Source organism: Pseudomonas sp. SDO52101_S400, assembly GCF_054071635.1.
The window spans coordinates 1-56,101 of sequence record NZ_JBSVWF010000028.1 but is presented as its reverse complement, the minus strand read 5'-3'; the positions used below and the strand labels follow the sequence as shown (position 1 = coordinate 56,101).

At 57.9% G+C, this 56,101-nt stretch carries 61 protein-coding genes and 1 tRNA gene (1 of these 62 cut by a window edge); 13 read left to right on the top strand and 49 right to left on the bottom strand.

Annotated elements, in window-relative coordinates; all coding sequences use genetic code 11:
• The 5 genes from ACW9HX_RS15785 to ACW9HX_RS15765 all read left to right on the top strand — a co-directional run.
• Positions 1 to 3,863: the 3' portion of a DEAD/DEAH box helicase gene (locus ACW9HX_RS15785; protein ID WP_457381312.1), read on the top strand. It extends 433 nt beyond the left edge of the window; 3,863 of the gene's 4,296 nt are visible here — the last part of the coding sequence; its start codon lies beyond the left edge, outside the window; the stop codon is at positions 3,861 to 3,863.
• A gap of 132 nt (positions 3,864 to 3,995) precedes the next feature.
• Positions 3,996 to 5,207: an MFS transporter gene (locus ACW9HX_RS15780; RefSeq protein WP_457381311.1), complete on the top strand. Its 1,212-nt coding sequence runs from the start codon at positions 3,996 to 3,998 to the stop codon at positions 5,205 to 5,207.
• Positions 5,208 to 5,393: 186 nt separating this feature from the next.
• Positions 5,394 to 6,191 carry an endonuclease/exonuclease/phosphatase family protein gene (locus ACW9HX_RS15775; protein WP_457381310.1) on the top strand — a complete coding sequence of 266 codons (798 nt, stop codon included), beginning with the start codon at positions 5,394 to 5,396 and terminating at the stop codon, positions 6,189 to 6,191.
• Entirely contained in the window at positions 6,188 to 7,474 is a 1,287-nt protein-coding gene (gene clsB, locus ACW9HX_RS15770; protein WP_457381309.1) for a cardiolipin synthase ClsB, read from the top strand. Before ACW9HX_RS15775 ends, clsB begins: the two co-directional genes overlap by 4 nt.
• Positions 7,471 to 8,460, top strand: a complete 990-nt coding sequence (locus ACW9HX_RS15765) for a lysylphosphatidylglycerol synthase domain-containing protein (RefSeq protein WP_457381308.1) — start codon at positions 7,471 to 7,473, stop codon at positions 8,458 to 8,460. The genes clsB and ACW9HX_RS15765 overlap by 4 nt, the downstream gene beginning before the upstream one ends.
• Here the strand turns inward: ACW9HX_RS15765 and ACW9HX_RS15760 are convergent, their stop codons facing one another.
• From ACW9HX_RS15760 to ACW9HX_RS15750, 3 genes are all read right to left on the bottom strand, one after another.
• The gene (locus ACW9HX_RS15760; RefSeq protein ID WP_457381307.1) at positions 8,461 to 9,219 is read right to left on the bottom strand and encodes an alpha/beta hydrolase family protein; all 759 of its coding nucleotides are present in this window, start codon (positions 9,217 to 9,219) and stop codon (positions 8,461 to 8,463) included.
• On the bottom strand, positions 9,209 to 10,318 hold the full coding sequence (locus ACW9HX_RS15755; RefSeq protein WP_457381306.1) for a DUF3182 family protein: 1,110 nt from the start codon (positions 10,316 to 10,318) through the stop codon (positions 9,209 to 9,211). The genes ACW9HX_RS15760 and ACW9HX_RS15755 overlap by 11 nt, the downstream gene beginning before the upstream one ends.
• Positions 10,319 to 10,496: 178 nt before the next feature.
• On the bottom strand, positions 10,497 to 11,492 hold the full coding sequence (locus ACW9HX_RS15750; RefSeq protein ID WP_457381305.1) for a GlxA family transcriptional regulator: 996 nt from the start codon (positions 11,490 to 11,492) through the stop codon (positions 10,497 to 10,499).
• Between the two features lie 101 nt (positions 11,493 to 11,593).
• Here ACW9HX_RS15750 and ACW9HX_RS15745 point away from each other — a divergent pair, with 101 nt between their 5' ends.
• The 7 genes from ACW9HX_RS15745 (at position 11,594) to ACW9HX_RS15715 (ending at position 16,765) form a co-directional block, all read left to right on the top strand.
• Positions 11,594 to 12,148 (top strand): cysteine hydrolase family protein, encoded by a 555-nt coding sequence (locus ACW9HX_RS15745; RefSeq protein ID WP_457381304.1) that lies wholly within the window; start codon positions 11,594 to 11,596, stop codon positions 12,146 to 12,148.
• A gap of 155 nt (positions 12,149 to 12,303) precedes the next feature.
• Positions 12,304 to 12,972: a YjfI family protein gene (locus tag ACW9HX_RS15740; RefSeq protein ID WP_192559110.1), complete on the top strand. Its 669-nt coding sequence runs from the start codon at positions 12,304 to 12,306 to the stop codon at positions 12,970 to 12,972.
• A 17-nt stretch (positions 12,973 to 12,989) separates the two neighbouring features.
• Entirely contained in the window at positions 12,990 to 13,688 is a 699-nt protein-coding gene (locus ACW9HX_RS15735) for a PspA/IM30 family protein (RefSeq protein ID WP_273538177.1), read from the top strand.
• A 123-nt stretch (positions 13,689 to 13,811) separates the two neighbouring features.
• A complete protein-coding gene (locus tag ACW9HX_RS15730) occupies positions 13,812 to 14,447 on the top strand; it encodes a DUF2491 family protein (protein WP_457381303.1) in 636 nt (211 codons plus the stop codon).
• 13 nt (positions 14,448 to 14,460) lie between these two features.
• Positions 14,461 to 14,886, top strand: coding sequence for a DUF350 domain-containing protein (locus ACW9HX_RS15725; RefSeq protein ID WP_085712345.1), 426 nt, complete (start codon positions 14,461 to 14,463; stop codon positions 14,884 to 14,886).
• Between the two features lie 17 nt (positions 14,887 to 14,903).
• A complete protein-coding gene (locus tag ACW9HX_RS15720; RefSeq protein WP_457381302.1) occupies positions 14,904 to 15,605 on the top strand; it encodes a DUF1190 domain-containing protein in 702 nt (233 codons plus the stop codon).
• A gap of 2 nt (positions 15,606 to 15,607) precedes the next feature.
• Entirely contained in the window at positions 15,608 to 16,765 is a 1,158-nt protein-coding gene (locus ACW9HX_RS15715; RefSeq protein ID WP_457381301.1) for a glutathionylspermidine synthase family protein, read from the top strand.
• Between the two features lie 65 nt (positions 16,766 to 16,830).
• Here ACW9HX_RS15715 and ACW9HX_RS15710 read toward each other — a convergent pair whose 3' ends face one another.
• The 3 genes from ACW9HX_RS15710 to ACW9HX_RS15700 form a co-directional block, all read right to left on the bottom strand.
• Complete coding sequence (locus ACW9HX_RS15710; protein WP_457381300.1) at positions 16,831 to 18,036, bottom strand: acyltransferase family protein; 1,206 nt, start codon at positions 18,034 to 18,036, stop codon at positions 16,831 to 16,833.
• 264 nt (positions 18,037 to 18,300) lie between these two features.
• On the bottom strand, positions 18,301 to 18,819 hold the full coding sequence (locus ACW9HX_RS15705; RefSeq protein WP_003228709.1) for a single-stranded DNA-binding protein: 519 nt from the start codon (positions 18,817 to 18,819) through the stop codon (positions 18,301 to 18,303).
• Positions 18,820 to 18,828: 9 nt separating this feature from the next.
• Complete coding sequence (locus tag ACW9HX_RS15700) at positions 18,829 to 20,226, bottom strand: MFS transporter (RefSeq protein WP_457381299.1); 1,398 nt, start codon at positions 20,224 to 20,226, stop codon at positions 18,829 to 18,831.
• Positions 20,227 to 20,417: 191 nt separating this feature from the next.
• On the opposite strand from ACW9HX_RS15700, the gene uvrA reads away from it, so the two are divergent.
• On the top strand, positions 20,418 to 23,252 hold the full coding sequence (gene uvrA / locus ACW9HX_RS15695; protein WP_457381298.1) for an excinuclease ABC subunit UvrA: 2,835 nt from the start codon (positions 20,418 to 20,420) through the stop codon (positions 23,250 to 23,252).
• Between the two features lie 65 nt (positions 23,253 to 23,317).
• Here uvrA and bfr read toward each other — a convergent pair whose 3' ends face one another.
• From bfr to ACW9HX_RS15480, 43 genes are all read right to left on the bottom strand, one after another.
• Positions 23,318 to 23,785, bottom strand: a complete 468-nt coding sequence (gene bfr / locus ACW9HX_RS15690; RefSeq protein WP_007955633.1) for a bacterioferritin — start codon at positions 23,783 to 23,785, stop codon at positions 23,318 to 23,320.
• Positions 23,786 to 23,934: 149 nt separating this feature from the next.
• Positions 23,935 to 25,389, bottom strand: coding sequence for a catalase (locus tag ACW9HX_RS15685; protein ID WP_457381297.1), 1,455 nt, complete (start codon positions 25,387 to 25,389; stop codon positions 23,935 to 23,937).
• A gap of 238 nt (positions 25,390 to 25,627) precedes the next feature.
• Positions 25,628 to 26,014, bottom strand: a complete 387-nt coding sequence (gene rplQ, locus ACW9HX_RS15680; RefSeq protein ID WP_007955635.1) for a 50S ribosomal protein L17 — start codon at positions 26,012 to 26,014, stop codon at positions 25,628 to 25,630.
• A 42-nt stretch (positions 26,015 to 26,056) separates the two neighbouring features.
• The gene (locus ACW9HX_RS15675) at positions 26,057 to 27,058 is read right to left on the bottom strand and encodes a DNA-directed RNA polymerase subunit alpha (RefSeq protein ID WP_003186012.1); all 1,002 of its coding nucleotides are present in this window, start codon (positions 27,056 to 27,058) and stop codon (positions 26,057 to 26,059) included.
• A 22-nt stretch (positions 27,059 to 27,080) separates the two neighbouring features.
• Entirely contained in the window at positions 27,081 to 27,701 is a 621-nt protein-coding gene (gene rpsD, locus ACW9HX_RS15670; RefSeq protein WP_003176404.1) for a 30S ribosomal protein S4, read from the bottom strand.
• A gap of 18 nt (positions 27,702 to 27,719) precedes the next feature.
• Entirely contained in the window at positions 27,720 to 28,109 is a 390-nt protein-coding gene (rpsK, locus tag ACW9HX_RS15665) for a 30S ribosomal protein S11 (RefSeq protein WP_002555466.1), read from the bottom strand.
• A 30-nt stretch (positions 28,110 to 28,139) separates the two neighbouring features.
• Positions 28,140 to 28,496, bottom strand: coding sequence for a 30S ribosomal protein S13 (rpsM, locus tag ACW9HX_RS15660; protein ID WP_009045849.1), 357 nt, complete (start codon positions 28,494 to 28,496; stop codon positions 28,140 to 28,142).
• A gap of 130 nt (positions 28,497 to 28,626) precedes the next feature.
• Positions 28,627 to 28,743, bottom strand: coding sequence for a 50S ribosomal protein L36 (rpmJ, locus tag ACW9HX_RS15655; RefSeq protein ID WP_002555468.1), 117 nt, complete (start codon positions 28,741 to 28,743; stop codon positions 28,627 to 28,629).
• Positions 28,744 to 28,770: 27 nt separating this feature from the next.
• Entirely contained in the window at positions 28,771 to 30,099 is a 1,329-nt protein-coding gene (gene secY, locus ACW9HX_RS15650) for a preprotein translocase subunit SecY (protein WP_003228718.1), read from the bottom strand.
• Positions 30,100 to 30,537, bottom strand: a complete 438-nt coding sequence (rplO, locus tag ACW9HX_RS15645) for a 50S ribosomal protein L15 (RefSeq protein ID WP_011336169.1) — start codon at positions 30,535 to 30,537, stop codon at positions 30,100 to 30,102.
• Positions 30,538 to 30,540: 3 nt separating this feature from the next.
• A complete protein-coding gene (gene rpmD / locus ACW9HX_RS15640) occupies positions 30,541 to 30,717 on the bottom strand; it encodes a 50S ribosomal protein L30 (protein WP_003176408.1) in 177 nt (58 codons plus the stop codon).
• A gap of 2 nt (positions 30,718 to 30,719) precedes the next feature.
• Positions 30,720 to 31,220, bottom strand: a complete 501-nt coding sequence (gene rpsE / locus ACW9HX_RS15635; RefSeq protein ID WP_457381296.1) for a 30S ribosomal protein S5 — start codon at positions 31,218 to 31,220, stop codon at positions 30,720 to 30,722.
• Between the two features lie 3 nt (positions 31,221 to 31,223).
• Positions 31,224 to 31,574: a 50S ribosomal protein L18 gene (gene rplR, locus ACW9HX_RS15630; protein WP_003186037.1), complete on the bottom strand. Its 351-nt coding sequence runs from the start codon at positions 31,572 to 31,574 to the stop codon at positions 31,224 to 31,226.
• A 10-nt stretch (positions 31,575 to 31,584) separates the two neighbouring features.
• Positions 31,585 to 32,118, bottom strand: a complete 534-nt coding sequence (gene rplF / locus ACW9HX_RS15625; protein ID WP_025129400.1) for a 50S ribosomal protein L6 — start codon at positions 32,116 to 32,118, stop codon at positions 31,585 to 31,587.
• Positions 32,119 to 32,130: 12 nt separating this feature from the next.
• Positions 32,131 to 32,523: a 30S ribosomal protein S8 gene (gene rpsH, locus ACW9HX_RS15620; RefSeq protein WP_011336171.1), complete on the bottom strand. Its 393-nt coding sequence runs from the start codon at positions 32,521 to 32,523 to the stop codon at positions 32,131 to 32,133.
• 209 nt (positions 32,524 to 32,732) lie between these two features.
• Positions 32,733 to 33,038, bottom strand: coding sequence for a 30S ribosomal protein S14 (rpsN, locus tag ACW9HX_RS15615; protein ID WP_003228726.1), 306 nt, complete (start codon positions 33,036 to 33,038; stop codon positions 32,733 to 32,735).
• 13 nt (positions 33,039 to 33,051) lie between these two features.
• The gene (gene rplE / locus ACW9HX_RS15610) at positions 33,052 to 33,591 is read right to left on the bottom strand and encodes a 50S ribosomal protein L5 (protein WP_003210069.1); all 540 of its coding nucleotides are present in this window, start codon (positions 33,589 to 33,591) and stop codon (positions 33,052 to 33,054) included.
• Positions 33,592 to 33,611: 20 nt separating this feature from the next.
• Positions 33,612 to 33,926, bottom strand: coding sequence for a 50S ribosomal protein L24 (gene rplX / locus ACW9HX_RS15605; RefSeq protein WP_003186046.1), 315 nt, complete (start codon positions 33,924 to 33,926; stop codon positions 33,612 to 33,614).
• A gap of 11 nt (positions 33,927 to 33,937) precedes the next feature.
• Positions 33,938 to 34,306: a 50S ribosomal protein L14 gene (gene rplN / locus ACW9HX_RS15600; RefSeq protein ID WP_002555479.1), complete on the bottom strand. Its 369-nt coding sequence runs from the start codon at positions 34,304 to 34,306 to the stop codon at positions 33,938 to 33,940.
• Between the two features lie 23 nt (positions 34,307 to 34,329).
• On the bottom strand, positions 34,330 to 34,596 hold the full coding sequence (gene rpsQ / locus ACW9HX_RS15595) for a 30S ribosomal protein S17 (RefSeq protein WP_003194644.1): 267 nt from the start codon (positions 34,594 to 34,596) through the stop codon (positions 34,330 to 34,332).
• A gap of 2 nt (positions 34,597 to 34,598) precedes the next feature.
• A complete protein-coding gene (gene rpmC / locus ACW9HX_RS15590; protein ID WP_002555481.1) occupies positions 34,599 to 34,790 on the bottom strand; it encodes a 50S ribosomal protein L29 in 192 nt (63 codons plus the stop codon).
• A complete protein-coding gene (gene rplP / locus ACW9HX_RS15585; RefSeq protein WP_003228729.1) occupies positions 34,790 to 35,203 on the bottom strand; it encodes a 50S ribosomal protein L16 in 414 nt (137 codons plus the stop codon). The genes rpmC and rplP overlap by 1 nt, the downstream gene beginning before the upstream one ends.
• A 12-nt stretch (positions 35,204 to 35,215) precedes the next feature.
• On the bottom strand, positions 35,216 to 35,902 hold the full coding sequence (gene rpsC / locus ACW9HX_RS15580) for a 30S ribosomal protein S3 (RefSeq protein WP_003176422.1): 687 nt from the start codon (positions 35,900 to 35,902) through the stop codon (positions 35,216 to 35,218).
• Positions 35,903 to 35,915: 13 nt separating this feature from the next.
• Positions 35,916 to 36,248 (bottom strand): 50S ribosomal protein L22, encoded by a 333-nt coding sequence (gene rplV / locus ACW9HX_RS15575; RefSeq protein WP_003103908.1) that lies wholly within the window; start codon positions 36,246 to 36,248, stop codon positions 35,916 to 35,918.
• 11 nt (positions 36,249 to 36,259) lie between these two features.
• Positions 36,260 to 36,535 (bottom strand): 30S ribosomal protein S19, encoded by a 276-nt coding sequence (rpsS, locus tag ACW9HX_RS15570; RefSeq protein ID WP_011336172.1) that lies wholly within the window; start codon positions 36,533 to 36,535, stop codon positions 36,260 to 36,262.
• A 16-nt stretch (positions 36,536 to 36,551) separates the two neighbouring features.
• Positions 36,552 to 37,376 carry a 50S ribosomal protein L2 gene (rplB, locus tag ACW9HX_RS15565; protein ID WP_003186055.1) on the bottom strand — a complete coding sequence of 275 codons (825 nt, stop codon included), beginning with the start codon at positions 37,374 to 37,376 and terminating at the stop codon, positions 36,552 to 36,554.
• Positions 37,377 to 37,390: 14 nt separating this feature from the next.
• Entirely contained in the window at positions 37,391 to 37,690 is a 300-nt protein-coding gene (rplW, locus tag ACW9HX_RS15560; protein WP_002555488.1) for a 50S ribosomal protein L23, read from the bottom strand.
• Positions 37,687 to 38,289: a 50S ribosomal protein L4 gene (gene rplD / locus ACW9HX_RS15555; protein ID WP_003228735.1), complete on the bottom strand. Its 603-nt coding sequence runs from the start codon at positions 38,287 to 38,289 to the stop codon at positions 37,687 to 37,689. Before rplD ends, rplW begins: the two co-directional genes overlap by 4 nt.
• A 12-nt stretch (positions 38,290 to 38,301) precedes the next feature.
• Positions 38,302 to 38,937 (bottom strand): 50S ribosomal protein L3, encoded by a 636-nt coding sequence (gene rplC / locus ACW9HX_RS15550; RefSeq protein ID WP_007955641.1) that lies wholly within the window; start codon positions 38,935 to 38,937, stop codon positions 38,302 to 38,304.
• An 80-nt stretch (positions 38,938 to 39,017) separates the two neighbouring features.
• Positions 39,018 to 39,329 carry a 30S ribosomal protein S10 gene (gene rpsJ / locus ACW9HX_RS15545; RefSeq protein ID WP_003186070.1) on the bottom strand — a complete coding sequence of 104 codons (312 nt, stop codon included), beginning with the start codon at positions 39,327 to 39,329 and terminating at the stop codon, positions 39,018 to 39,020.
• Positions 39,330 to 39,486: 157 nt separating this feature from the next.
• On the bottom strand, positions 39,487 to 40,680 hold the full coding sequence (gene tuf, locus ACW9HX_RS15540; protein ID WP_010220303.1) for an elongation factor Tu: 1,194 nt from the start codon (positions 40,678 to 40,680) through the stop codon (positions 39,487 to 39,489).
• Positions 40,681 to 40,711: 31 nt separating this feature from the next.
• On the bottom strand, positions 40,712 to 42,817 hold the full coding sequence (fusA, locus tag ACW9HX_RS15535; RefSeq protein ID WP_085712351.1) for an elongation factor G: 2,106 nt from the start codon (positions 42,815 to 42,817) through the stop codon (positions 40,712 to 40,714).
• Between the two features lie 30 nt (positions 42,818 to 42,847).
• Positions 42,848 to 43,321: a 30S ribosomal protein S7 gene (gene rpsG, locus ACW9HX_RS15530; RefSeq protein ID WP_007916467.1), complete on the bottom strand. Its 474-nt coding sequence runs from the start codon at positions 43,319 to 43,321 to the stop codon at positions 42,848 to 42,850.
• A 108-nt stretch (positions 43,322 to 43,429) separates the two neighbouring features.
• A complete protein-coding gene (gene rpsL, locus ACW9HX_RS15525; protein ID WP_003186084.1) occupies positions 43,430 to 43,801 on the bottom strand; it encodes a 30S ribosomal protein S12 in 372 nt (123 codons plus the stop codon).
• A gap of 215 nt (positions 43,802 to 44,016) precedes the next feature.
• Positions 44,017 to 48,216: a DNA-directed RNA polymerase subunit beta' gene (rpoC, locus tag ACW9HX_RS15520; RefSeq protein ID WP_375747982.1), complete on the bottom strand. Its 4,200-nt coding sequence runs from the start codon at positions 48,214 to 48,216 to the stop codon at positions 44,017 to 44,019.
• Between the two features lie 63 nt (positions 48,217 to 48,279).
• A complete protein-coding gene (gene rpoB, locus ACW9HX_RS15515; RefSeq protein WP_096823077.1) occupies positions 48,280 to 52,353 on the bottom strand; it encodes a DNA-directed RNA polymerase subunit beta in 4,074 nt (1,357 codons plus the stop codon).
• Between the two features lie 220 nt (positions 52,354 to 52,573).
• On the bottom strand, positions 52,574 to 52,939 hold the full coding sequence (gene rplL, locus ACW9HX_RS15510; RefSeq protein WP_007957596.1) for a 50S ribosomal protein L7/L12: 366 nt from the start codon (positions 52,937 to 52,939) through the stop codon (positions 52,574 to 52,576).
• A gap of 79 nt (positions 52,940 to 53,018) precedes the next feature.
• Positions 53,019 to 53,519: a 50S ribosomal protein L10 gene (gene rplJ / locus ACW9HX_RS15505; RefSeq protein ID WP_457381295.1), complete on the bottom strand. Its 501-nt coding sequence runs from the start codon at positions 53,517 to 53,519 to the stop codon at positions 53,019 to 53,021.
• 197 nt (positions 53,520 to 53,716) lie between these two features.
• Positions 53,717 to 54,412, bottom strand: coding sequence for a 50S ribosomal protein L1 (rplA, locus tag ACW9HX_RS15500; RefSeq protein ID WP_003186095.1), 696 nt, complete (start codon positions 54,410 to 54,412; stop codon positions 53,717 to 53,719).
• Positions 54,412 to 54,843, bottom strand: a complete 432-nt coding sequence (gene rplK, locus ACW9HX_RS15495) for a 50S ribosomal protein L11 (protein WP_003228756.1) — start codon at positions 54,841 to 54,843, stop codon at positions 54,412 to 54,414. The genes rplA and rplK overlap by 1 nt, the downstream gene beginning before the upstream one ends.
• A gap of 117 nt (positions 54,844 to 54,960) precedes the next feature.
• Positions 54,961 to 55,494, bottom strand: coding sequence for a transcription termination/antitermination protein NusG (gene nusG, locus ACW9HX_RS15490; protein ID WP_007957598.1), 534 nt, complete (start codon positions 55,492 to 55,494; stop codon positions 54,961 to 54,963).
• Between the two features lie 9 nt (positions 55,495 to 55,503).
• A complete protein-coding gene (gene secE, locus ACW9HX_RS15485) occupies positions 55,504 to 55,872 on the bottom strand; it encodes a preprotein translocase subunit SecE (RefSeq protein ID WP_007957600.1) in 369 nt (122 codons plus the stop codon).
• Positions 55,873 to 55,917: 45 nt separating this feature from the next.
• Positions 55,918 to 55,993 (bottom strand) — tRNA-Trp (locus ACW9HX_RS15480).
• Positions 55,994 to 56,101: the final 108 nt, after the last annotated feature.

The following is a 56,101-nucleotide window of genomic DNA, read 5'->3' as shown; positions in this document are numbered from 1 at the left end:
CGCACATTCTGGTGACCACCCCGGAATCGCTCTACGTGCTGCTCGGTTCCGAGTCCGGACGCAAAATGCTCGGCACCACGCGCACGGTGATCGTCGACGAAATCCACGCCATCGCCGCCGGCAAACGTGGCAGCCACCTGGCCTTGAGCCTCGAACGATTACAGGCGTTGTGCTCGGAACCGCTGACCCGCATCGGCCTGTCGGCCACGCAGAAACCGATCGATGCCGTCGCACGCTTTCTGGTCGGCCATGATCGCCCGTGCGAAATCATCGACATCGGCCACGCGCGCCCACGGGATCTGGGCATCGAAGTGCCGCCGGTGCCGTTGTCAGCCGTGATGGCCAATGACGTCTGGGAGTTGGTCTACGACCGCCTCGCCGTGTTGGCCCGAGAACACCGCACCACGCTGATTTTCGTCAACACCCGGCGCCTGGCCGAACGCTTGAGCCGCCACCTCAGCGAACGCCTCGGCAAGCATGCGGTGGCAGCGCACCACGGCAGTCTGGCCAAGGAATTTCGCCTCGACGCCGAGCAGCGGCTCAAGCGTGGCGAGTTGCAAGTGCTGATCGCCACCGCCTCACTGGAACTGGGGATCGATATCGGCGAAGTCGACCTCGTATGCCAGATCGCCTCGCCGCGTTCGATTGCCGGTTTTCTGCAACGGGTCGGCCGCTCCGGACACCAGGTCGGCGGCACCCCCAAGGGACGCTTGTTTGCCACCACCCGCGACGATTTGATCGAATGCGCCGCCCTGCTCGACTGCGTACGCCGGGGCGAACTCGACACCCTGCACATTCCCGAAGCGCCGCTGGATGTGCTGGCGCAGCAGATCATCGCCGAGGTCAGTTGTCAGGAATGGACTGAAGTTGATTTGCTCGCGCTGTTCCGTCGGGCCGAGCCCTACGCCCGCCTCGACGAAAAACATTATCAGGCACTGCTGACCATGCTCGCCGAGGGCTACAACGGTCGTCAGGGCATCCGCAGCGCCTACCTGCATCGCGACGCCGTGAGCCGCACTCTGCGCGGACGACGCGGCGCACGGCTGACGGCCGTGACCAGCGGCGGCACCATCCCGGACAACGCCGACTACAGCGTGCTGCTGGAACCCCAGGGCCTGAACATCGGCAGCGTCAACGAAGACTTCGCCGTGGAAAGCATTGCCGGCGATGTGTTCCAGCTCGGCAACACCTCCTACCGAATCCTGCGGGTGGAAACCGGCAAGGTGCGGGTCGAGGATGCTCGGGGCCTGCCGCCGACCATTCCGTTCTGGCTCGGCGAGGCGCCCGGTCGCAGCGCCGAATTGTCGATGGCCGTGGCACGCCTGCAGGCGCAGCTCGATCAATTGCTCAGCGCCAGCCCCGGCGATCTGCAACCGGCCCTCGACTGGCTGACCGCGACCCTGGGACTGAATCTGGCCAGCGCCGAACAGCTTGTGGATTATCTGGCCCGAGCCCGCCTTGCTCTCGGCGCCCTGCCGTCCCAGAACACGCTGCTGATGGAGCGCTTTTTCGACGAGTCCGGCGGCACCCAACTGATCATTCATTCGCCATTCGGCAGTCGGATCAACCGCGCCTGGGGCCTGGCCCTGCGCAAGCGCTTCTGCCGCACTTTCAATTTCGAATTGCAGGCCGCCGCCAGCGAAGACGCGATCGTGCTGTCGCTGTCCACCAGCCACAGTTTCGAACTCGACGACGTCTGGCGTTACCTGCACAGCAACAGCGCCGAGCACATCCTGATTCAAGCGGTGCTGGATGCGCCGCTGTTCGGTGTGCGCTGGCGCTGGAACGCCGGGGTGGCGCTGGCCCTGCCCCGTTTTACCGGCGGGCGAAAAGTCGCGCCACAGTTGCAGCGGATGAAAAGTGAAGACCTGATCGCCAGCGTGTTTCCGGACCAGATCGCGTGCCTGGAAAACCTCGCCGGCGAACGGGAAATTCCCGAGCATCCGCTGGTGGAACAGACCCTCGACGATTGCCTGCACGAGGCGATGGACAGCGAGGGCTGGCTGCAATTGCTTCGGCGCATGGAGTGCGGCGAAGTGCGCCTGATTGCCCGTGACCTTCCGGCGCCCTCGCCGCTGGCGGCGGAAATCCTCAGCGCCCGCCCCTACACGTTTCTCGACGACGCACCGCTGGAAGAGCGTCGCACCCAGGCTGTGCTCAACCGCCGCTGGAGCGATCCGCAATCCACCGATGACCTCGGCGCGCTGGACGCCGATGCGATCAACGCTGTGCGCGAAGAAGCCTGGCCGACGCCGAACAGCGCCGATGAAATGCACGAAGCGCTGATGAGCCTGGCCTGCATCAGCGACCGTGAAGCCGAAGCCAATCCGCATTGGCGCGATTGGCTGAATGCCTTGGCCGAGACAGGGCGAACCTGCCGATTGCAGATCAATCCCGACCATTCACTGTGGCTGGCAAGAGAACGTCTGACCTGTCTTCAAGCACTTTATCCACAGGCCACTTCGGCCCTGCCAGCGCTACCCGGCTTCGATGAGGTCTGGGCCGCCGAGGATGCCTTGGTGGAAGTCATCCGCGCACGGCTGAGTGCATTCGGCCCGCTGCCATTGGAGGCCATAGCCCAGCCGCTGTCATTGCCACCCGCTCACGTCCATCAAGCCCTCGCCCGACTGGAACGCGAAGGCTATGTACTGCGCGGGCGGTTCACGCCAGGTCTGACCATTGAAGAATGGTGCGAACGGCATCTGCTCGCGCGAATTCATCGCTACACGGTGAAGCGCCTGCGCCGGGAAATCGAACCGGTGGCGTTGCAGGATTTCATGCGTTTCCTGTTCGACTGGCAGCACCTGTCCCCGTCCACCCGTGGTCAGGGCAGCGCCGTATTGCCGGCGATTGTCGGACAGTTCGAAGGCTATCCGGCAGCCGCTTCGGCGTGGGACAGCGACATTCTTCCGGCGCGGCTCAAGGACTATTCCCCGGGCTGGCTGGACGATTTGTGCCGCAGCGGCAAACTGGTGTGGACACGCCTCAGCGCCCGGCAGAAAACCAGCGGCACGGCGCTGCGCAGTACACCCGTTGTGCTGTTGCCGCGCACTCAGGTCGGGTTGTGGAGCGCACTGGCCGAGCAGACACCGGTCAGCGAACTGTCACCCAAGACACAGAAAGTCTTCGAAGCCCTCAGCCAGCACGGTGCGCTGTTTTTCGATGAGCTGATTCATGAAGCGCACCTGCTGCGCACGGAACTGGAAATCGCCTTGCAGGAACTGGTCGGCGCCGGTCTGGTGAATGCCGACAGCTTTGCCGGGTTGCGAGCGCTGATCACTCCGGCGAGCAAGCGCCAGCAACGCAGCAGTCGGCGCGGGCGCGGAGCCTTTGTCGGTGGCATGGACGATGCCGGGCGCTGGGCGTTGTTGCGTCGTGGGCCGGTTGTGGAGAACAGCCAGACAGCGTCGCCCGAAACCCTCGAACACATCGCCATGACTCTGTTGCGCCGTTACGGCGTGGTGTTCTGGCGCCTGTTGGAACGCGAAGCCGACTGGCTGCCGAGCTGGCGCGAACTGCTGCGCACGTTCCACCGGCTGGAGGCCCGGGGCGAGATTCGTGGCGGGCGGTTTGTCAGTGGCCTCGCCGGCGAACAATTCGCCCTGCCCGAGGCAATTCCTCTGCTGCGCGAAGTGCGCCGTCGCCCTCCTGACGGCGGCCTGATCGCGGTGTGCGGCGTGGATCCGCTGAATCTCGCCGGAACCTTGTTGCCGGGGGCGAAAGTTCCGGCACTGGCGAGCAATCGGCTGGTGTATCGCGACGGTTTGCCGGTGGCCGCCGAAGTCGCCGGCAAGCAGCAGGTCTGGCTGGAGCTGGATCAGCTTTCCATGGAACAGGTGCGCAACAAACTGATTCGACATTGAGCTTGAGAACGCCTTGAGGCCAGCGTTTGATCTTTGCCCCCAGGTCAAATATCAAATGCCCATCCCTGTATTTTTCCACTCCCGGCAAACCCCGACACTGCGCTCCATTCAATCCTCAACCGGAGTGCTGTCATGCCCATTGCCTTGCTCGCGCTGACGCTCAGCGCATTTGCCATCGGGACGACCGAGTTCGTCATCGTTGGCCTGCTTCCCACCATCGGCGCCGATCTCGGCGTCAGTCTGCCGTCCGCCGGCCTGCTGGTGAGTCTCTACGCCCTGGGCGTGGCCATCGGCGCGCCGGTGCTGACCGCGCTCACCGGCAAAGTCCCGCGCAAACTGTTGCTGCTGTCGCTGATGGTGCTGTTTACCCTCGGCAACCTGCTGGCCTGGCTGGCGCCAAGTTATGAGTCGCTGGTGCTGGCGCGGATCGTCACTGGCCTCGCCCACGGCGTGTTCTTCTCCATCGGCTCGACCATCGCCACCAGCCTGGTGCCCAAGGAAAAAGCCGCCAGCGCGATTGCGATCATGTTCACTGGCCTGACCGTGGCATTGGTCACCGGCGTGCCGCTCGGCACGTTCATCGGTCAGCATTTCGGCTGGCGTGAAACCTTCCTCGCCGTGTCGGCGCTGGGTGTCATCGCGTTTATCGGCAGTTTGCTGTATGTGCCGAAAAACATCGCCCACAGCAAACCGGCTTCGCTGCTGCAACAGTTGCAGGTGCTCAAGCAACCGCGCCTGCTGCTGGTCTACGCCATGACCGCCATCGGTTATGGCGGCTCGTTCATCGCCTTCACTTACCTGGCGCCGATTCTTCAGGACATCTCAGGCTTCAGCGCCGGTACGGTCAGCCTGGTGCTGCTGGTGTACGGCGTGTCGGTGGCTGTCGGCAATATCTGGGGTGGCAAACTGGCGGACAAACGCGGACCGATCAGCGCCTTGAAAATCATCTTCGCCCTGCTCGCCGCCGTGCTGTTCGTGCTCACTTTCACCGCCGGCAATCCCTGGTTGGCGCTGGCCACCGTACTGGTCTGGGGCGCGGTCGCCTTCGGCAACGTGCCGGGCTTGCAGGTGTATGTGGTGCGTCAGGCAGAACATCACACGCCGCAGGCCGTCGATGTGGCGTCGGGGCTGAACATTGCGGCGTTTAACCTCGGGATTGCCGGTGGTGCCTGGGGTGGCGGGTTGATTGTCGAGCACATCGGCCTGATCCACACCGCATGGATCGGCGGACTGGTGGTGCTGGTGGCATTGGCACTGACAGCGTTGAGCGGTCGCCTCGACCGACTGGGCCCGGTGTATGCCGAACCCGCTGAAGGCTCTGCTCGCGTCATTGCCGGCCACTGATCCGGCGAATACCGACCGTCCGTAGTCCCGCCGAAACTTTCTCGAACCGCCCGCAGTCACCAACAGACAGAGGCGGTACGAGGACTTTCGACAGGAGGGCGGCATGACGGCGATTCGCATCGATGACTCAAAGGGGGCCCCTGCCCCTTGGCGCGAACAGCGCCACACCCCTGCGGGCATGCCGTCATGAGCATGCCCGAGCCGGTTGGCGTAACCGACGAACAGGCGACCGTCAGCACCACGGTGCGCCGCTTTACCGTGCTGACGGTCAACACCCACAAGGGCTTCACCCCTCTGAACCGCCGCTTCATCCTCCCCGAGTTGCGCGAAGCGGTCCGCAGCGTGTCCGCCGACGTGGTGTTCCTGCAGGAAGTGCACGGCACCCACGAACACCATCCCAAGCGCTACAACAATTGGCCGACGGTACCGCAATACGAATTCCTTGCCGACAGCCTGTGGCCGCAGTTCGCCTACGGACGCAACGCGGTGTACCCGGAGGGTGATCACGGCAACGCCCTGCTGTCGAAATTCCAGATCGTGCGCCACGACAACCTCGACGTTTCCATCAGTGGTCATGAGAACCGGGGACTGCTGCACTGCGTGTTGCGCCTGCCGGGAGACGATCGGGAACTGCATGCGATCTGCGTTCATCTGGGGCTGCGTGAAAATCATCGCAACGCACAGCTGAAACTGCTTCGAAAGTGCCTGGCCGACCTGCCGAGCGATGCTCCGGTCATCGTCGCCGGCGACTTCAACGACTGGCGCCAGCGCGCCGATTCACTGCTCAAACCTTGTGGCCTGCACGAAGTGTTTGCCGAACATCAGGGCAAACCGGCGCGCAGTTTTCCGGCGCGCTGGCCGGCGCTGCGGCTGGACCGGATCTACGTGCGCAACCTCAAGGCCAGCCAACCCAAGGTGCTCGCCAACCGACCCTGGTCACACCTGTCTGATCACGTACCGCTGTCCGTGGAGATCGAACTATGAGCAGCGCGCCGCTGGAAAAATCCGCCGTGGAACCGATCGCCCTCACCCCGCCGATCCGCGAACCCGGCCACGTGGATGTCGACTATGGCTGGCAGGGCAATAACCGCGTCGAGCTGCTGGAAAACGGCGAGCAATATTTCCCCAGGGTCTTCGACGCCATACGTGCGGCAAAGAGTGAAATCCTGCTGGAGACCTTCATCGTTTTCGAAGACAAGGTCGGCAACGAGTTGCAGCAGATTCTGATCGACGCGGCCCGGCGTGGCGTGCGCACGACCGTCAGTCTCGACGGCTTCGGCTGCGGCGAATTGAGCACCGGTTATCTCACCGCATTGAGCGAGGCCGGCGTGCACCTGCAGATTTTCGACCCAGCTCCCAAACGCCTCGGTTTTCGCACCAACTGGTTCCGCCGGCTACACCGCAAGATCGTGGTAGTCGACGGGCTGATTGCGTTCATCGGCGGGATCAATTTTTCCGGCGATCACCTGGCGGATTTCGGCCCCGAGGCGAAGCAGGATTACGCGGTGCAAGTTCAGGGCCCGGTGGTGGCCGACATCCATCATTTCGCCCTGCTGCAGAGCGGTCGTCCCGGTCGGGCGCGCTTCTGGTGGCAGCGCCGGCGCCAGCGTCGGGCACAGATGGCGTTCACCGAGCATGACGGTCAGGTGCGTCTGGTATTTCGCGATAACGATCAGCATCACACCGATATCGAAGACGTTTACTTGCAGGTGCTGCGACGCGCGAAACGTCGGGTAGTGATCGCCAATGCCTACTTTTTCCCTGGCTATCGCCTGTTGCGTGAGATGCGTAACGCGGCCCGGCGCGGCGTCGACGTGCGGCTGATCCTGCAGGGTCAGCCCGACATGCTGGTGGCCAAACTCGCGGCGCGCATGACCTACGACTACCTGCTCAAGGCCGGGGTGCAGATCCACGAATATTGCGAGCGCCCGCTGCACGGAAAGGTCGCGTTGGTGGATGAAGAATGGAGCACCGTGGGGTCGAGCAATCTCGATCCGCTGAGCCTGTCGTTGAACCTGGAAGCCAACGTGCTGATCCGCGACCGGGCCTTCAATGGTCATCTGTTTGAGCGTCTCGAAGATCTGAGCAACAACCACTGCAAAGCGATGGACGCCAGCAAGTCACCGCGCGGACGTCTCTGGCACATGACCGTGGGCTTTCTGGTGTTTCACTTCCTGCGTCATTTTCCGGCCGTGGCCGGCTGGCTGCCCGCGCACAAACCCCGATTGAAACCCTTCATCCACACTGCCGGCAGCGACCCTTCATGAGCCGTTCCGATGCTCCCGCCGCCACACATTCGAAGCCTGCGGCCACGTCTCGCTGGAGCCGCTGGAAGCGTCCGCTGACGTTGCTGTTTTTCCTCGCACTGATCGTCCTGTTGACGCTATTCGCCCAGCGCATTGAATGGGCCGAAGTGCTGCAAACCCTCGCCGATTTCAAGGTTCGTACGCTGATCATCGCTTCGAGCCTGACGCTGCTGAGCTTTCTGGTGTACGCCAGTTTCGACCTGATCGGCCGCACTTACATCCGTCAGGACCTGACGTGGAAACAGATCCTGCCGGTGGGCATCATCAGTTACGCGTTCAACCTCAATCTGAGCGCGTGGGTTGGCGGGATCGCCATGCGTTATCGGCTGTATTCGCGACTCGGCGTGAGCAAAAGCAACATCGCCAAGATCCTCGGCCTGAGCCTGGCCACCAACTGGTTCGGCTACATGACCATCGCCGGCGCGGTATTCAGCAGCGGCCTGGTCAGCATGCCGCCGGGCTGGAAAGTCAGCAGTGCTGCGTTGCAGGGCATCGGCGTTTTGCTGCTGTTGCTGAGTGTCGGTTATCTGGTCGCCTGCCAGTTTTCCCGGCGGCGCGAGTGGTCGATTCGCGGAGTGGAAATCAATCTGCCGTCGCTGCGCATGGCGATCCTGCAATTGCTGCTCGGCGCGCTCAACTGGTCGCTGATGGCGGCAGTGATTTTCACCTTGTTGCCAGGCAAGCTCGACTATCCGCTGGTGCTCGGCGTGCTGTTGATCAGTGCGATTGCCGGGGTCATCACCCACATTCCGGCCGGGCTCGGGGTGCTGGAAGCGGTGTTCGTCGCCCTGCTGCAACACGAGGCTTCGCGCGGCAGCCTGGTCGCGGGGTTGCTGGCCTATCGGGCGATCTATTTTCTGCTGCCGCTGCTGATCACCGTGGTCATGTACCTGGTGGTGGAAGCCAAGGCCAAGGCGTTGCGGATCGAGAAGAATCCCAAGCCTTGATCAGCTCGATTGAATGATGCTCAACCGTTCGCCCACCACCATCTCGGTGATCCAGTCGACCAGGATCGAGGTGTAGGCCTGCTGCGAAGTCGGATCACTCAGGGCATGGTCGGCGCCATCGATGATCCGGTGCGTCAGCGAGTGAGTCTGCTGGCACGCGGCGCGGTAACTCATGATCGTCGCGTGAGGCACGTAGTCGTCGGTTTCCGATTGCACCAGCAGCACGTCACCGGTGAATTGCGAGCAGGCATGCAGCGCCCGGTTGCTGTCGGCGCGCACCAGCGTACCGCGATAATCGCGCAGGTCAGCCTTGTCCAGATCGCGCTTGGGTGTGTGCCATTGCTCATCGCGATACAGCGCCGGCACCCGCAGCGCCAGCCAGCGCACCGGGCGCAATGAGGTGAGGATCGCGGCCAGATAACCACCGTAGCTGGTGCCGACCACCGCGATGGCCGAGGTGTCCAGTGCCGGGTGGGCGAGCAGCCGGTCGTAGGCCGCCAGCAGGTCACGCAGATTGTCTTCACGGGTGACCCGGCTCAACGGAATACCCGTACCGCCGGTGTGCCCGCGCAGGTCGAACGTCAGGCACACGCAGCCCAGGCCGGCGATGCCTTTGGCCCGTTCCAGATCCCGCTCCTGACTGCCACCCCAGCCGTGCACGAACAACACACCGGGGACTTTCGATTTGGGACTGAGGAAGGTCCCGCTCATCTGTTCGTCATCAATGTCGATCTGAATGCTTTCGCTTCTAGCCGTCATAGGATTTGACCGTTACGTATTTGAGGAGAAAGTCACTGTTCTCGGCCGGCCCGCGATAGACCTCGATGGCATCCGCCGGCAGGGCCTGCTCGATGTAGGTTTCCACCGACGAGACGCGGATCGCCCGCATCGACGGATCGTTGACGAAACTTTGCAGCGCCGCCACTTCAGCGCTGCTGGCGCCGCCCATGCGCCAGGACTGTTCGAGTACGCCACTGCTCGGCCGGCCTTCGCTGTCCAGGCCTTGGGCGATGTCGTAATTGCGTCGCGAGGCATAGAAACGCGGATAGGCTTCGTCCGCCACCCGGTCGAACACCTGCGCCTGCTGGATTGCCAGACGCGCGTCGTCGGGCAGATCCAGCGCCAGCAGTTCCTCGTAACCGCCCTGCACCACCAGCAGGTTCGAACCGCCGTACACCTCTTCGCCATGGGCGTCTTTGGTCAAGTATTGATCACCGCAGTAACTCAAGACCTTGTCGCCGATGAACGACTGGCCGACGCTGTGGGTGACCACCTGACTCAAGTCCTGCTCAAGCACCACGCCATCGCTGAACAGTTTTCCAGCCTCGGGTCGGGCGAGGATTTCGTCGAAGGCATCGAGGCTCTTGAACACTTCCTGCCCGCGCCCGGCACAGGCGTGGATCGGCTTGAGACGGGTCGGCCCGCCGTACAACAGATGCTCGGCGGCAGGTCGCGCATCGTCCAGGGCAAACACGCTGAACCCGTCGAGCACGACAGTGCGCGTGCGTTCGGAAAACAGCGGCGACCAGCCTTGCGGGGCATGGGCCTGATGGCTGCGCAAGCCATGGCTGATGGCCTTGGTGCAGATGAAATCGTGCTCGACGAAACCGCCCCACAGATCCTCGGGGCCCTTGATACCCAGCTCCTGGGCCTTGGCGGCGCCGACGATGGTTTGGGTCGGCAGCAGATACAGGTCGCGACCGCGGTGCTTTTGCGCATCGTAGCTGCCGCCGAATTTCAGCCCGAGAATCTGCGCCAGCCAGCGGGCCAGCGCCTTGTTGGTCTGTACTTCGTGTTGTGGCGCGTCGGGGCGTACGGAATGGGCAACCACTATTTTGTTGCGAGGTGTCGGGGTCATGCGTCCCCCTTCCTGCGGCTCGATGAATGTAGGTCAGAGGGTGCAGAGATCAGGCCAAGCGGCGGCTGCGCGAAACCCCACGCAAATCAGTGAATTAGCCTTTTGGTACTGGCACCCCGCCCGTTTCAATCTGCACGACTGCCGCCATGACCCCGGCATTTTGCACGACCGTCAGACGTTATCTCGTCAGCACCGTCGGCGGCGTCACGCCAAACCGCGTCCGATAATCGCTCGGCGCCAGCCCGGTGATTTTCTTGAAGATCGCGCGAAACGCTCCCGGATCCTGATAACCCACCGTCCACGCGATGTGATCGATGGTGCCGTTGGTGAACTCGAGCATCTCCCGCGCCTTGCCGACCCGCAGGTGCTGGCAGTATTCGGTGGGTTTCAGGCCGGTCGCGGCACGGAACCGACGCAGGAACGTGCGCTCCTCCAGCCCCGAGCGCTCAGCCATCGAGGCCAGTGAAACGTCAGTCGCACCGGTGCTTTGCAGCCAGTGCTGGACCTTGAGAATCGACGCATCGCCATGGCCGAGGATTGGCGCGAAATTGCTGCCGCAGGCACTGGCACTGTCGCTGTGTTCCATTACCAGGAACCGCGCGGTGGCGCTGGCGATACTCGGCCCCAGCAGACGATCGACCAGCCGCAGCCCCAGCTCCGACCAGGCCATGAGCCCGGCCGTGGTGATCAGGTCACCGTCATCGACAATCGGCGTGTCGGCCTTGAGCCTGATGTCTGGATAGCGCTCGGCAAAGGCCTTGGCCGAGGTCCAGTGAGTGGTGGCGCTGCGACCGTTGAGCAGACCGCTTTCGGCCAGCAGCCACGAGCCGACGCAAACCCCGCCCAGCGTCGCGCCCCGGCCATGCTGGTCGCGCAACCATTGCAGCAGTCCCGGCGATGCCTGCTCTGCGCAGAACCCGGCGATCGACGGTGGAATCAGCACCGCCAGCATGCCTGCTTCGTCAGCGGGAAGACTGTCGTAGACCCTGACCGGCGCCTGCTCCTTCTCGACCTGCCAGTGACTCACCCGCAGCCTTGGCAATTGCGCGGCCTGATGCTCGACCGCGATCCGGTCGGCGACACCAAACAGGTCGGTCAAGCCATGCACCGCCGCCAGTTGCGCACCGGGATAAATCAGTACGCCCAATTCGGCAACGGCCCTTTCAACACCCATTGTCAGTTTTCCCCTGTCTATTGTCGGTGCGGCCAATCCTCGAAGACGTGGCCGGCGCCGATACTGATTCCACACCAACAAACACTTCGAGGAAACACCCCATGGCCAGGCAAGCACTCATCGTAGTCGATATCCAGAACGACTACTTCCCCCAAGGCAAGTGGCCGCTGGCTGGTGTCGACGCCGCCGCCGACAACGCCGCCCGACTGATTGCTGCGTTCCGTGAAGCGGGTGAACCGGTGATCCATATCCGTCACGAGTTCACCTCGGCGGATGCCCCGTTTTTCACCCCGGGCTCCGAGGGCGCCAAGTTGCATTCCAAGGTGCTCAACCGCGCCGATGAACCGGTGGTGCTCAAGCACTTCGTCAACTCGTTCCGCGAAACGCAACTGCAATCGATCCTCGATGAACAAGACATCAAGGAGCTGGTAGTCGTCGGCAGCATGAGCCACATGTGCATCGATGGCGTCGCCCGCGCGGCGGCGGATCTGGGTTACACCGTCACGGTGATCCACGATGCCTGCGCCACCCGCGATCTGGAATTCAATGGCCTGACGGTGCCGGCGGCCTACGTGCACGCGGCATTCATGTCGTCGCTGGGCTTTGCCTACGCCAGTGTGGTCTCGGCAGACGAATTCCTCGCGGCCAACCGTTAATCCTCGTCCGCGAACCTTCGCAGGAAACCCAGGCCCGCCATGTTGCGGGCCTTTTTCCGTGCGCGAAAAAAAATCTCACGCGTGAGCCATTGATGGCACTTTGAATTGGTTGTAGTGTGGCTCACGCGTGAGATGTTCATAACGGAGTCATCGCCATGAAAAGCAACTCCCCTGCAACAAAATCGGAGAGCCCGAAGGGAGTGCGCTCGACAACGTCCGCGAAAAAACCGTCGAGCTTCTATATGAAGCAGATGCGCGCGGGCCTGGCAGCCGCCGGTTATGTGAAACACGAAACTTGGGTGCTTCCCGAAAACCGAAGCTTGCTCAAGCAAATGGAGCAACAGCTACGCCAACCGATTCTGGCTGGCTCTTTCATGTCGGAGAATTACATGAGCGCAGGCAACAACTGGAACATCGATAGCCTCTACAACGCTTTCAAGGCACTGGACGAGGTGGCATCGCAAGAGATCACGCTGTCCCTGATCCAGAGCTCCGAACCCAGCCTCAAGCTGGAAATGAACGAATTCGGCGGCCTGCCGATTCACATCGCCATCGCGGGTCAGCAGATCATCGTCGACACCGTGCTGGTGGACATCGATTCGATCACCGACGTGCGTACGTTCAACGATGCCGTCCTGCGCAGCCGGGAAATGTTCCCGCTGTCGTCGATCGGCATCGAGACCATGCCCAACGGCCAGACCGTCTACAACATGTTCGGCGCGCTGAGTGCAGATTCGAGCCTGACCAACGTGGTCACCGAGGTCAAAACCCTGGTCGATAACGTGCAGCGCGCCAGCGAAGCCTTCGAACACTTCTTCAAGTAATCAACAGGGAAAATCCAATGACTCAGTCCATCTGGAACAAGTTGTTCACCGCTCTGCGCGGCGGCGCCAATGAAGTCGGCGAAGCGATCGTCGACCAACAGGCCCTGCGCATCCTCGACCAGGAAATCCGTGACGCCGACAGCGCCCTGTCCAACGCCCGTCGCGAACTGGTCACCATCATGGCCAAACACAAGCTGTCCGCCGACCGCGTGAGCGAGTACGACGCCAAGATCAAGGACCTGGAAGCCAAGGCTGTTTCCGCCCTGAACGCCGGCCGTGAAGACCTGGCGATGGAAGTGGCCGAAGCGATTTCGACCCTGACCAACGACCTGACCACCGAGAAAGCCCAGAGCGACGAGTTCGGCACCTACGCCGAAAACATGCGCAAGGACATCAACAAGGCCGAAGCACGAATCAAGAGCCTGCGTCAGCAAGTGGACATGGCCAAGGCCCGTGAAAGCGTGCAGAAAGCGCAGGTCAGTGCCTCCATCGCCAGCGGCGGCGCCAACGGCAAGCTGGAAACCGCCGTCGGCACCTTGAACCGTCTGCAAGAGAAGCAAAAACAACGTGCCGCCGAGCTGAACGCTCAGGACGAACTGGCCGATGCCACGACCGGCAACGACCTGGAGCGCAAACTGCGCGACGCCGGCATCACGCCGAACGAGGGCAGCGCCAACGCGATCCTCGAGCGACTGAAGCAGAAGTCGGCCCAGTAAGGGCTGCCAGAGAAAAGAAGGGCACCGGGTGCCCTTCTTTTTTGCCTGCTCGATTGTCACGAGGCCGGTACACTAGCGGCGATTTGCCAACGAACACCTCCACCCGCTTCAAGGAATGTACCCATGGGATGGTTAAAGAACTTGCTGGGGACCCCGGCTCCAACACCGGAAGCTGTCGGCGGCCCGCTTGGCCTGGCGCAGGGCAAGGGGATCCGGTTCGATACGACGCTCGGCCTGCTGCTCGATGGCAGCACTTCGGTACGGGTGCCCGATGCCCAGGCCATCTGGAGTGCCGGCTGGATCGACCTTGGTCAGTCGAACAAGCTGCATCGCTATTACTTGAACAACGAAGATTTCTGGCTGCAGGTCCACGTCACCGGCGACGACCAGATCGAATCGGTGACCCTGTTCAATTACGTCAGCTACGTCACCGTCAACAGTGACGCCGAGTTGCAGCGACTGGCGGGCCCGAACAGCCTGATCGGCCTGCCGGCCTACACCCATGACGGTGTGTCCTTCACCCGTGAATGGGGTACCGAACGCGGCCAGACCGAACTGGTCCCGCTCACCGAACAAGTGGTCAATCCCGACGAGTCCTACACCATCGAACACCATTCGATGCTGTATGCCCGGGAAACCGGCCTGACCGACCGCCGTGAACTGCTGCTGTTCTCCGTCGAACAGGACGAAGAAGGCACCGTCAGCCTGAGCACATCGCTCGGCATCTCGCTGTACACCACCGATCTGAGCACCATTTAAAAGGAAGTTCCCCATGCTGGAAGTGCTGTCCGTTTCCCTGAACAAGGCCGCGCTGGTCGGTTTCGCCGCCTACCTGATCGGCGCCGTGCTGCTGTTCATGCTGTTTCAGTTCGTCTACACCCGCATCACGCCACACAAGGAATTCGAACTGATTCGCGGCGGCAACAACGCTGCCGCCATCGCCCTGTCAGGTGCGATCATCGGTTTCGCGATTCCGGCGAGCAACATCATCGCCCACTCGATCAACGTCCTCGATTTCGTGCTCTGGGCAGTCATCGCCGCCGCCGTGCAATTGCTGGCATTCCTGGCCACCGGGCTGGTGCTCAAAGGCACATCCCAACGCATCGCCAACGGTGAAGTCGCCGCCGGCATCTACGTCGCTGCGGTGGCGATCAGCGTCGGCATGCTCAACGCCGCGTGCATGACACCGTCCTACTGAACGGCAGGAAGCCTGAGATGAAACGAAGCAAGTACGTTCAACTGTCCCTGGCGGCCTCGGTGGCGCTGGCGATTTCCGGCGAAGTGGCCGCCCAGGAACAACGCAACTTCCAGAGCGTGGAACAGTGTGTCGACGCCGAAGTGGCTGCCGATGCCTGCTCGAACGCCTACGTTGCGGCCCTGACCGAACACCGGCGCATCGCCCCGGCCTATGACGACAAGGCACAGTGCGACGCGGACTTCGCCGCCGGTTGGTGTCAGAAGAATTCCGACGGCCGTTTTGTACCGAAGCTGGGTGGCTTCAAGGTGCCGCAAAGTGTTGAGCCGGCGCAGAACCTCGATGCGATCGCCAATGCGCAGATGCCAGCGGGTGACCCGGCACCTGCCCAGACAACACAGAGCACATCCCACGTTTCCAGTGGTGGTGGCGGTGGCGGTGGTAACGGCTGGCTCAGCGGGTGGCTGATCGGCAATGCCATGAGCAACAATCGCGCAAGCGACACACGGACGGTCTATCGCGATCGTGACACTCGCCAGACATACGACACCTCGACACTGAACCGCCGCATCGAATCGGCTCCGACGACTCGAAGCGATTCGGACTACACCAGCTCCCGCAGCAAGTCGGTCAACGTGGCGTCTTCGACTTCCCGTGGCGGTTTCGGCAGCCAGTCCAGTGCGCGCAGCGGTTGGGGCGGCTGGGGCAGTTCGAGCAGCTGATCATGAAGAAGATCCATTGCGCAGAGCGCCACGACTGGAAACAGACGGCCGAAAGCCTCGGCTTCCTGTTTCACACCATCGACGACGAACCCTACTGGGACGAGCGCGCGTACTACCAGTTCACGCTCGCGCAGATCGAAAACGATCTAGAGGATCCGACCACCGAACTGCACGAGATGTGCATGGATCTGGTCGACCGGGTCGTGCACAGCGAGGAATTGCTTGATCGTCTGAGCATTCCCCCGTCGTACTACGACATGATCCGAACGTCCTGGCTGGAAGGTCATCCGCATCTGTACGGACGCATGGATTTCTCCTACGGCGGCAATGGCCCGGCGAAGTTGCTGGAGCTCAACTACGACACGCCCACCAGCCTGTACGAAGCGGCGGCGTTCCAGTGGGGCTGGCTGGAGCAATGCATCGAGCGCGGAATGCTGCCGCGCCATGCTGACCAGTTCAACAGCATAGATACCCGCCTGCACGAAGCCTTTGCCCAGCTGAAGCTCAAGCGCCCGTTCTACTTTGCCTCGATGAAAGGCTCGGTCGAGGACAAGGGCACCACGGACTACCTGCGACTGATCGCGGAAAAGGTCGGCATTGAATCACGGCACATCGATATCGAAGACATCGGTCTGACCGCCGAAGGACGCTTCGTCGATCTTGAAGATCGCTGGATCCCGCACCTGTTCAAGCTGCACGCTTGGGAGTTCATTTTCCACGAACCGTTCGGCGCTGCCATTGCCGAATGCGACACGCAGTTTTTCGAACCGGCCTGGAAGGCCATTCTCTCCAACAAAGGCGCCCTGCCCTTGCTCTGGGAACTGCATAAAGGCCATCCGAACCTGCTGGCTGCGCATCTCGACCCGAATCCAGGCAGCGCGGTGCCCAAGGGCTGGGTACGCAAACCGTACTTTTCCCGTGAAGGCGCCAACATCGAGCTGCAAACCGCCGACGGTCTGATTGTCAAAGAGGACGGCCCCTACACGGACGCGCCCTTCATCCTGCAGGAATTTGCGCCGCTGCCGAAGTTCGATGACAGCTACACGCTGATTGGCTCCTGGGTGATCGGCGACCAGGCAGCGGGTATCGGCGTACGTGAAGACAACAGTCTGATCACCAAGGATTCGAGCCGGTTTTTACCGCATCTGATTCTTGACTGATTCGAGGCTGGCATTAAAAAACCCGTAGCGTTTGCGCGCTACGGGTTTTTCGTTTCCGGCATCGATTACGACAATTCGGTCGTACGCGCCGGCACCTCAGACACAGGCTTGTCCTTGACGGGTTCGGCGGTGCTGACCCCGGCCATTCTCCGGCGCGCGATTTCCGCACCGCGACGACGCAATGGGGTTTCGACAAAACGGTAGTTCAGCTCGCTGCACACCAACATGATTGCAAACGAGGTGAGCAACATCTGCACAGTGAACTCCGGCCCCAGCTCGACACCTCTTTCGCTGGCCACCCGGCTCCAGATCTCGGTGCTCAAGTGGTAGGCGAACATATGCACGACGTACAAGGCGTATGAGCGCGAGCCCAGCCATTGCCCGAGTCCGCTCAAAATAGCCGGACAGTAGATGTAGCCCTTCTGGTAGCTGGAGAGCCAGACAAGAATCAACGCATTGATTGCGATCAGCCCCACCGCGATCGGCATGGCGATCATCTGACCGGCAATGGCGCCGAGCATGTAAAGCAGGAACAGCGTGAGCGCCAGCCGCTTGAACAAGCTGGCACCCAATGCCGTGGGTTCAATGTCCTTGTACAACGATGTGCGTGTAAACAGGCACAGCAAAATGCCCCACATCATCGCATCCAGACGGAACGAGAAAAGCATGCCGGCCAATGGCCCGCCAAACGCATAGCGATTGAAGGGGAACTGCACGGCGATCAGCGCGATCAGGGTGATCACCCGCCAGCGCGTGGAGGTGATCAGCAGCAGGAACAGCGGGAAAATGAAGTAAAACTGCTCCTCCAGCGCCAGGCTCCAATACACCGAGTTTGGCCCCAGCAGGACGCCGTACTGGTTCGCCAGATTCCCCGTGAATGTCGCGACGGCGGTGAAGCTGCGCAGATTCTCGAACCACGACTGGAAAGCATTCGACTGGTTGAAAAAGATCGAAAACGCCAGCGGGATCAGCACCCACAGCCACGCCGTGGGCAATAGACGATAGGCGCGACGAATCCAGAATGAAGTGGCGGCGAGGCCGAACCGGTTTTGTTCGCGGTTCTTGTCGAAGTAGTCGAGATAGGCCTTGCTGACGACAAAACCTGAAATACAGAAGAACAGATCCACCCCCGACCAAGGGGAATAGACGTTGAAGAGCTTCTCCATGAACGCGTTATGGAATGGCAACAGCAGAGTGCTATGGGCAAAGACCGTCATCAGGATGGCCACTCCGCGCAGGTACTCGATTTCCTTGTTCTTGCTACTGCTCATCGTTTTCTCTTGTTCTTGTGATGGAACTGACACCCGACACCGGGGAGCCCGCTCTTGCAAAATGGACGGACTCGAAAGCGCCGGACCGATCATGGATTGGCTTGCCGCTGCCTTCAAGACTCTACGCGAAACTTTATTGCCCTGAACGCGGGGACCGATCAGTCAGTTCACGATCATCGAAAACCATGTGCGCCGACCAAAACGACGAAGCCCCCGCAATGCGGGGGCTTCGAATGCAAACCGGAAAGGGTTCGGGCGCTTCAATCAGAACGGGATATCGTCATCGAAACTGTCGAAATCCGGAGCTGGCTGCGGTGCGGCCTGCTGTGGAGCCGGAGCCGAACGCTGTTGCGGTGCCGACTGCTGCGGACGCGGAGCCTGTTGGCGTGGCGCCTGCTGCTGATAGTTGTTGCCACCGCCTTGTTGGTCGCCCTGTTGTGGACGGCCGCCCAGCAGTTGCATGGTGCCTTGCATGTCGACCACGATTTCGGTGGTGTAACGCTTGATACCGTCTTTTTCCCACTCACGGGTCTGCAGCTTGCCTTCGATGTATACCTGCGAACCCTTGCGCAGGTATTCGCCGGCGATTTCGGCAACCTTGCCGAACATCGATACACGGTGCCACTCGGTCTTCTCGACCTTCTGACCGGTCTGCTTGTCGGTCCATTGCTCGCTGGTCGCCAGACTCAGGTTGGTCACGGCGTTACCGTTGGGCAGGTAGCGTACTTCGGGATCCTGGCCGCAAGTACCGACCAGAATGACTTTGTTAACCCCACGGGCCATAACGTTCTCCTAGGCTTCGCACGCAGTCTGCGCCGGGTTGTTCACCAGGCGCTCAAGAGTGGTGCGATCCATTAATTCGGTGTCCAGTTTGATGTAGATCGCCGCTTCATCAGCAACTATGACTGCATCAGTTACCCCTACGAGGGCCTTGAGACGCTCGACCAGACCCGCTTCGCGGATCGCTTCGGGCGACAACGGCAGGCGCAGGCTCGTCACGTAGGGAGGTTCGCGCATGGTAACAGCAAAGGCCAGCCAAAGTGCAGCCAGCCCGGCACATCCGAGGAACACAACCGACAGACCGCCATGCTGGAACATCCAGCCGCCGAGAATCCCGCCGAGTGCAGAACCGAGGAACTGGCTGGTGGAGTACACGCCCATCGCCGTGCCTTTGCCACCTGCCGGTGAAACCTTGCTGATCAGCGACGGCAGCGAGGCTTCCAGCAGATTGAACGCGGTAAAGAACACCACCGTCCCGATCACCAGAGCCCGCAAGCTGTCACCGAACTGCCAGAAGAATAGCTCAGTCAGCATCAGCGTCATGACGGCGCCGAGCAAAACTCGTTTCATTTTGCGTTTTTTCTCGCCGTAGATAATGAACGGAATCATGGCGAAGAAAGAGATCAGCAAGGCTGTGAGGTAGACCCACCAATGCTGCTCCTTGGGCAGCCCGGCTTTTTCGACCAGGGCCAGGGGCAGCGCGACGAAGCTCGACATCAACATCGCATGTAACACAAAGATGCCCAGGTCCAGCCGCAGCAGGTCCGGGTGCTTGAGCGTCGGCATCAACGCCTGACGCGCCACGCCGGATTCGCGATGACTCAGCGGCCCGGTGGACTTCGGCACCATGAACATCACGATCACGATGCCGACCAGTGCCATCCCGCCAGTGGCAAGGAACAGACCGGACAGACCAAACGCGCGGGTCAGCAGAGGACCGACCACCATGGCCACGGCGAACGACAGGCCGATGGTCATGCCGATCATGGCCATGGCCTTGGTGCGGTGTTGTTCGCGAGTGAGATCGGAAAGCAGGGCCATGACCGCCGCTGAAATCGCGCCGGCGCCCTGCAGGACGCGGCCGGCAATCACGCCCCAGATCGAGTCGGCCTGGGCCGCCAGCACACTGCCGAGGGCGAAGACGATCAGCCCCAGATAAATCACAGGACGGCGGCCGATACGGTCGGAAATGATCCCGAACGGAATCTGGAAAATCGCCTGGGTCAGGCCGTAAGCGCCAATCGCCAGCCCGATAAGGGCCGGGGTCGCTCCCGCCAGATCCATGCCATAGGTCGCCAGTACCGGCAGCACCATGAACATGCCAAGCATACGGAAGGCGAACACCAGGGCCAGACCGCTCGCCGCGCGGGTCTCGCTGCCACTCATGCGTTCGCTGTGGGGATCGTGCATGGAAAAACCTCGTGTGAACCGGCGGCGATTCTACCAGTCCCATCGAAAGACGGGGTATATCGCGACGCTTTGCCACGTACAGATGAAACTCTCTTCATGTAAGGCAGAAATCCCTTCACTTGATAGTGTGCATCCATCCAGTATTTGGCCGTATACTCCTGTGTTTTCGACGCCCGCCGAGCGAGGCCATTTTGGACAAGATCCTGATTCGTGGGGCCCGCACCCACAACCTGAAGAACATCGACCTGACCCTGCCACGGGACAAACTGATCGTCATCACCGGCCTGTCCGGATCCGGCAAGTCGTCCCTGGCCTTCGACACGCTGTACGCCGAAGGTCAGCGCCGCTATGTCGAATCCCTGTCGGCCTACGCCCGGCAGTTCCTTTCGATGATGGAAAAGCCCGACGTCGACACTATCGAAGGCCTGTCGCCGGCGATCTCCATCGAACAGAAGTCTACCTCGCACAACCCGCGCTCCACGGTCGGCACCATCACCGAAATCTACGACTACCTGCGTCTGCTCTATGCGCGCGTCGGTACGCCGCGCTGCCCGGATCACGACATCCCGCTGGAAGCACAGACTGTCAGCCAGATGGTTGACCTGGTGCTGGCACAGCCGGAAGGCAGCAAGCTTATGCTGCTGGCGCCGGTGATCCGCGAACGCAAGGGCGAGCACCTTTCGGTATTCGAAGAGCTGCGTGCCCAGGGTTTCGTCCGGGCCCGGGTCAACGGTCGGCTCTGCGAGCTGGACGAGCTGCCGAAACTGGATAAGCAGAAGAAGCACACGATCGAAGTCGTGGTCGACCGCTTCAAGGTGCGCGCCGACATGCAACAGCGCCTGGCCGAATCCTTCGAGACCGCGCTGAAGCTGGCGGACGGCATCGCTCTGGTGGCGCCGATGGACGACGAGCCGGGCGAAGAGATGATCTTCTCAGCACGTTTCGCCTGCCCGATCTGCGGCCATGCGATCAGCGAACTGGAACCCAAGCTGTTTTCCTTCAACAACCCGGCCGGTGCCTGCCCGACCTGTGACGGTCTGGGCGTGAAGCAGTTTTTCGACATCAAGCGGCTGGTCAACGGCGAGCTCACGCTGGCCGAGGGTGCGATTCGCGGCTGGGACCGGCGCAACGTCTATTACTTCCAGATGCTTGGCTCGCTGGCCGCACATTACGGCTTCAGCCTGGAGCAGCCGTTCAACGAACTGCCGGCCGATCAGCAGAAGTACATCCTGCACGGCAGCGGTTCGCAGAACGTCGATTTCAAATACCTCAACGACCGAGGCGACATCGTCAAACGCTCGCACCCGTTCGAAGGCATTGTGCCGAACCTCGAGCGTCGCTACCGCGAAACCGAGTCGGCGAGCGTGCGCGAAGAACTGGCGAAGTTCCTCAGCACCCAGTCCTGCCCGGATTGCCGTGGCACCCGTCTGCGTCGAGAGGCGCGGCATGTATGGGTTGGCGAGAAAACCCTGCCGGCAGTGACCAATCTGCCGATCGGCGATGCCTGCGACTACTTCGGCGAACTGAAGATGACTGGCCGGCGCGGTGAAATCGCCGACAAGATCCTCAAGGAGATCCGCGAGCGTCTGCAGTTCCTGGTCAACGTGGGGCTGGACTATCTGTCGCTGGATCGCAGCGCCGACACGCTGTCTGGCGGTGAAGCCCAGCGGATTCGCCTTGCCAGCCAGATTGGCGCAGGCCTGGTCGGTGTTCTGTACATTCTCGACGAACCGTCCATCGGCCTGCACCAGCGCGACAACGATCGACTGCTCGGCACCCTCAAGCACCTGCGCGACATCGGCAACACGGTGATTGTGGTCGAGCATGACGAAGACGCGATCCGGCTGGCCGACTACGTGGTGGATATCGGCCCGGGCGCCGGGGTTCATGGCGGGCAGATCGTCGCCGAGGGCACGCCGGCCGAAGTCATGGCGCACCCGGATTCGCTGACCGGCAAATACCTGTCGGGGCGGGTCAAGATCGAAGTGCCGGCCAAACGCACGCCGCGCAACAAGAAACAGGTCCTGTCGCTCAAGGGCGCGCGCGGCAACAACCTGCGCAACGTCGATCTGGAAATTCCGATCGGTCTGCTGACGTGCGTGACCGGTGTTTCCGGCTCGGGCAAATCAACGCTGATCAACAACACGCTGTTCCCGCTGAGCGCCACGGCACTCAATGGCGCAACCACTTTGGAAGCGGCAGCCCACGACAGCATCAAGGGCCTGGAGCATCTGGACAAGGTCGTCGATATCGACCAGAGCCCGATCGGTCGTACGCCGCGCTCCAACCCGGCAACCTACACCGGTCTGTTCACACCGATTCGCGAACTCTTCGCAGGCGTGCCCGAGTCCCGCTCCCGTGGCTATGGCCCGGGGCGCTTCTCGTTCAACGTCAAGGGCGGTCGTTGCGAAGCCTGCCAGGGCGATGGCCTGATCAAGGTGGAAATGCACTTCCTGCCGGACATCTACGTCCCGTGCGACGTGTGCAAGAGCAAACGCTACAACCGCGAAACCCTGGAGATCAAATACAAGGGCAAGAGCATCCACGAAACCCTCGAAATGACCATCGAGGAAGCGCGGGAGTTCTTCGACGCGGTGCCGGCGCTCGCGCGCAAGCTGCAAACACTGATGGATGTAGGTCTGTCGTACATCAAGCTCGGGCAGTCGGCGACTACGCTATCCGGCGGTGAGGCGCAGCGGGTCAAGCTGTCTCGCGAGCTGTCCAAGCGCGATACCGGCAAGACCCTGTACATCCTCGATGAGCCGACCACCGGTCTGCACTTCGCGGATATCCAGCAATTGCTGGATGTGCTGCATCGACTGCGCGACCACGGCAACACTGTGGTGGTGATCGAACACAACCTCGACGTGATCAAGACCGCCGACTGGCTGGTGGATCTCGGGCCCGAGGGCGGTTCGAAAGGTGGGCAGATCATTGCTACCGGAACACCGGAGGAAGTGGCCGAGATGAAGCAGTCTCACACCGGTCATTACCTCAAGCCGCTGCTGATCCGCGATCGAGCCTGATTGCCGGACATGAAAAAGCCCCTGTCACTTCTTAACTGACAGGGGCTTTTTTGTAACTGACGCAATCAGGATGCGTGGGATTGCAGATAGTTCTGAATACCGATCAGCTTGATCAGGCCCAACTGCTTTTCAAGCCAGTAGGTGTGGTCTTCTTCAGTGTCATGCAACTGGAGCTTGAGGATATCGCGGCTTACGTAGTCGCCATTCTTTTCGCACAGCTCGATGCCTTTGCACAGTGCGGCACGAACTTTGTACTCAAGGCGCAGATCCGCTTCGAGCATCGTCTCCACCGTGGTACCGACATCCAGATCATCCGGACGCATGCGCGGCGTGCCTTCCAGCATCAGAATCCGGCGCATCAGAGCGTCAGCGTGACCGGCTTCTTCTTCCATCTCGTGGTTGATTCGTTCGTAGAGCTTGGTGAATCCCCAGTCCTCATACATCCGCGAATGCACAAAATATTGGTCACGCGCAGCCAGCTCGCCGGTCAGCAACGTGTTGAGGTAATCGATAACGTCTGGGTGGCCTTGCATCGCCCTACATCTCCCTTCTTGAAAGTCTGTAGTTTGAACCAACCTGACTGCGAGGTCACTCACTTCGCGCAATAAAAGCGAAGATATTCTGAGAAAAGCAGGTTAAATAACGCAAAAACCGCCCTAATGAGGGCGGTTCTGCTTCTCGTTTAGACTTCGTTAAGCTGTACGTTGAGCAGCTTTGCGATTGCTTCTCCATACGCCGGGTCGGCCTTGTAGAAATGCTGCAACTGGCGGTCGACAACATCACTCGAAACACCCGCCATCGCACCGGCGATGTTGCTGACCAACAGCGCTTTCTGCTCATCGCTCATCAAACGGAACAGCGCACCGGCATGGCTGTAGTAGTCGGTATCTTCGCGGTGATCGTAGCGATCTGCCGCGCCACTCAAGCCCAGCGCAGGCTCAGCGTAATGCGGCGCCTGCTTCGGCGACTCCACGTAGCTGTTCGGCTCGTAATTAGGTGCCGCACCACCATTGCTGCCGAATGCCATCGAACCGTCGCGCTGATAAGTATTCACCGGACTGCGCGGGGCGTTCACCGGCAGTTGCTGGTGATTGGTGCCGACGCGATAACGATGCGCATCGGCGTAGGCAAACACGCGACCTTGCAGCATGCGATCCGGCGAAAGACCGACACCCGGGACCATGTTGCTTGGGCCAAATGCAGCTTGCTCGACTTCGGCGAAGTAGTTCAGCGGGTTGCGATTCAACTCCAGCTCACCGACTTCGATCAGCGGGAACTCCTTCTGCGACCAGGTCTTGGTCACGTCGAACGGGTTCTCGTAATGTGCTGCGGCCTGGGCTTCGGTCATGATCTGGATGCACACACTCCATTTCGGGAAGTCACCGCGCTCGATGGCCTCGAACAAATCACGCTGCGCGTAATCAGGATCGGTACCCGCCAGGCGCGCCGCGTCTGCGGGCGCGAGGTTCTTGATCCCTTGTTTGGTTTTGTAGTGCCATTTCACCCAGTGACGCTCGCCTTGCGCACTGATCAAGCTATAAGTGTGACTACCGAAGCCGTGCATGTGGCGGTAGCCGTCTGGAATGCCGCGATCAGAAAACAGAATGGTGACCTGGTGCAGCGCCTCCGGCGAGTGCGACCAGAAATCCCACATCATCTGCGCACTTTTCAGATTGCTTTGCGGCAAGCGCTTCTGGGTGTGGATAAAGTCAGGGAATTTCAGCGGATCACGAATGAAGAACACCGGCGTGTTGTTGCCGACGATGTCCCAGTTGCCTTCTTCGGTGTAGAACTTCAGGGCAAAGCCACGAGGATCGCGCTCGGTGTCCGCCGACCCACGCTCACCACCCACCGTGGAAAAACGCAGAAAGGTTGGTGTCTGCTTACCGACAGCAGAGAACAGTTTGGCGCTGGTGTACTTCGTGATATCGCGAGTGACAGTGAAAGTACCGTAGGCGCCCGAACCTTTGGCGTGCACACGGCGTTCCGGAATGTTTTCACGGTTGAAGTGGGCAAGCTTCTCGATCAAGTGAAAGTCTTCGAGCAGCAACGGACCACGCGGCCCGGCGGAACGGGAGTTCTGGTTGTCGGCGACTGGCGCGCCGCTGGCAGTCGTAAGCGTCTTGTTCTGGCTCATGCGATCTTCTTCCTCTGTCAGTCTTGAACTGCCGGCTAATCGGCTTGTTGGGGAGTATCGATCATCAACATGACAGCCACAAATTCATTAACTCATGGTCATCAATAGAAAAAAGCTAACGAAAAATCCCCGCACATAGTGCAGACCCAGACAGGGTAGAAGCTTGTACGAACCGCGCATTTCTTGCGGGCACAAAAAACCGGGCACTAGGCCCGGTTCTTTGTTTCAGACTGACGTCTTACTCAGCGGATACAGCTTCACCGCCAACAGCACGATCAACCAGTTCGACGTACGCCATAGGCGCGTTGTCGCCAGCGCGGAAACCGCACTTGAGGATGCGCAGGTAGCCACCCTCACGGGTAGCGTAACGCTTGCCCAGGTCGTTGAAGAGCTTACCAACGATAGCTTTCGAACGAGTACGGTCGAAAGCCAGACGACGGTTAGCAACGCTGTCTGTCTTGGCCAGAGTGATCAGCGGCTCGGCAACGCGGCGCAGTTCTTTGGCTTTTGGCAGAGTAGTTTTGATCAGCTCGTGCTCGAACAGCGACACTGCCATGTTTTGGAACATGGCCTTGCGGTGCGAGCTGGTGCGGCTCAGGTGGCGACCACTTTTACGATGACGCATGGTTCATTCCTTACCAAACACTACGTTCGGTGATTACGACGATCAGGCAGTCGCCTTGTCGTCCTTCTTAAGACTTGCAGGCGGCCAGTTGTCGAGGCGCATGCCGAGGGACAGACCGCGGGAGGCCAGAACGTCCTTGATTTCAGTCAAGGATTTCTTGCCCAGGTTCGGAGTCTTCAACAGCTCTACTTCGGTGCGCTGAATCAGGTCACCGATGTAATAGATGTTTTCCGCCTTAAGGCAGTTAGCCGAACGTACAGTCAGTTCCAGATCGTCAACCGGGCGAAGCAGGATCGGATCGATCTCGTCTTCCTGCTCGACAACCACTGGCTCACTGTCACCTTTGAGGTCGACGAACGCAGCCAACTGCTGTTGCAGGATGGTTGCAGCACGACGGATAGCCTCTTCAGGATCCAGAGTACCGTTGGTTTCCAGATCAATAACCAGCTTGTCCAGGTTGGTACGCTGCTCGACACGGGCGTTTTCCACCACGTATGCGATACGGCGAACCGGGCTGAACGAAGAGTCAAGCTGCAAGCGACCGATGCTGCGGCTTTCGTCTTCATCGCTCTGACGCGAGTCTGCTGGTTCATAACCACGACCACGAGCTACGGTGAGCTTCATGTTCAGGGCGCCGTTAGACGCCAGGTTAGCGATTACGTGATCGGGATTAACGATCTCGACATCATGATCCAGCTGAATATCGGCAGCGGTAACCACCCCCGAACCCTTCTTCGACAAGGTCAGCGTAACTTCGTCACGGCCGTGCAGCTTGATAGCCAGACCTTTAAGGTTCAACAGGATTTCAATTACGTCTTCCTGTACACCTTCGATGGCGCTGTACTCGTGGAGCACACCGTCAATCTCGGCCTCGACTACTGCGCAGCCGGGCATTGAGGACAACAGGATGCGTCGCAGCGCGTTGCCCAGGGTGTGGCCGAAACCACGCTCGAGAGGCTCGAGAGTGATCTTGGCGCGGGTTGGACTGACAACCTGCACATCAATATGGCGGGGTGTCAGGAACTCATTTACCGAAATCTGCATGGATGCACCTATTTTCTAGCCCTTACTTGGAGTAGAGCTCGACAATCAGGCTTTCGTTGATGTCGGCGGACAGATCACTGCGAGCAGGAACGTTCTTGAAAACGCCCGACTTCTTCTCAGTGTCTACTTCTACCCACTCTACGCGGCCACGTTGAGCACACAGATCGAGAGCTTGGACAATGCGAAGTTGATTTTTTGCTTTCTCGCGAACAGCGACCACGTCACCAGCACGAACCTGGTACGAAGGAACGTTTACGGTCTGACCGTTAACGCTGATCGACTTGTGCGATACCAGCTGACGGGATTCGGCACGAGTCGAACCAAAGCCCATACGGTATACGACGTTGTCCAGACGGCATTCGAGCAGTTGCAGCAGGTTTTCACCGGTTGCACCTTTCTTGCCAGCAGCTTCTTTGTAGTAGCCGCTGAATTGACGCTCGAGAACGCCGTAGATACGACGGACCTTCTGCTTTTCACGCAGTTGGGTGCCGTAGTCGGACTGGCGACCGCGGCGTTGGCCGTGGATACCAGGTGCTGCTTCAATGTTGCACTTCGATTCGATCGCGCGCACGCCGCTCTTCAGGAAGAGATCGGTGCCTTCGCGACGAGCGAGTTTGCATTTTGGACCAATGTAACGAGCCATTCTTTACAATCTCCTGGATTACACGCGGCGCTTCTTCGGCGGACGGCACCCGTTGTGCGGGATTGGCGTCACGTCGGTGATGCTGGCGATCTTGTAGCCACAGCCGTTCAAAGCGCGGACTGCGGATTCACGACCTGGACCTGGACCCTTGACGTTCACGTCGAGGTTTTTCAGGCCGTATTCCAGCGCAGCTTGACCAGCACGCTCAGCAGCTACTTGAGCAGCGAACGGGGTGGACTTGCGGGAACCGCGGAAACCCGAACCACCAGAGGTAGCCCAGGAAAGAGCGTTACCTTGACGGTCGGTAATGGTCACGATGGTGTTGTTAAAAGAAGCATGGATGTGGGCGATGCCATCAACCACTGTCTTTTTAACTTTTTTACGAGGACGAGCAGCAGGTTTTGCCATGATTAAATTCCTGTCGATTCGCTGGGGCGATTACTTGCGGATCGGCTTACGCGGACCTTTACGGGTACGCGCGTTGGTCTTGGTACGCTGACCGCGTACTGGCAGACCACGACGATGACGCAGACCGCGATAGCAACCGAGGTCCATCAAGCGCTTGATTTTCATGTTGATTTCGCGACGCAGGTCACCTTCAGTGGTGAACTTCGCCACTTCGCCACGCAGCTGTTCAATCTGCTCGTCGCTCAGATCCTTGATCTTTGCGGCTGGGTTTACCCCAGTCTCTGCACAAATTTTCTGTGCAGTAGTGCGACCAACACCATAGATGTAGGTCAGCGAGATAACAGTATGCTTGTTATCTGGAATGTTAACGCCTGCAATACGGGCCATTCAGTGGGACTCCAATTGACAGCTACCTACGCCCCGGAAGCCAAGAAATAGGGCGCGAGATAATATCGCTGTAATAACAAATAATCAACCCGGCAGCGCACTAGCTGCCGGGCTTGAAGCACAATCACACTCAGCCTTGGCGCTGTTTGTGACGCGGTTCCGCGCTGCAAATTACTCGAACAACACCTTCGCGGCGAATAATCTTGCAGTTACGGCACAGCTTTTTCACCGATGCACGAACTTTCATCACCAACTCCTCGAACCTTATGGGTACTCAGCGCAACATGCCGCTGCCGTAACCCTTCAGGTTGGCTTTCTTCATCAGGGATTCGTACTGGTGCGAAACGAGGTGCGATTGTACTTGGGACATGAAGTCCATCACAACCACGACCACGATCAGCAACGAGGTCCCGCCAAGGTAGAACGGAACGTTTGCTGCAACCACCAGGAACTGGGGCAACAAGCATACGGCCGTCATGTAAAGAGCACCGAACATGGTCAAGCGAGTCAGAACGCCATCAATGTAGCGCGCAGACTGCTCACCTGGACGGATGCCCGGAATAAAGGCACCGGACTTCTTCAGGTTTTCCGCTACGTCTTTCGGATTGAACATCAACGCCGTATAGAAGAAGCAGAAGAAAATAATCCCTGCACTAAACAGCAGAATATTCAACGGCTGACCAGGAGCGATCGACTGCGAGATGTCCTGCAACCAGCCCATACCTTCAGACTGACCAAACCAGGCACCCAACGAAGCCGGGAACAGCAAAATGCTGCTCGCGAAAATAGCCGGAATAACGCCGGCCATGTTCACCTTCAGCGGCAAGTGGCTAGTCTGCGCAGCGAAAACCTTGCGGCCCTGCTGACGCTTGGCGTAGTGAACAGCGATACGACGCTGACCACGCTCAATGAACACCACGAAACCGATAATCGCTACTGCCAGCAAACCGATGGCAACCAGGGCGAAGATGTTGATATCACCCTGACGCGCAGACTCGAAAGACTGCCCGATTGCTCTCGGAAGACCGGCGACGATACCCGAAAAAATCAACATCGAGATACCGTTGCCTACACCACGCTCAGTAATCTGCTCACCCAGCCACATCATGAACATCGCACCAGCCACAAAAGTGGATACCGCGACGAAATGGAAGCCAAAGTCACCAGTGAACGCAACGCCCTGCCCCGCCAGGCCAATGGACATGCCAATGGCCTGGACGAGAGCGAGGACGACGGTGCCGTAGCGGGTGTACTGGCTGATCTTGCGACGGCCAGCTTCACCTTCCTTCTTCAACTGTTCCAGCTGCGGGCTGACGGCGGTCATCAGTTGCATGATGATCGATGCCGAAATATACGGCATGATTCCCAGTGCAAAAATGCTCATCCGTTCCAGCGCGCCGCCGGAAAACATGTTGAACAAGCTAAGAATGGTCCCCTCATTCTGTCGAAACAGGTCCGCGAGTCGGTCCGGGTTGATACCTGGAACCGGGATGTGTGCGCCTATTCGGTAGACGATAATCGCCAGGAACAGAAAACGCAGACGAGCCCAGAGTTCAGACATACCGCCTTTGCCGAGCGCAGAGAGAGCACCTTGCTTAGCCATTTATTCCTCGAACTTGCCGCCAGCTGCTTCGATAGCCGCACGCGCACCTTTGGTGGCGCCGATTCCCTTGCCGATAGTGACAGCGCGAGCCACTTCACCGGACAGCATGATTTTCACACGCTGTACGTTGACGTTGATCACGTTGGCATCTTTCAGGGACTGCACGGTGACGATGTCGCCTTCCACTTTAGCCAGCTCGGACAGACGCACTTCTGCGCGGTCCATGGCTTTCAGGGAAACGAAACCGAACTTCGGCAGGCGACGATGCAGCGGCTGTTGACCGCCTTCAAAGCCTGGAGCAATGGTGCCACCGGAGCGGGAGGTCTGACCCTTGTGACCACGGCCACCAGTCTTACCCAAACCACTACCGATACCACGGCCCGGACGATGCTTTTCGCGACGGGAACCCGGCGCTGGACTCAGATCATTGAGTTTCATCGATTAACCCTCGACACGCAGCATGTAGTAAGCCTTGTTGATCATCCCGCGATTCTCGGGAGTATCCTGGACTTCTACAGTGTGACCGATGCGACGCAGACCCAGACCCTTAACGCACAGTTTGTGGTTAGGGATGCGGCCGGTCATGCTTTTGATCAGCGTAACTTTAACGGTAGCCATGATCAGATGATCTCCTTGACAGTCAAGCCACGCTTGGCAGCAATGGACTCAGGAGATTGCATGGCTTTCAGACCCTTGAAAGTGGCGTGAACCACGTTTACCGGGTTAGTCGAGCCGTAGCACTTGGCCAGAACGTTCTGAACGCCAGCAACTTCGAGGACAGCACGCATAGCGCCGCCAGCGATGATACCGGTACCTTCAGAAGCAGGCTGCATGTACACCTTCGAAGCGCCATGAGCGGACTTCATTGCGTACTGCAGAGTGGTGCCGTTCAGATCAACCTGGATCATGTTGCGGCGAGCAGCTTCCATTGCCTTCTGGATCGCAGCAGGCACTTCACGCGACTTGCCACGGCCGAAGCCAACACGCCCTTTACCATCACCAACCACGGTCAACGCGGTGAAAGTGAAGATACGGCCGCCTTTAACGGTTTTGGCTACGCGGTTAACTTGAACCAGCTTCTCAATGTAGCCTTCGTCGCGCTTTTGGTCGTTATTTGACATAACTTAGAACTCCAGCCCAGCTTCACGAGCAGCATCAGCCAGCGCTTTAACGCGGCCGTGGTACTTGAAGCCAGAGCGGTCGAAAGCCACCTGCGAGACGCCAGCGGCCTTAGCACGCGTAGCGACCAGCTGGCCAACCTTAGTGGCCGCGTCGATGTTGCCAGTGGCGCCATCACGCAGTTCTTTATCCAAAGTCGAGGCGCTTGCCAGGACTTTGTTGCCGTCGGCCGAAATGACCTGGGCGTAGATGTGCTGCGACGAGCGGAACACGCAGAGACGCACGACTTCGAGTTCGTGCATTTTCAGGCGTGCTTTGCGAGCGCGACGCAGTCGAGTAACTTTTTTGTCGGTCATTTGCTATGCCCTACTTCTTCTTGGCTTCTTTACGACGGACGACTTCGTCCGCGTAGCGCACACCTTTGCCTTTGTACGGCTCTGGTGGACGGAAGTCGCGGATCTCGGCGGCCACTTGACCTACCAGCTGCTTGTCGATGCCCTTGATCAGGATATCGGTCTGGCTAGGGGTCTCAGCGGTGATGCCTTCCGGCAGTTCATAATCCACTGGGTGCGAGAAGCCAAGAGCCAGGTTCAGCACTGTGCCTTTTGCTTGCGCTTTGTAACCAACACCGACCAGCTGGAGCTTGCGCTCGAAGCCTTGGCTTACGCCTTGGACCATGTTGTTAACCAACGCACGAGTGGTACCGGCCATTGCGCGAGTTTGTTGATCGCCATTGCGAGCAGCAAAACGCAGCTCACCGGCCTCTTCAACGATCTCAACAGACGAATGGACGTTCAGTTCGAGAGTGCCCTTGGCACCCTTCACCGAAAGCTGTTGGCCTGCGAATTTGACTTCGACACCGGCTGGCAGCTTAACGGGGTTCTTAGCGACGCGAGACATGCTTATCCCCCCTTAGAACACAGTGCAAAGAACTTCGCCGCCGACACCGGCAGCGCGCGCAGCACGATCAGTCATCACACCTTTGTTGGTGGAGACGATAGACACACCGAGACCGCCACGTACTTTTGGCAGTTCTTCGACGGACTTGTACTGACGCAGGCCTGGACGGCTAACGCGCTTGACTTCTTCGATGACCGGACGGCCTTCGAAATATTTCAGCTCGATAGACAGCAGTGGTTTTGTTTCGCTGCTGATCTGATAACCCGCGATGTAACCTTCGTCCTTCAGGACTTTAGCTACAGCCACCTTCAACGTGGAAGAAGGCATGCTTACGACGGACTTTTCAGCCATCTGGGCATTACGGATTCGAGTTAGCATGTCCGCTAACGGGTCCTGCATACTCATGGGCTAGACGCTCCTAATACAGAAAAATTAGCCTTGCGGCTACTACTTGTCGCCGAGAAATTCCGGGTGTAAAAAACACGGGCTCAGGCGAGCCGGTCATTCTAGACATACCCCAGAAATGAATCAAGCCCCAAAAGGGGCTTGATTCATGTTCAAGGCCACCGATGGTCAGGTTCTTGCGAACCCGACCATCGAGACTTTGACAGCAATTACCAGCTGGCTTTAACCAGACCTGGAACGTCACCACGCATTGCGGCTTCACGCAGCTTGTTACGGCCCAGGCCGAACTTGCGGTAAACGCCGTGCGGACGACCAGTCAGGCGGCAGCGGTTACGCATGCGCGAAGCGCTTGCGTCACGTGGCTGCTTCTGCAGAGCTACGGTAGCTTCCCAACGAGCTTCTGGACTTGCGTTCAGATCAACGATGATAGCTTTCAGCGCTGCACGCTTGGTGGCGTACTTGGCAACGGTGAGCTGACGCTTCAGCTCACGGTTTTTCATGCTCTTCTTGGCCATTTTCCTACTCCAATCAGTTGCGGAACGGGAATTTGAAAGCGCGCAGCAGAGCGCGACCTTCATCATCGTTCTTAGCAGTGGTGGTCAGGGTAATGTCCAGACCGCGGAGAGCATCGATCTTGTCGTAGTCGATTTCCGGGAAGATGATCTGCTCTTTCACGCCCATGCTGTAGTTGCCACGACCATCGAAGGACTTGGCATTCAGGCCGCGGAAGTCGCGAACCCGAGGCAGGGAGATCGACAGCAGACGATCCAGGAACTCGTACATACGCTCACGGCGCAGAGTCACTTTGACACCGATCGGCCAACCTTCACGGACTTTAAAGCCAGCGATGGATTTGCGAGCGTAGGTCACAACGACTTTCTGGCCGGTGATCTTTTCCAGGTCAGCAACAGCGTGCTCGATGACTTTTTTGTCGCCGATCGCTTCGCCCAGACCCATGTTCAGGGTGATTTTGGTAACGCGCGGAACTTCCATCACGTTCGAAAGCTTAAGTTCTTCCTTAAGTTTCGGAGCGATTTCCTTCCGGTAAATCTCTTTTAGTCGTGCCATGGTCTTCTACCTAGCAGTGTTCAAGCATCAACCGCTTTTTGGGTCGACTTGAAGACACGAATTTTTTTACCGTCTTCTACTTTGAAACCAACGCGGTCAGCCTTGTTGGTTTCGCCATTGAAGATGGCGACGTTAGAAGCGTGCAGTGGCGCTTCTTTCTCGACGATACCGCCCTGTACGCCCGACATCGGGTTAGGCTTGGTATGACGCTTGACCAGGTTCAGACCACCAACAACCAGACGGTTGTCAGCAAGAACCTTCAGCACCTTACCGCGCTTACCTTTGTCTTTGCCGGCGATCACGATGATCTCGTCGTCACGACGAATCTTTTGCATGTCGGATCTCCTTACAGCACTTCTGGGGCGAGCGAGACGATCTTCATGAACTTCTCAGTACGAAGTTCACGGGTCACTGGCCCAAAGATACGGGTGCCGATCGGCTCTTGCTTGTTGTTCAGAAGAACAGCAGCGTTGCCATCAAAGCGGATAATGGAGCCATCAGCACGACGTACGCCGTGACGAGTGCGGACTACAACAGCAGTCATCACTTGGCCTTTTTTCACCTTACCGCGAGGAATTGCTTCCTTCACGGTAACTTTGATGATGTCACCGATACCAGCGTAACGACGATGGGAGCCACCCAGCACCTTGATGCACATAACACGGCGAGCGCCGCTGTTATCGGCCACATCGAGCATGGATTGAGTCTGAATCATATAATTTCTCCGACCCCTAGCCCTTAGACTTCCACAGCGCGTTCGAGAACATCAACCAGCGCCCAAGACTTGGTCTTGGCCATCGGACGAGTTTCACGAATAGTGACTTTGTCGCCGATGTGGCACTGATTGGTTTCGTCGTGCGCGTGCAGCTTAGTCGAACGCTTAACGTATTTACCGTAGATCGGGTGCTTAACGCGACGCTCGATCAGAACGGTGATGGTTTTGTCCATCTTGTCGCTGACAACACGGCCAGTCAGCGTACGGACAGTTTTTTCGGCTTCAGCCATGATCACTTACCTGCCTGCTGGTTGAGCACAGTCTTCACGCGAGCGATGTCACGCTTAACTTGCGAGAGCAGATGAGACTGCCCCAACTGGCCAGTTGCTTTCTGCATACGCAGATTGAACTGGTCGCGCAGCAAGCCGAGCAGTTGCTCGTTCAGCTGCTGTGCGGATTTTTCACGAAGTTCATTCGCTTTCATCACATCACCGTCCGTTTAACAAAGGAGGTGGCGAGCGGCAGCTTTGCAGCAGCCAGGGCGAAAGCCTCACGCGCCAGCTCTTCAGAAACACCCTCGATTTCATACAGGACTTTGCCTGGCTGAATCTGGGCAACCCAGTATTCCACGTTACCCTTACCTTTACCCATACGAACCTCGAGAGGCTTCTTGGAGATCGGCTTGTCCGGGAATACACGGATCCAGATCTTGCCGCCACGTTTTACGTGACGGGTCAGAGCACGACGTGCTGACTCGATCTGACGAGCGGTGAGACGACCACGAGCTACAGACTTCAGCGCGAACTCGCCGAAGCTGACTTTGCTACCGCGCAGTGCCAGACCACGGTTGTGGCCGGTCATCTGCTTGCGGAACTTCGTACGCTTTGGTTGCAACATTTGGCGTACCCCTTACTTAGCAGCTTTTTTACGAGGCGCTGGTGCTTGTGGTTTCAGTTCTTCTTGGCGACCACCAATTACTTCGCCCTTGAAGATCCAAACCTTTACACCGATCACACCGTAAGTGGTGTGAGCTTCGTAGTTGGCATAGTCGATGTCGGCACGCAGGGTGTGCAGTGGCACACGACCTTCGCGATACCATTCAGTACGTGCGATTTCAGCACCGCCGAGACGACCGCTCACTTGGATTTTGATGCCTTTGGCACCAATGCGCATGGCGTTCTGTACAGCGCGCTTCATAGCACGACGGAACATTACGCGACGCTCCAGCTGCTGAGCTACGCTCTGCGCAACCAGCATACCGTCGAGCTCCGGCTTGCGGATCTCTTCGATATTGATGTGCACAGGCACACCCATTTGCTTGGTCAGGTCCTGACGCAGTTTCTCAACATCTTCACCTTTCTTCCCGATAACGATACCTGGACGAGCGGTGTGGATGGTGATGCGTGCAGTTTGGGCCGGACGATGGATATCGATACGGCTTACGGACGCGCTTTTTAGTTTGTCTTGGAGGTATTCACGCACCTTCAGATCAGCGAACAAGTAGTCCGCATAAGTCCGACCGTCTGCGTACCAGACGGAGGTGTGCTCCTTGACGATTCCCAGGCGAATGCCAATGGGATGTACTTTCTGACCCATCTCTTCGACTCCGTTACTTGTCAGCAACCTTGACAGTGATATGGCAAGACCGCTTGACGATGCGATCAGCACGGCCTTTGGCACGTGGCATGATGCGCTTCAGCGAACGCCCTTCGTTGACGAAAACGGTGCTGACCTTCAGGTCATCAACGTCTGCGCCTTCGTTATGCTCGGCGTTGGCTACGGCCGACTCCAGCACTTTTTTCATGATCTCGGCGGCTTTCTTACTGCTGAAAGCCAACAGGTTGAGCGCTTCGCCCACCTTCTTCCCGCGGATCTGGTCGGCGACCAAGCGGGCTTTCTGGGCGGAGATTCGAGCGCCCGACAACTTAGCGGCTACTTCCATTTCCTTACCCCTTAACGCTTGGCTTTCTTGTCTGCCACGTGCCCGCGATAGTTGCGGGTACCGGCGAACTCGCCCAGTTTGTGGCCGACCATGTCTTCGTTAACGAGAACTGGGACGTGCTGACGACCGTTGTGTACTGCGATGGTCAGACCGACCATTTGTGGCAGGATCATCGAACGACGCGACCAAGTCTTAATTGGTTTGCGATCGTTCTTTTCCGCCGCCACTTCGATCTTCTTCAGTAGGTGAAGATCAATAAAAGGACCTTTTTTCAGAGAACGTGGCACTGTCGTATCCCTCTATTTACTTGCGACGACGGACGATCATTTTGTCGGTACGCTTATTACCACGAGTCTTCGCGCCCTTAGTCGGGAAGCCCCATGGCGATACCGGATGACGACCACCAGAGGTACGACCTTCACCACCACCATGTGGGTGGTCAACCGGGTTCATGGCAACACCACGAACGGTTGGGCGAACGCCACGCCAGCGCTTGGCACCAGCTTTACCCAGCGAACGCAGGCTGTGCTCGGAGTTCGAGACTTCGCCCAGGGTCGCACGGCACTCAGCCAGCACTTTACGCATTTCACCGGAACGCAGACGCAGGGTCACGTAAACGCCTTCACGAGCGATCAGCTGAGCCGAAGCACCAGCAGAACGAGCGATTTGCGCGCCTTTACCTGGCTTCAGTTCGATGCCGTGTACGGTGCTACCAACTGGAATGTTGCGCAGTTGCAGAGCGTTGCCCGGCTTGATCGGTGCCAGAGCACCTGCGATCAGCTGGTCGCCAGCGCTCACGCCTTTAGGGGCGATGATGTAGCGACGCTCGCCATCTGCGTACAGCAGCAGAGCGATGTGAGCAGTACGGTTTGGATCGTATTCGATACGCTCGACAGTGGCAGCGATGCCATCTTTGTCGTTACGACGGAAGTCGACCAGACGATAATGCTGCTTATGACCACCACCGATGTGACGAGTGGTAATACGGCCATTGTTGTTACGACCACCAGACTTCGATTTTTTCTCGAGCAGCGGTGCGTGAGGAGCGCCTTTATGCAGCTCCTGGTTGACCACCTTGACCACAAAACGGCGGCCAGGGGAAGTCGGTTTGCATTTAACGATTGCCATGATGCACCCCTTCCTTACTCAGCACTGCTGCTGAAATCGAGATCTTGGCCTGGCTGAAGGGAGATAACTGCCTTCTTCCAGTCATTACGCTTGCCCAGACCGCGAGCGGTGCGCTTGCTCTTACCCAGAACGTTCAGGGTAGTAACACGCTCAACTTTCACGCTGAACAGGCTTTCGACGGCCTTCTTGATTTCCAGCTTGGTTGCATCAGTAGCAACCTTGAAAACGAACTGGCCTTTCTTGTCTGCCAGAACCGTAGCCTTCTCGGAAACGTGCGGGCCAAGCAGAACTTTAAATACGCGTTCCTGGTTCATCCCAGCAGCTCCTCGAATTTCTTCACGGCCGACACGGTGATCAACACCTTGTCGTATGCGATCAGACTAACTGGATCGGAACCTTGCACGTCACGCACATCTACGTGTGGCAGGTTGCGAGCAGCCAGGTACAGGTTCTGATCAACAGCGTCCGACACGATCAGAACGTCGGTCAGGCTCATGTTGTTCAGTTTGCCCAGCAGGTCTTTGGTTTTCGGAGTTTCAACTGCGAAATCCTGAACCACGACCAGACGATCAGTACGCACCAGCTCAGCAAGGATGGAACGCATTGCTGCGCGGTACATCTTCTTGTTCAGCTTCTGGGAGTGATCCTGTGGACGAGCTGCGAAAGTGGTGCCGCCGCCGCGCCAGATTGGGCTACGGATAGTACCGGCACGAGCACGGCCAGTACCTTTCTGACGCCATGGGCGCTTACCGCCACCACGAACGTCGGAACGGGTCTTTTGCTGCTTGCTACCCTGACGGCCGCCAGCCATGTAGGCCACGACTGCTTGGTGAACCAGCGTCTCGTTGAACTCGCCGCCAAATGTCAGTTCGGAAACTTCGATCGCTTGAGCGTCATTTACATTTAATTGCATGTCAGCTTCCCCTTAACCGCGAGCCTTGGCTGCTGGACGTACAACCAGGTTGCCGCCAGTAGCGCCAGGAACAGCACCCTTGACCAACAACAGATTGCGTTCAGCGTCCACGCGCACTACTTCCAGGGACTGCACGGTCACGCGCTCAGCGCCCATATGACCGGACATTTTTTTGCCCTTGAATACACGACCAGGAGTCTGGCACTGGCCGATAGAGCCTGGGACGCGGTGGGATACGGAGTTACCGTGGGTGTTATCTTGCCCGCGGAAATTCCAACGCTTGATCGTACCCTGGAAGCCTTTACCTTTGGACTGACCGGTTACATCAACCAGCTGACCAGCAGCGAAGATTTCAGCGTTGATCAGATCGCCGGCCTGGTACTCGCCTTCTTCAAGGCGGAATTCCATTACGGTACGACCAGCGGCAACGTTCGCCTTGGCGAAGTGACCAGCTTGAGCAGCTGTTACACGGGAAGCACGACGCTCGCCGACAGTGACTTGCACTGCACGATAGCCATCGGTTTCTTCAGTTTTGAACTGGGTGACGCGATTCGGCTCGATCTCAATGACCGTGACCGGAATGGAGACACCTTCTTCGGTGAAAATACGGGTCATACCCGCTTTACGACCGACTACACCAATAGTCATGTTGTAAACCTCATGAGTGTACGGGGCTTTCACCCGCTATGGCCGCCCATTTCAGAGCGTTACACGACCAAGACCGAGTCTTAGCCGAGGCTGATCTGCACTTCCACACCGGCCGCAAGATCAAGCTTCATAAGTGCATCAACGGTTTTATCCGTTGGCTGGACGATGTCCAGAACGCGCTTATGAGTGCGGATTTCGTACTGGTCACGCGCGTCTTTGTTGACGTGCGGGGAAACCAGAACGGTGAACCGCTCTTTACGGGTAGGCAGTGGAATTGGACCACGCACTTGAGCACCAGTACGTTTCGCGGTTTCCACGATTTCCTGGGTTGATTGGTCGATCAGGCGATGGTCAAAAGCCTTCAACCTGATACGGATTTGCTGATTTTGCATTGGATTTCAGACTCCGGCTGCTATTCCCACCGGGCGCAATACGCCCGTTAAAAGGAGGCGCAATTCTATAGACGCCCCAGATAGGTGTCAACCCAATAAAAAAGCCCCCGCTAAGCGGGGGCTTTTTCAACTCATCAAAGCTATCTCAAAAAAGAGATTACTCGATGATTTTGGCTACGACGCCAGCGCCGACGGTACGACCGCCTTCACGGATAGCGAAACGCAGACCGTCTTCCATCGCGATGGTTTTGATCAGGGTAACAGTCATCTGAATGTTGTCACCTGGCATTACCATTTCAACGCCTTCTGGCAGCTCGCAGTTACCAGTCACGTCAGTAGTACGGAAGTAGAACTGTGGACGGTAGCCTTTGAAGAACGGAGTGTGACGACCGCCTTCTTCCTTGCTCAGAACGTAAACTTCTGCGGTGAACTTGGTGTGCGGCTTAACCGAACCCGGCTTAACCAGAACCTGACCACGCTCAACGTCGTCACGCTTGGTGCCACGCAGCAGAACGCCGCAGTTCTCGCCAGCACGACCCTCGTCCAGCAGCTTGCGGAACATCTCAACACCGGTGCAGGTGGTGGTGGTGGTGTCACGCAGACCAACGATTTCCAGGGCATCTTGAACGCGAACGATACCGCGCTCGATACGACCGGTCACAACAGTACCGCGACCCGAGATCGAGAACACGTCTTCGATTGGCATCAGGAACGGCTTGTCGATAGCACGCTCTGGCTCTGGGATGTAGCTGTCCAGAGTTTCCACCAGCTTCTTAACAGCAGTGGTGCCCATTTCGTTGTCGTCTTTGCCTTCCAGAGCCATACGAGCCGAACCGATGATGATCGGAGTGTCATCGCCCGGGAAGTCGTAGGTGGACAGCAGGTCGCGAACTTCCATCTCAACCAGTTCCAGCAGCTCTGCGTCGTCTACCAGGTCAGCCTTGTTCAGGAAAACCACGATGTACGGAACGCCTACCTGACGGGACAGCAGGATGTGCTCACGAGTTTGTGGCATCGGACCATCGGCAGCCGAGCAAACCAGGATCGCGCCGTCCATCTGGGCAGCACCAGTGATCATGTTCTTCACGTAGTCAGCGTGACCTGGGCAGTCAACGTGAGCGTAGTGACGAATGTTCGAGTTGTACTCAACGTGCGCGGTGTTGATGGTGATACCGCGAGCTTTTTCTTCTGGAGCGCTGTCGATCTTGTCGAATTCAACTACGGCCGAACCGAAAACTTCGGAGCAGACGCGAGTCAGAGCAGCGGTCAGAGTGGTTTTACCGTGGTCAACGTGGCCGATGGTGCCAACGTTTACGTGCGGTAGGGAACGATCAAATTTTTCTTTAGCCACGACAATTAACTCCTAGCCTAAAGGGGCTGAATCAGCCTTGTTTTTTGGTAACGGATTCGACGATGTGCGACGGAGCCGTATCGTATTTTTTGAATTCCATAGAGTAGCTTGCGCGACCCTGAGACATGGAACGAACGTCGGTCGCATAACCGAACATCTCACCCAGTGGAACTTCGGCACGGATAACCTTGCCGGACACTGTGTCTTCCATACCCTGGATCATGCCGCGACGACGGTTAAGGTCGCCCATCACATCACCCATATAGTCTTCAGGCGTAACAACCTCTACCGCCATGATCGGCTCAAGCAACTCACCACCACCCTTCTGGGCCAGTTGCTTGGTCGCCATGGAAGCAGCCACTTTAAACGCCATCTCGTTGGAGTCGACGTCGTGGTAAGAACCATCGAACACGGTAGCCTTCAGGCCGATCAGCGGATAGCCGGCAACAACGCCGTTCTTCATCTGCTCTTCGATACCCTTCTGGATAGCCGGGATGTATTCCTTAGGAACCACACCACCTACTACTTCGTTCAGGAATTGCAGACCTTCCTGACCTTCGTCAGCAGGAGCAAAACGGATCCAGCAATGACCGAACTGGCCACGACCGCCGGACTGACGAACGAACTTGCCTTCGATTTCGCAGTTCTTCGTGATGCGCTCACGGTACGAAACTTGAGGCTTGCCGATGTTGGCTTCGACGTTGAACTCACGGCGCATCCGGTCAACCAGGATGTCCAGGTGCAGCTCGCCCATGCCGGAGATGATCGTTTGACCAGTCTCTTCATCAGTTTTAACGCGGAAAGACGGGTCTTCCTGAGCCAGCTTGCCCAGAGCGATACCCATTTTTTCCTGGTCATCCTTGGTCTTAGGCTCTACGGCAACCGAAATAACCGGCTCCGGGAAGTCCATGCGAACCAGGATGATTGGCTTGTCAGCGTTGCAGAGGGTTTCACCAGTGGTGACGTCCTTCATGCCGATCAGGGCAGCGATGTCGCCAGCGCGCACTTCCTTGATCTCTTCACGGGCGTTTGCGTGCATTTGCACCATACGACCCACACGCTCTTTCTTGCCTTTGACCGAGTTGATCACGCCGTCGCCGGAGTTCAACACGCCCGAGTAAACGCGGACGAAGGTCAGAGTACCCACGAATGGGTCGGTAGCGATCTTGAACGCCAACGCCGCGAACGGCTCGTCGTCGCTTGCATGACGCTCCATCTCTTCTTCCTCGTTATCAGGGTTGGAACCCTTGATAGCAGGAATGTCGGTCGGAGCAGGCAGGAAGTCGATAACAGCGTCGAGAACCAGGGGAACACCCTTGTTCTTGAAGGACGAACCGCAAACAGCCAGAACGATTTCGCCAGCGATAGTACGCTGACGCAGAGCAGCCTTGATCTCGGCGATCGACAGCTCTTCACCTTCCAGATACTTGTTCATCAGCTCTTCACTGGCTTCAGCCGCAGCTTCAACCATGTTGCTGCGCCATTCAGTGGCCAGCTCGAGCATGTCCGCAGGGATTTCCTTGCGGACCGGAACCATACCCTTGTCAGAGTCGTTCCAGTAAACAGCTTGCATGTTGATCAGGTCGATCTGGCCCTGGAAGTTGTCTTCCGAACCGATAGCCAGCTGAATCGGCACCGGAGTGTGACCCAGACGCTGTTTGATCTGACCGATCACGCGCAGGAAGTTGGCGCCAGCACGGTCCATCTTGTTTACGTAAACAAGACGTGGAACGCCGTATTTGTTGGCTTGACGCCATACGGTTTCCGACTGAGGCTCAACACCCGAAGTACCGCAGAACACAACGACAGCGCCGTCGAGTACGCGCAGGGAACGTTCTACTTCAATGGTGAAGTCTACGTGGCCCGGGGTATCGATTACGTTGAAGCGATGCTCGTGTGGGTACTGCTTCTCGGAACCTTTCCAGAAGGCGGTAATGGCAGCAGACGTAATGGTAATACCACGCTCCTGCTCCTGAACCATCCAGTCTGTGGTCGCGGCGCCGTCATGCACCTCGCCCATTTTGTGACTTTTGCCAGTGTAAAAAAGGACGCGCTCGGTGGTGGTGGTTTTACCAGCATCCACGTGAGCGACGATACCGATGTTACGGTAGCGACTAATCGGAGTAGTACGAGCCATAAAGCCCTCGCAAAATTAGTGAAGCTAAAATTAGAAGCGGTAGTGCGAGAAAGCTTTGTTAGCTTCGGCCATACGGTGCACGTCTTCACGCTTCTTAACAGCAGCACCTTTACCTTCAGCAGCATCCAGCAGCTCGCCAGCCAAGCGCAGAGCCATAGACTTCTCGCCGCGCTTGCGGGCGAAGTCTACCAACCAGCGCATTGCCAGAGCGTTACGACGGGACGGACGAACTTCGACCGGAACCTGGTAAGTAGCACCACCAACGCGGCGCGACTTCACTTCGACCAGCGGAGCGATGGCGTCGAGTGCTTTTTCGAAGAGTTCCAGGGGATCGGTGCCAGCCTTACGGGTCGCAACGGTTTCCAGGGCACCATAAACGATACGCTCGGCAACGGCTTTCTTGCCGCTTTCCATTACGTGGTTCATGAATTTGGCGAGGATTTGGCTTCCGTATTTCGGATCGTCCAGAATCTCACGCTTTGCTGCTACGCGACGTCTTGGCATTGATAAGCCCTCAAACGGTCTTCAGGTTAGCTCGGGACAGATCCAGAGGATGCGCGCCCGACCTTACTCTTATCGACTCAATAAAATGAAAATCTGCAAAACGGCCGATTACTTCGGACGCTTGGTACCGTACTTCGAACGACCCTGGTTACGGCCTTTAACGCCGGAAGTATCCAAGGAGCCGCGAACGGTGTGGTAACGAACACCTGGCAAGTCTTTTACACGACCGCCGCGGATCAGTACCACGCTGTGCTCTTGCAGGTTGTGGCCTTCACCACCGATGTACGAGGAAACCTCGAAACCGTTGGTCAGACGCACACGGCATACTTTACGCAGTGCCGAGTTAGGTTTTTTCGGCGTAGTGGTGTACACACGGGTGCACACGCCACGACGTTGCGGGCAGTTCTGCAGCGCAGGCACGTCGGATTTCTCGACGATACGCTTACGCGGCTGACGTACCAGCTGGTTGATAGTTGCCATCTACTAGCTCCACTGTTGTCTTGCGACGCTATTGTCTTGCAAGAAAAGCAAAATGGCAGGAACGAATTCCCGCCAAATTTAGGGGATCAAGAGTCTAAAGAGGATCTTGTCCCCAGTCAAGGCAAGGCCCCGACCTCCCCGCTCGTCGAACCTCGACAAATTGTCTCGATTCGATGAACGGCTTGATCAGGGCCTTAGCTCATTTTTCGCAGAACTCAGTTACCGCTAGAGTTCAGCGCTTCGGTCAGTGCAGCTTCCACTTCACTGGCGCTTACGCGCAACGGCTTGTCTGCATCACGACGACGCTTGCGCTCGCTGTGATAAGCCAGACCGGTACCGGCCGGGATCAGACGACCCACGACCACGTTTTCTTTCAGGCCGCGCAGGTAATCGCGCTTGCCGGTTACGGCCGCTTCGGTCAGTACGCGGGTGGTTTCCTGGAAGGAAGCCGCCGAGATGAACGATTCGGTCGACAACGACGCCTTGGTGATACCCAGCAGAACGCGGGTGAACTTGGAGACGAACTTGTCTTCCGCATTCAGACGCTCGTTCTCTACCAGAACGTGAGTCAGTTCCATCTGGTCGCCCTTGATGAAGCTGGAGTCGCCGGACTCGGAGATCTCAACTTTACGCAGCATCTGACGCAGGATGGTCTCGATGTGCTTGTCGTTGATCTTCACGCCTTGCAGACGGTAAACGTCCTGGATCTCGTTAACGATGTACTTGGCCAGCGCGCTTACACCCAACAGACGCAGGATGTCGTGCGGATCGCTTGGGCCGTCGGAGATAACTTCGCCGCGGTTTACCTGTTCGCCTTCGAACACGTTCAGGTGACGCCACTTCGGAATCAGCTCTTCGTACGGATCGCTACCGTCGTTCGGAGTGATGACCAGACGGCGCTTGCCCTTGGTCTCTTTACCGAACGCAATGGTGCCGCTGACTTCAGCCAGAATCGACGCCTCTTTCGGACGACGGGCTTCGAACAGGTCGGCAACACGCGGCAGACCACCGGTAATGTCACGGGTTTTCGAAGTTTCTTGCGGGATACGAGCGATAACATCACCGATCGCAATCTTCGCACCGTCCGCAACACCGACCAGGGCGTTGGCTGGCAGGAAGTACTGAGCGATAACGTCAGTGCCTGGCAGCAACAGATCCTTGCCGTTGTCATCGACCATCTTCACCGCAGGACGGATGTCCTTGCCGGCAGCCGGACGGTCTTTGGCATCGAGTACTTCAATGTTGGTCATACCGGTCAATTCGTCAGTCTGACGCTTGATCGTGATGCCTTCTTCCATGCCCACGTAGGTCACGGTACCTTTCATTTCGGTAACGATCGGGTGAGTGTGCGGATCCCACTTGGCCACGATTGCGCCAGCGTCGACCTTGTCACCTTCTTTAACCGAAATCACAGCACCGTACGGCAGCTTGTAACGCTCACGCTCACGACCGAAGTCATCAGCGATTGCCAGCTCACCGGAACGGGACACAGCAACCAGGTTGCCATCCACACGCTCAACGTGTTTCAGGTTGTGCAGACGGACGGTACCGCCATTCTTCACCTGAACGCTGTCGGCTGCGGAAGTACGGCTTGCCGCACCACCGATGTGGAACGTACGCATCGTCAGCTGGGTACCCGGCTCACCGATGGACTGGGCAGCGATAACGCCGACTGCTTCACCGATGTTTACCTGGTGACCACGAGCCAGATCACGGCCGTAGCACTTGGCGCAAATGCCATAGCGGGTTTCGCAGCTGATCGGCGAACGCACGATCACTTCGTCGATGCTGTTCAGCTCGATGAACTCGACCCACTTCTCGTCTACCAGGGTGCCAGCAGGAACGATGACGTCCTCGGTACCCGGCTTGAATACGTCACGGGCAATGACACGACCCAATACGCGCTCACCCAACGGCTCTACAACGTCACCGCCTTCAATGTGCGGAGTCATCAGCAGACCGTGTTCGGTGCCGCAATCGATCTCGGTCACGACCAGATCCTGCGCCACGTCTACCAGACGACGAGTCAGGTAACCGGAGTTCGCAGTTTTCAACGCGGTATCCGCCAGACCTTTACGAGCACCGTGAGTCGAGATGAAGTACTGGAGTACGCTCAAACCTTCACGGAAGTTCGCAGTAATCGGCGTTTCAATGATGGAACCGTCCGGCTTGGCCATCAGACCACGCATACCGGCCAGCTGACGAATCTGTGCTGCGGAACCCCGCGCACCCGAGTCAGCCATCATGTACATCGAGTTGAACGATTCTTGCTCGACTTCGACGCCGTGACGGTCGATGACTTTCTCTTTCGAGAGGTTGGCCATCATCGCCTTGGAGACTTCGTCGTTCGCTTTCGACCAAAGGTCGATCACTTTGTTGTACTTCTCGCCCTGGGTTACCAGGCCCGATGCGTACTGGCTTTCGATTTCTTTCACTTCGTCGGTGGCAGCACCGATGATGCGGGCTTTTTCATCCGGGATAACGAAGTCGTTAACACCGATGGAAACGCCGGAAATGGTCGAGTAGGCAAAACCGGTGTACATCAACTGGTCAGCGAAGATCACGGTCTCTTTCAGACCAACCACGCGGTAGCACTGGTTGATCAGCTTGGAGATCGCCTTCTTCTTCATCGGCAGGTTGACGACGTCGAACGACAGACCTTTTGGCACAACCTGGAACAGCAGCGCACGGCCGACAGTGGTGTCGACGATACGGGTGTTGTTCACGCTGTTGCCGTCACGATCGTTCACGGTTTCGTTGATACGAACCTTGATCTTGGCGTGCAGCGCAGCCTCGCCGGCGCGGAATACGCGGTCAACTTCCTGCAGATCCGCGAACACACGACCTTCGCCCTTGGCGTTGATCGCTTCACGAGTCATGTAGTACAGACCCAATACAACGTCCTGCGACGGAACGATGATTGGCTCACCGTTGGCTGGCGACAGAATGTTGTTGGTCGACATCATCAACGCACGCGCTTCGAGCTGGGCTTCCAGCGTCAGCGGTACGTGCACGGCCATTTGGTCGCCGTCGAAGTCGGCGTTGTACGCGGCGCAGACCAGCGGGTGCAGCTGGATAGCCTTACCTTCGATCAGTACCGGTTCAAACGCCTGGATACCCAGACGGTGAAGGGTCGGTGCACGGTTGAGAAGAACCGGGTGTTCGCGAATCACTTCAGCGAGAACGTCCCAAACCTCTGGCAGCTCACGCTCGACCATTTTCTTGGCCGCTTTGATGGTGGTCGCCAGACCACGCATTTCCAGCTTGCCGAAAATGAACGGCTTGAACAGCTCGAGAGCCATCTTCTTCGGCAGACCGCACTGGTGCAGACGCAGGGTCGGACCTACGGTAATTACCGAACGACCGGAGTAGTCAACACGCTTACCGAGCAAGTTCTGACGGAAACGACCTTGCTTACCCTTGATCATGTCAGCCAGGGATTTCAGAGGACGCTTGTTCGAACCGGTGATAGCGCGGCCACGACGACCGTTGTCGAGCAGTGCGTCGACAGCTTCCTGCAACATACGCTTTTCGTTGCGCACGATAATGTCCGGAGCGGACAGATCCAGCAGGCGCTTCAAACGGTTGTTACGGTTGATCACTCGACGATACAGATCGTTGAGGTCGGAAGTCGCGAAACGACCGCCATCCAGTGGAACCAGTGGACGCAGATCTGGCGGCAGAACCGGCAGAACGGTCAGCACCATCCACTCTGGCAGGTTGCCGGAACCCTGGAAGGCTTCCATCAACTTCAGACGCTTGGACAGCTTCTTGATCTTGGTCTCGGAGTTGGTTTGCGGAATTTCTTCACGCAGACGGCCAATCTCGTGTTCCAGATCGATAGCGTGCAGCAGTTCACGGACAGCTTCAGCACCCATGCGGGCGTCGAAATCGTCACCGAACTCTTCCAGCGCTTCGAAGTACTGCTCGTCGTTCAGCAGCTGACCTTTTTCAAGAGTGGTCATGCCCGGATCGATAACGACATAGCTCTCGAAGTAGAGAACGCGTTCGATATCACGCAGGGTCATGTCCATCAGCAGGCCGATACGGGACGGCAGCGATTTCAGGAACCAGATGTGGGCAACCGGCGAAGCCAGTTCGATGTGCGCCATGCGCTCACGACGAACCTTGGCCAGTGCAACTTCAACGCCGCACTTCTCGCAGATCACACCACGGTGCTTCAAGCGCTTGTACTTACCGCACAGGCACTCGTAATCCTTTACCGGGCCAAAGATCTTGGCGCAGAACAGACCGTCACGCTCAGGTTTGAACGTACGGTAGTTGATGGTTTCCGGCTTTTTAACTTCACCGAACGACCACGAGCGGATCATCTCAGGCGAGGCCAATCCGATACGGATGGCGTCGAACTCTTCGACTTGACCCTGGTTTTTCAGCAAATTCAGTAGGTCTTTCAAGGCCTTTCCTCCTGGCGGAGCAGAGAGCGGGCAATCCTGCCCCGCTCTCGATCGCGTCACGTGTTATTCGGTTTCCAGATCGATATCGATGCCGAGGGAACGAATTTCCTTGATCAACACGTTGAAGGACTCGGGCATGCCCGGCTCCATACGGTGATCGCCGTCCACGATGTTTTTGTACATCTTGGTCCGGCCGTTCACATCGTCCGACTTCACTGTGAGCATTTCTTGCAGAGTGTAAGCAGCACCGTATGCTTCCAGTGCCCAGACCTCCATCTCCCCGAAACGCTGACCACCGAACTGCGCCTTACCACCCAGCGGCTGCTGGGTAACCAGGCTGTACGAACCGGTAGAACGCGCGTGCATCTTGTCGTCTACCAAGTGGTTCAGCTTCAGCATGTACATGTAGCCAACGGTAACTGGACGCTCGAACTTGTTGCCGGTACGGCCGTCGGTCAGCTGCATCTGGCCGCTTTCTGGCAGGTCTGCCAGTTTCAGCATGGCCTTGATTTCGCTTTCCTTGGCACCGTCGAACACTGGAGTGGCCATTGGAACACCGCCACGCAGGTTCTTCGCCAGATCCAGGATTTCCTGATCGGAGAAGCTGTCCAGATCTTCGTTACGACCGCCGATCTGGTTGTAGATCTCGTCCAGGAAGGTACGCAGTTCAGCGACCTTACGCTGCTCTTCGACCATCCGGTTGATCTTCTCGCCCAGACCTTTGGCCGCGAGGCCCAGGTGGGTTTCAAGGATCTGACCAACGTTCATACGCGAAGGTACGCCCAGTGGGTTGAGGACGACGTCGACCGGGGTGCCATTGGCATCGTGCGGCATGTCTTCAACCGGCATGATCACGGAGACCACACCTTTGTTACCGTGACGACCGGCCATCTTGTCGCCCGGCTGGATGCGACGACGGATTGCCAGGTAAACCTTGACGATCTTCAGCACGCCTGGAGCCAGGTCATCGCCCTGCTGCAGTTTGCGCTTCTTGTCTTCGAACTTGTCGTCCAGCAGACGGCGACGATCAACGATGTAGGCCTGAGCCTTCTCGAGCTGCTCGTTCAGAGCATCTTCAGCCATGCGCAGTTTGAACCACTGACCATGCTCAAGACCATCGAGTACTTCGTCGGTGATGTCCTGACCTTTCTTCAGGCCCGCGCCGCCCTCAGCCTTGTGGCCTACCAGAGCGGAACGCAGACGCTCGAAGGTCGCGCCTTCAACGATGCGGAACTCTTCGTTCAGATCCTTGCGGATCTCGTCCAGCTGGGTCTTCTCGATCGACAGGGCACGAGCATCACGCTCAACGCCGTCACGAGTGAAGACCTGTACGTCGATGACAGTACCCTTGGTACCGGTTGGTACACGCAGGGAAGTGTCTTTAACGTCGCTGGCTTTTTCACCGAAGATCGCGCGCAGCAGTTTTTCTTCCGGAGTCAGTTGGGTCTCGCCTTTCGGAGTGACCTTACCTACCAGGATGTCGCCTGCGCCAACTTCAGCACCTACGTAAACGATACCGGCTTCGTCCAGCTTGTTCAGTGCAGCTTCACCCACGTTCGGGATGTCCGCAGTGATTTCCTCTGGGCCAAGCTTGGTGTCACGAGCCACACAGGTCAGTTCCTGAATGTGGATCGTGGTGAAGCGATCTTCCTGAACCACGCGCTCGGACAGGCAGATGGAGTCTTCGAAGTTGAAGCCGTTCCATGCCATGAACGCGATACGCATGTTCTGACCCAGAGCCAGTTCACCCATATCGGTGGACGGGCCGTCGGCCATGATGTCGCTACGCTGAACGCGATCACCCTTGCTCACCAGCGGACGCTGGTTGATGCAGGTGTTCTGGTTCGAGCGGGTGTATTTGGTCAGGTTGTAGATGTCGACACCAGCTTCACCGGTTTCAACTTCGTCATCGGCAACACGAACCACGATACGGCTTGCATCAACGGAGTCGATCACGCCGCCACGACGAGCCACGACGCAAACGCCGGAGTCGCGAGCCACGTTACGCTCCATGCCGGTACCTACCAGCGGCTTGTCAGCGCGCAGAGTTGGTACAGCCTGACGCTGCATGTTCGAACCCATCAACGCACGGTTGGCGTCGTCGTGCTCGAGGAACGGAATCAGCGACGCTGCAACCGAAACTACCTGCTTCGGCGAAACGTCCATCAAGGTGACTTCTTCAGGCGCCTTGACAGTGAATTCGTTCAGGTGACGTACGGCTACCAGTTCGTCGATCAGGACTTTCTGGTCGTTCATGGTCGCCGAAGCCTGCGCGATCACGTGATCGGCTTCTTCAATAGCGGACAGGAACACGATCTCGTCGGTGACCACACCCTCTTTCACCACACGGTACGGGCTCTCGAGGAAGCCGTACTGGTTGGTGCGAGCGTAAGCAGCCAGGGAGTTGATCAGACCGATGTTCGGACCTTCCGGCGTTTCAATCGGGCAGACACGACCGTAGTGAGTCGGGTGTACGTCACGAACTTCGAAGCCCGCGCGCTCACGAGTCAGACCGCCAGGGCCGAGTGCAGAGACACGACGCTTGTGGGTAATCTCGGACAGCGGGTTGTTCTGGTCCATGAACTGCGACAGCTGGCTGGAACCGAAGAACTCTTTGACCGCCGCTGCCACTGGCTTGGCGTTGATCAGGTCTTGCGGCATCAGGCCTTCGCTTTCTGCCATCGACAGACGCTCTTTGACCGCACGCTCTACACGTACCAAGCCAACGCGGAACTGGTTCTCGGCCATTTCGCCTACGCAGCGAACACGGCGGTTACCCAGGTGGTCGATGTCGTCGACGATGCCTTTACCGTTACGGATGTCGACCAGAGTCTTCAGTACCGCGACGATGTCTTCCTTGCACAGCACGCCCGAACCTTCGATCTCGGTACGACCGATACGACGGTTGAACTTCATCCGGCCGACCGCAGACAGGTCATAACGCTCAGGGCTGAAGAACAGGTTGTTGAACAGGGTTTCGGCAGCGTCTTTGGTTGGCGGCTCGCCTGGACGCATCATGCGATAGATTTCGACCAGCGCTTCCAATTGGTTGCTGGTGGAGTCGATCTTCAGAGTGTCGGAGACGAACGGACCGCAGTCGATATCGTTGGTGTACAGCGTTTCGATGCGAACGACGCCGGCCTTGGCGATTTTCGCCAGGACTTCAGTCGACAGCTCGGTGTTGCACTCTGCCAGGATTTCGCCGGTAGCCGGATGCACGATGACCTTGGCGGTAGTGCGACCCAGGACGTAGTCCAGAGGCACGTCGAGTTCTTTGATCCCGGCTTTTTCCAGCTGGTTGATGTGACGGGCAGTAATACGACGACCCTGCTCGACAATCACCTTGCCTTTGTCGTCCTGAATATCGAGAACAGCAACTTCACCGCGCAGACGCTGAGGTACCAGCTCCAGGCTCAGGGTCTCGCCCTTAACGTGGAATACGTTGGTGGTGTAGAAAGCGTCCAGCACTTCTTCGGTGGTATAGCCGAGCGCGCGCAGCAGTACCGAAGCCGGCAGCTTGCGACGACGGTCGATACGTACGAATACGCAGTCCTTAGGGTCGAACTCGAAGTCGAGCCACGAACCGCGGTAAGGAATGATGCGCGCGGAGTACAGCAGTTTACCGGAGCTGTGTGTCTTGCCACGGTCGTGGTCGAAGAACACGCCCGGGGAGCGGTGCAACTGGGAAACGATCACACGCTCGGTACCGTTGATTACGAAGGTACCGTTCTCAGTCATCAGGGGGATTTCACCCATGTAGACTTCTTGCTCTTTGATGTCCTTGATCGCTTTGTTCGACGATTCTTTGTCGAAAATGATCAGGCGCACTTTTACCCGCAAAGGTACGGCGAAAGTTACACCGCGCAATACGCATTCTTTGACATCAAATGCCGGTTCGCCCAGGCGATAACCGACGTACTCCAGCGCAGCATTGCCGGAGTAGCTGATGATCGGGAAAACGGATTTGAAGGCCGCATGCAGGCCCACGTCGCGGAACTGATCTTTAGTCGCTCCCGCTTGCAAGAATTCACGATACGAATCCAGCTGGATGGCCAGGAGGTAAGGCACATCCATGACGTCCGGCAACTTGCTAAAGTCCTTGCGGATACGTTTTTTCTCAGTATATGAGTAAGCCATCAGCGTTCCCCAGCTTGGTCACCTGCTTGTTTGGCCCCTCCCGACGGGAGCAGCCAGAAAATCGTGCAAACCCCATGGTTTGCTCCATCACATCGGATGGTTACAGCTCGTAATTGGCGCCGACCGAGTCGGCTGCCAATAACGGAAAAAGGCCGGTGGCAAGAGCCACCAGCCATCAGCCTGTCGCTTGACGCTCGGGCTGGAGGAGCAAAGTCGATGCTTACTTCAGCTCGACTTTAGCGCCTGCTTCTTCCAGCTTCTTCTTAGCGTCTTCAGCAGCTTCTTTCGAAACGCCTTCAGCTACAACCTGAGGAGCGCCGTCGACTTTCTCTTTGGCTTCTTTCAGGCCCAGACCGGTCAGTTCACGAACTGCCTTGATCACGTTTACTTTCTTCTCGCCGGCTTCAACCAGAACAACGTTGAACTCGGTTTGCTCTTCAACAACAGCGGCAGCAGCAGCTGGACCAGCAGCAGCAACAGCAGCGGTCACGCCGAAGGTTTCTTCCATTGCTTTGATCAGCTCAACAACTTCCAGAACGGTTTTCTGGCCGATTGCTTCGATGATTTGTTCGTTAGTCAGAGACATGACTCAATTCCTGATTTGGTGGACAGCCTGTACGGCCGTCGAAATAAACAAAAATACGCGAGAGTGGAAACGCTCAGCCTCAGGCTGCAGCTGCTTCTTTCTGATCGCGAATTGCCGCCAGAGTACGAGCCAGCTTGCTGGTAGCGCCTTGAATCACGCTCATCAGTTTCGCAATAGCTTCGTCGCGAGTTGGCAGGCTTGCCAGCACGTCGATCTCATTCGCTGCGAGGAACTTGCCCTCGAACGAAGCTGCCTTGATCTCGAACTTATCCTGACCCTTGGCAAATTCCTTGAACAGACGAGCAGCAGCGCCCGGGTGTTCGTTGGAGAATGCGATCAGGGTCGGGCCGGTGAACACGTCGTTGAGCACATCGTACTGAGTGCCAGCAACAGCGCGCTTGAGCAGGGTGTTACGTACAACGCGTACGTAAACGCCAGCTTCACGAGCCTCTTTACGGAGTCCGGTCATTGCGCCTACTGTTACGCCACGGGCATCAACCACGACAGCGGACAGAGCGACTTTGGCAGCCTCGTTGACTTCAGCGACGATGGCCTTCTTGTCTTCGAGATTAATTGCCACGGGTTTAACTCCTGCTTGTTACCGTTTCATTCGATCGAAACCGAATGTCGTTTTGGTGTCTGATTCGGTAAGGAACCGGGAGCACCATCTGCGTAGGCTTGAGGTTTAAGGCTTGCGCCGCCTACGGTCTTGGATAGCCCCCGCCAGGCAGGGACCCCAATCTTTCGATTGGCACGAAAACTCGTGCCAATTTTGTCTTACGCGTCCAGCGAGCTCTGGTCGATGACCAGACCTGGGCCCATAGTGGTGCTCAGGGTAACGCGCTTGACGTAGATACCTTTCGAGGAAGCTGGCTTGATACGCTTCAGATCAGCGATCAGGGCTTCAACGTTTTCCTTCAGCTTGACGGCATCGAAGCCGATCTTGCCAACGGAAGTGTGGATGATGCCGTTTTTGTCGGTGCGATAACGAACCTGACCAGCCTTGGCGTTTTTAACCGCGGTGGCTACGTCTGGAGTTACGGTGCCGACTTTCGGGTTAGGCATCAGACCACGTGGACCGAGGATTTGACCCAGTTGACCTACAACGCGCATTGCATCCGGGGATGCGATCACTACGTCATAGTTCAGGTCGCCGCCTTTCATTTCGGCAGCCAGGTCGTCCATACCTACACGGTCAGCGCCGGCAGCCAGAGCGGCCTCAGCAGCTGGACCCTGGGTGAACACAGCAACGCGAACGGTCTTGCCAGTGCCGTGTGGCAGCACAGTAGCGCTACGAACGACCTGGTCGGATTTACGCGGGTCTACGCCCAGGTTTACAGCAACGTCAAACGACTCGCTGAACTTGACAGTCGACAGCTCGGCCAGCAGTGCAGCGGCGTCTACAAAGTTGTAGGCCTTGCCTGCTTCGATTTTGCCGGCGATAGCCTTTTGACGCTTGGTCAGCTTAGCCATTACACACCCTCCACGTTAAGGCCCATGCTACGAGCAGAACCGGCGATAGTACGCACGGCTGCATCCATATCAGCTGCAGTCAGATCCGCGTTTTTGGTTTTCGCGATTTCTTCCAGCTGAGCACGGGTAACAGTGCCAACCTTAACGGTGTTCGGACGAGCGGAACCGCTGGTCAGACCGGCCGCCTTCTTCAGCAGAACCGAAGCAGGGGTGGATTTGGTTTCGAAAGTGAAGCTACGGTCGCTGTAGACAGTGATGATCACTGGAGTCGGCAGACCAGCTTCCAGACCCTGGGTACGGGCGTTGAAAGCTTTGCAGAATTCCATGATGTTCACGCCGTGCTGACCCAGAGCAGGACCAACAGGTGGACTTGGGTTAGCCTGAGCGGCCTTCACTTGCAGCTTGATGTAAGCGGTAATCTTCTTGGCCATGAGGCACTCCAATTACGGGTTCGATCGCCTCGAAAGGCTCCCCGGTTACTTGCGCGTTTATCCCAGTGACGACAAAACCCCACAGCCTAGGGCTGCGGGGTTGGGATGCTTGCCCAGTTAGACCTTTTCGACCTGACTGAACTCCAACTCTACCGGAGTAGAGCGACCGAAAATGAGCACTGCCACTTGGATCCGGCTCTTTTCGTAGTTAACTTCTTCAACAACACCGTTAAAATCAGCGAAAGGACCGTCATTGACACGAACGGTTTCGCCTGGCTCAAACAACGTCTTCGGCTTCGGCTTGTCGCTACCGTCAGCAACGCGACGCAGAATCGCCTCTGCTTCTTTATCAGTGATTGGCGCAGGCTTATCAGCAGTACCGCCGATAAAGCCCATCACCCGAGGAGTATCCTTGACCAAGTGCCAAGTACCCTCATTCATATCCATCTGAACCAGCACATAACCAGGGAAGAACTTACGCTCGCTTTTGCGCTTCTGGCCATTACGCATTTCAACCACTTCTTCAGTGGGAACCAGAATTTCGCCGAAGCCATCTTCCATGCCAGCCAGCTTTACGCGCTCAATCAGCGAGCGCATTACATGCTTCTCGTAACCCGAGTAAGCATGCACAACGTACCAACGCTTAGCCACGGGACACCCTTAGCCGACAATCAAGGAAACAAGCCAGCCGAGCAGGGAATCAAGCCCCCACAACAGCAACGCCATAACCAGAACAACAGCCACCACAATCAACGTGGTCTGCGTGGTTTCTTGGCGAGTTGGCCATACGACTTTACGAATCTCGGTACGAGCTTCCTTAACCAGTACAAAGAAAGACTTGCCCTTGGCAGTCTGCAGGCCTACAAAGGCAGCTACAGCAGCAATCACAAGCAATGCGAGTACACGATACAGGATCGGCGAAGCAGCGTAATACTGATTACCTACAACGCCAACAATCACCAAAGCGACCACTACAAGCCACTTAAGCAGATCGAAGCGAGAGCCTTGAGCTTCAGCCTTAGGAGTCATCTATGAAGATCCTGTGAAAAGAAAGCCAGATACACCGAGTGAATCTGGCAGGTCAGGAGGGAATCGAACCCCCAACCTACGGTTTTGGAGACCGTCGCTCTGCCAATTGAGCTACTGACCTAAAACAAAATCAGGCCGACCATTATGCCGGCCTGAAAAATACATTACAACTACTTACTCGATGATTTTGGCTACGACGCCAGCGCCGACGGTACGACCGCCTTCACGG

Bases quoted from the DNA above. Each gene is read 5' to 3' on its own strand.
- rpsG (WP_007916467.1), bottom strand. From the start codon at position 43,321: ATGCCAAGACGTCGCGTAGCAGCAAAGCGTGAGATTCTGGACGATCCG.
- rplX (WP_003186046.1), bottom strand. From the start codon at position 33,926: ATGCAAAAGATTCGTCGTGACGACGAGATCATCGTGATCGCCGGCAAA.
- ACW9HX_RS15740 (WP_192559110.1), top strand. From the start codon at position 12,304: ATGAAAAGCAACTCCCCTGCAACAAAATCGGAGAGCCCGAAGGGAGTG.
- ACW9HX_RS15765 (WP_457381308.1), top strand. From the start codon at position 7,471: ATGAGCCGTTCCGATGCTCCCGCCGCCACACATTCGAAGCCTGCGGCC.
- rpmJ (WP_002555468.1), bottom strand. From the start codon at position 28,743: ATGAAAGTTCGTGCATCGGTGAAAAAGCTGTGCCGTAACTGCAAGATT.
- ACW9HX_RS15700 (WP_457381299.1), bottom strand. From the start codon at position 20,226: ATGCACGATCCCCACAGCGAACGCATGAGTGGCAGCGAGACCCGCGCG.
- ACW9HX_RS15710 (WP_457381300.1), bottom strand. From the start codon at position 18,036: ATGAGCAGTAGCAAGAACAAGGAAATCGAGTACCTGCGCGGAGTGGCC.
- rplF (WP_025129400.1), bottom strand. From the start codon at position 32,118: ATGTCTCGCGTCGCTAAGAACCCCGTTAAGCTGCCAGCCGGTGTCGAA.
- rplD (WP_003228735.1), bottom strand. From the start codon at position 38,289: ATGCAATTAAATGTAAATGACGCTCAAGCGATCGAAGTTTCCGAACTG.
- rpsQ (WP_003194644.1), bottom strand. From the start codon at position 34,596: ATGGCTGAAGCCGAAAAAACTGTCCGTACGCTGACTGGCCGTGTTGTC.
- rpsC (WP_003176422.1), bottom strand. From the start codon at position 35,902: ATGGGTCAGAAAGTACATCCCATTGGCATTCGCCTGGGAATCGTCAAG.
- rplK (WP_003228756.1), bottom strand. From the start codon at position 54,843: ATGGCCAAGAAGATTACCGCTTACATCAAGCTGCAAGTGAAGGCCGCT.
- rplQ (WP_007955635.1), bottom strand. From the start codon at position 26,014: ATGCGTCATCGTAAAAGTGGTCGCCACCTGAGCCGCACCAGCTCGCAC.
- rplW (WP_002555488.1), bottom strand. From the start codon at position 37,690: ATGAACCAGGAACGCGTATTTAAAGTTCTGCTTGGCCCGCACGTTTCC.
- rpsK (WP_002555466.1), bottom strand. From the start codon at position 28,109: ATGGCAAAACCTGCTGCTCGTCCTCGTAAAAAAGTTAAAAAGACAGTG.
- ACW9HX_RS15675 (WP_003186012.1), bottom strand. From the start codon at position 27,058: ATGCAGATTTCGGTAAATGAGTTCCTGACACCCCGCCATATTGATGTG.
- rpsD (WP_003176404.1), bottom strand. From the start codon at position 27,701: ATGGCTCGTTACATTGGTCCAAAATGCAAACTCGCTCGTCGCGAAGGC.
- rpsL (WP_003186084.1), bottom strand. From the start codon at position 43,801: ATGGCAACTATCAACCAGCTGGTACGTCAGCCGCGTAAGCGTATCGTC.
- ACW9HX_RS15705 (WP_003228709.1), bottom strand. From the start codon at position 18,819: ATGGCCCGTGGGGTTAACAAAGTCATTCTGGTCGGTACTTGCGGCCAG.
- rpsN (WP_003228726.1), bottom strand. From the start codon at position 33,038: ATGGCCAAGAAGAGCATGAAAAACCGTGAGCTGAAGCGTCAGCTCACC.
- bfr (WP_007955633.1), bottom strand. From the start codon at position 23,785: ATGCAAGGCCACCCAGACGTTATCGATTACCTCAACACGTTGCTGACC.
- rpsH (WP_011336171.1), bottom strand. From the start codon at position 32,523: ATGAGTATGCAGGACCCGTTAGCGGACATGCTAACTCGAATCCGTAAT.
- ACW9HX_RS15735 (WP_273538177.1), top strand. From the start codon at position 12,990: ATGACTCAGTCCATCTGGAACAAGTTGTTCACCGCTCTGCGCGGCGGC.
- rpsJ (WP_003186070.1), bottom strand. From the start codon at position 39,329: ATGCAAAATCAGCAAATCCGTATCAGGTTGAAGGCTTTTGACCATCGC.
- rplC (WP_007955641.1), bottom strand. From the start codon at position 38,937: ATGACTATTGGTGTAGTCGGTCGTAAAGCGGGTATGACCCGTATTTTC.
- ACW9HX_RS15750 (WP_457381305.1), bottom strand. From the start codon at position 11,492: ATGGGTGTTGAAAGGGCCGTTGCCGAATTGGGCGTACTGATTTATCCC.
- rplO (WP_011336169.1), bottom strand. From the start codon at position 30,537: ATGAAACTCAATGATCTGAGTCCAGCGCCGGGTTCCCGTCGCGAAAAG.
- ACW9HX_RS15755 (WP_457381306.1), bottom strand. From the start codon at position 10,318: ATGACCCCGACACCTCGCAACAAAATAGTGGTTGCCCATTCCGTACGC.
- rplL (WP_007957596.1), bottom strand. From the start codon at position 52,939: ATGTCTCTGACTAACGAACAAATCATCGAAGCAATCGGCCAGAAAACC.
- rpmC (WP_002555481.1), bottom strand. From the start codon at position 34,790: ATGAAAGCGAATGAACTTCGTGAAAAATCCGCACAGCAGCTGAACGAG.
- rplP (WP_003228729.1), bottom strand. From the start codon at position 35,203: ATGTTGCAACCAAAGCGTACGAAGTTCCGCAAGCAGATGACCGGCCAC.
- secY (WP_003228718.1), bottom strand. From the start codon at position 30,099: ATGGCTAAGCAAGGTGCTCTCTCTGCGCTCGGCAAAGGCGGTATGTCT.
- rplE (WP_003210069.1), bottom strand. From the start codon at position 33,591: ATGGCACGACTAAAAGAGATTTACCGGAAGGAAATCGCTCCGAAACTT.
- fusA (WP_085712351.1), bottom strand. From the start codon at position 42,817: ATGGCTCGTACTACTCCGATTAGTCGCTACCGTAACATCGGTATCGTC.
- rpoB (WP_096823077.1), bottom strand. From the start codon at position 52,353: ATGGCTTACTCATATACTGAGAAAAAACGTATCCGCAAGGACTTTAGC.
- ACW9HX_RS15715 (WP_457381301.1), top strand. From the start codon at position 15,608: ATGAAGAAGATCCATTGCGCAGAGCGCCACGACTGGAAACAGACGGCC.
- ACW9HX_RS15775 (WP_457381310.1), top strand. From the start codon at position 5,394: ATGAGCATGCCCGAGCCGGTTGGCGTAACCGACGAACAGGCGACCGTC.
- ACW9HX_RS15780 (WP_457381311.1), top strand. From the start codon at position 3,996: ATGCCCATTGCCTTGCTCGCGCTGACGCTCAGCGCATTTGCCATCGGG.
- rplA (WP_003186095.1), bottom strand. From the start codon at position 54,412: ATGGCTAAGCTGACCAAGCGTCAAAAGGCTATCGCCGGCAAAATCGAA.
- rplB (WP_003186055.1), bottom strand. From the start codon at position 37,376: ATGGCAATCGTTAAATGCAAACCGACTTCCCCTGGCCGCCGTTTTGTG.
- ACW9HX_RS15725 (WP_085712345.1), top strand. From the start codon at position 14,461: ATGCTGGAAGTGCTGTCCGTTTCCCTGAACAAGGCCGCGCTGGTCGGT.
- rpsM (WP_009045849.1), bottom strand. From the start codon at position 28,496: ATGGCCCGTATTGCAGGCGTTAACATTCCAGATAACAAGCATACTGTT.
- ACW9HX_RS15730 (WP_457381303.1), top strand. From the start codon at position 13,812: ATGGGATGGTTAAAGAACTTGCTGGGGACCCCGGCTCCAACACCGGAA.
- rplV (WP_003103908.1), bottom strand. From the start codon at position 36,248: ATGGAAGTAGCCGCTAAGTTGTCGGGCGCTCGAATCTCCGCCCAGAAA.
- rpmD (WP_003176408.1), bottom strand. From the start codon at position 30,717: ATGGCTACCGTTAAAGTTACGCTGATCAAAAGCATGACCGGCCGCATC.
- rpsE (WP_457381296.1), bottom strand. From the start codon at position 31,220: ATGTCAAATAACGACCAAAAGCGCGACGAAGGCTACATTGAGAAGCTG.
- secE (WP_007957600.1), bottom strand. From the start codon at position 55,872: ATGACTCCTAAGGCTGAAGCTCAAGGCTCTCGCTTCGATCTGCTTAAG.
- clsB (WP_457381309.1), top strand. From the start codon at position 6,188: ATGAGCAGCGCGCCGCTGGAAAAATCCGCCGTGGAACCGATCGCCCTC.
- ACW9HX_RS15720 (WP_457381302.1), top strand. From the start codon at position 14,904: ATGAAACGAAGCAAGTACGTTCAACTGTCCCTGGCGGCCTCGGTGGCG.
- ACW9HX_RS15760 (WP_457381307.1), bottom strand. From the start codon at position 9,219: ATGACGGCTAGAAGCGAAAGCATTCAGATCGACATTGATGACGAACAG.
- rplN (WP_002555479.1), bottom strand. From the start codon at position 34,306: ATGATTCAGACTCAATCCATGCTCGATGTGGCCGATAACAGCGGCGCT.
- ACW9HX_RS15745 (WP_457381304.1), top strand. From the start codon at position 11,594: ATGGCCAGGCAAGCACTCATCGTAGTCGATATCCAGAACGACTACTTC.
- rplR (WP_003186037.1), bottom strand. From the start codon at position 31,574: ATGACCGACAAAAAAGTTACTCGACTGCGTCGCGCTCGCAAAGCACGC.
- ACW9HX_RS15685 (WP_457381297.1), bottom strand. From the start codon at position 25,389: ATGAGCCAGAACAAGACGCTTACGACTGCCAGCGGCGCGCCAGTCGCC.